Raw genomic sequence first — 43,126 nt, forward strand, 5'->3', positions numbered from 1 at the left:
CAGGCGTGCTTGCTCGCGGCGTCCTTCGGCGGGCGGGGACGGGCGAAGGCTTCGTAGTTTCCACTGCTGTAGTACATGGGACCTCCTCGAGGTCGGGTGCGCGAGATCATCGCGCGGGACGATGGGTGAGGGGACGGCTGCGTGCGCCGTCAGGGATGCAGGATGAAACGGATCGGGTTGCCGTCCTTGCGCGTGAGCCGCTCGAGCACTTCGGGCGCTTCCTCGAGCGGGAAGACCCCGCTGATCGACGCGGACAGGTCGAGCCGCTTCGTGCGGGTCAACGCGACGAGCTGGTGGACGTCCGTTCCCTCGCTGCCGTAGTGGCCGCGCAGCGTCAGCTGCTTGTAGGCGAATGCGGTGTCGGACGGAATCTCGATGGGCCGCCCGGCGAGGCCGACGATGACGAGACGTCCCTGCGGCGCGAGGGAGGCCATCGCCTGGGCCCGCACGGGGGCCACGCCCGCGAAGTCGAACGCGACGTCGAGACCGCGGGGCGAGAGCTGACGGATGGCGTCCTCCGCGTCTTCAGGGGCGCACGCCACGTCGGCGCCGACGGCGAGCGCCCGTTCGCGGGCGGCCTCGAGCGGGTCGATCGCGACGATGGGGGAGGCGCCGATGAGACGCAGCAACTGCACGGCGTGAATGCCCAGCCCGCCGAGGCCCCAGACGCCGACGGCCTCGCCGGCGCGCACGCGCCCGCTCGTCTGGATGGCTGCCCACGGCGTCGAGACGGCGTCGGGGATGATGGCGGCCTGCTCGAACGGGAGGTCGTCGGGGATCGGGACGAGCGTCTCGGCCTGCGCGAGGGCGTATTCGGCGTACCCGCCGTCGTAGTCGACGCCGCGCGTCAGGATGCGGCCGTTCGGGAGGCGGTGGCCGGCCTGCAGCAGGACGCGGCTGCCCACCTCGATGCCGGGCAGTGTCGGCACGCCGTCACCGAGGGCGGTGACGACGCCCGCGACCTCGTGACCGAGCGTCACCTTCTCGCTGTCGAGGAACTGCGGCGCGATGAGCCCTTCGAGCAGGTGCACGTCCGACAGGCAGACGCCCGCCGCCTTCACCTCGATGACGGCTTGGCCCGGCCCTGGCGTCGGGACGGGTACCTCCTCGACGTTCAGGGTGTGGTGCGTGACGTCGAGGCGTGCGGCCTTCATGGTGTCCATGGTGTCTCCTTCGTTTCCGATATTTTTGACTGTACTCATTTTTTGCGGCGCCACCAGGGCCTTTCGGCCCGGGTAATGTTTCGATCCATGTCGCTTCCCCTCAGCGCCACGGCCGCCTCCGCGGCACCGTCGGCCGGTTCGACGGCCCCGACGAGGCCGGCCCCCACGCCGGGTACGCCTGACGCCACGGTCGTGACCTGCCGACGTCCCGTCGTGAGCGGCTCGGACCAGCAGGGTCGTCGCGCGCGCAACAAGGCTGACAAGCAGGCCCGCATCCTCGCGGCTGCCGAGAGCCTGCTCGGTGAGGTGGGGTACGAGCGCATGACGACGGCCGAGGTGGCCAAGCGCGCCAACGTCGCCGCCGGCACCGTGTTCCAGTACGCCCCGACGAAGGCGGAACTGCTCATGATGGTCGTCGAACACGAGTGGCGTGATCTCGTCGACGATCACCTGCCCGACGACGCCGGTGACGGTGGGGTGCGCGAGCACGTCCTGCGTCTGCTCGAACCGTTCGCGCAGCAGGCCCGTGACTACCCCGAGAACGCGATGGTCGTCGGACGGGAGGTGCTGTTCGGTGCGCCCGGGCCGTATCGCGAGAAGGTCGTCGCGCTGGTCGCCGGTCTCGAGGACGCCATCGCGGGGCTGCTCGTCGCAGCGGGGGGTGACGCGGAGCGCAGCGTCGTCGCCGCGGGCCTCATCGTCTCCGGTGGGGTGCTCGAGCTGAACCGCACGCGTACCGGGCGCGCCGAGGTCGAATCCGTGGCGCGCCGCCTCGGGGATCTCGTCGACGTCGCGGTGCGCGGCGCGGGCGTCTGATCGCCCGTAACGCGGGCGCTCAGCCGGCGTGGCGTTCACCTGCGCGTGCCCTGACCTCGACGGCGTCGCCCGCGCGCGCACGGGCCAGTCGCTTCATGCCGTCCGCGGGGCGGATCGGTTCGGGCCACTTCGGGGGGAGCGTGTCGCCCTCACGGACGCCGTTGATGCGGCGCCGGAAGAGAGGGATCACCTCGGTGGCGAGCCATCGGCTCTCGGTGCGGATGCTCTCGCGCCAGTGCGGCGCCTCGAACGGAGGCAGCTCCGGCAGTTTGAGCGTGTGGGGGATGCCGAGTTCGGCGAGCACGTAGGCGGCGAGGTGCTTGTGCCCGAGCCGGCTCATGTGGATGCGGTCGAACGCCCACATGCGCGGGTCGTCGAACTCGCGAAACTGGGTGTGATCGACGAGCAGGCAGCCGTACTGGCGGGCCAGTTCGCGCACGGCGTCGTTGTAGAAGACGATGCGCCGCCGCAGCGGCTCGAGCGCCGTCGAGATCTTCACGTCGAACGTCGTGAACAGCAGCACCTCCGCGCCCGATCCGACGAGGCGCTGCAGCGCGGCCTCGTAACGCTCCATGATGGCGGGCATGTCGGAGCGGACGGCGAGGATGTCGTTGCCGCCGGCGTAGAACGAGATGAGCGTCGGTTCGAGCGCGAGGGCGGCGTCGAACTGCTCGTCGACGATCTCGTCGAGACGCTTGCTGCGGATGGCGAAGTTCGCGTACTCCCACGTCGCGTCCACGCGCCCCATCTGGCGGGCCATACGATCGGCCCACCCGCGCACGCCGTTGGGGTACATGAGGTTCGCGTCACCGACGCCCTCGGTGAACGAGTCTCCGACCGCTACGTAACGTCCCTTCATCGGGCTGACGGTAGGTCGTTCGCGTGGCCCGATGTCGGCGTCCGGCTGGCCGTGGGTGATCCGGGGCATGAAGCCTGGGTGAACTCAGGTGGACGAGCAGCTATCGACGAGACGCCGTGACCATCTGCGCTTCCTGTCCCATCTGCGATTCCCGTCCACATTCGTCGATATGACCAAGAATCGCGCACGTGGACGTAGATCGCAGGTGAGGAGCGGGCCACGAGAAGAGTGACCTGACGCGGCTTGACGCGCTCTGACGCCGGCGGCAGGGGCGCCAGCGGCACGTCAGAGCTGGGGGTTGTTCTTGGCGATGACCTCGACGGCGTTCTTGCTCTCGAGCAGGCCGAGGCCCGTCGCGCTGCGATACATCGCGATGGCCTCGATCTCGCGACCCTTGTGCACGAGGTAGCTGACGCGCTCGGACAGATCCTGGCCCGCACGCAGATCGGTGATCTCCTCCTGCAGGTGACGCACCTGCTTCTGCAGCGTCAGGTTGCTCCACCCGATGAGCAGGAGCAGGACGACGGCGACGACGAGGGCCCACACCATGACGATTCCTCACATTCGATCCACGCGCTTGACTCGAGCCGCTCGACTGGAGTCGTCTGACTCGAGCCGCCCCACTCGAGTCGCCAATCTACCGCCTCGCGTGGGCGCGGCGACGATGACAATCCCCAGGTTTCCTTGGCACAGTAGTGCCCATGACCGAGTACCTCATGTTGTTTCCCGAGCGTGACGTCGCCGAGGAGATCGCGGACGACCTGCTCGAATCGGGTGACTTCACCGACGTGCGCGTCGTGCGTGAGGCGCTGGCGGGTGAGGAGGACGACGAGGATCACGAGTGGGGCGTCTACGTCAAGCAGGACACCGTCGACGATCCTGCCTCGGCCGTCGCGCAGGCCCTCACCGAGCGTTTCGACGCGCTCGCCAAGGAGCATGACGGCTGGCTCGACCCCAACCCCGCGCAGCTGCCGACGCGCTGAGCGACGCGGCGTCGGAAGAGCTGACGCGACGCACGTCGCGCCGCCGGTCGTGCTGACGCGTTGAGCTAAACGCCGTCGGGCGTGCTGACGGGCCAAGAGACGCGCCGGGTGGCGACTGCGCGACCTCACCGACGCGTTGCCGCCGTCGACCGGCACATCGGACTAGTTGCTCCCAGCATCGGTGAGGCCCCATTCCCGCGCGGGAATGGGGCCTCACCGATGAACGGGCGTCAGTTCGACGTGGCGCGCTCTTCGAGCTTCGCGAGCGACTCCTCGAGGGCGTGCTTCTCGACGAGGGGGAAGTGCACCTTCTTGAGCAGTTCCTTGTCGGTGACCTTGCTCCAGTCGTACGTCAGGGTTACGGCGGTCTCCTTCGGGCCGTGGGCCTCGAGCTCGTACATCCACTCCCAGCCCTTGGGCTCGGTGCCGGCGGGCGCCGTCTGCCACGCGACGAGCTTGTCATCGGCGTACCCGGTGACGTGGTTGTCGGTCTGGTATTCGCCCCCCATGTGCTCACCGACCATGTTCATGGTGAACACCTGGCCGACCTTCTGGATGCGGTCTCCGTGGTCGACGCTGCGGATGAAGCCCGAGCCGTCGAGCTTGACGTGCTCGGCCGGGTTGGTGAGGACGTTGAAGATGTCCTGCGCCGGGGCCTCGATGGTGCGGGTCACGATGATCTTTTTCTCGTCAGTCATGTCTTCACCTTGGCTCACGGCGCGCGTCTTCGCAAGGCGTCCAGGGCGTTTCGGCGTCGATGCGGGCGACGTGTGTGGGCGGGCGCGCTCGCGGCGAAGGGGCGGCGGCAGGCTGAGGGCCATCGGGCGCCGTTGTCGAATCACGCACGTGGCGCGTGCACCTGGACGGCAGCCGCGCCCTCCCGGTGAGCGCCTGGCTCACCCCGAGAGAGCATCGCGCCGTGACGGGCGCTCGGGTAGCGTGATCGTCGAACGGGGCCGCCATGGCCCCCAACCGATCACGGGCGCAGCGGGGTGCCGCGCTCACCCCACGAAGGAGTCTGCAGATGACGAAGAACCGCCCTGACGAGCGTCCCTTCGACGCCGAGGCCTACGAGCAGGACACGCGTCAACAGGCTGCCGGAATGCGTCGCGATGGCGTGGGCGCCGACGAAGCGGGCGTCGTCCTGCACGAGGAGCGTCTCGTCGCGGGTGTCGAGCGCGCCGAGGCCGGGCGCGTCGAGGTGCGCAAGCGTGTCGTCGTCGAAGAGGTGACGATCACCGTCCCCGTGCGCCGCGAGGTCGTCGATGTCGTGCGCGTGTACGACGACGGCAGCGAGGAAGCCGTCGACGTCCCCGCCTCGACGTGGCAGCCGCGCATCGAGAACCTCGACGGCGGTTCGGCGCTGGGCGAGCACACGCATGCCGAGGGTGAGGTGTACGACGTCGAAGCCGCAGAGGGCACGCACACGCGTGACGCCGACCGGCGCGACGAGGACGGCGTCATCGTGCTGCACGAGGAGCGCCCCGTGCTCTCGACGCGGATCTACGCCGTCGAACGGCTGCACCTCGGCATCAGTGCGACGAAGGAGAACGTCACCGTCACCGAGCCGGTGCAGCGCGAGGTCGTCGAGGTCGACGAGGTCGACGACGTGCGCGACCCACGTGGTGAGGGCGGTTCGGCGCGCGCGTGACGACCTTCCCCCACGCGATGACGTGCCGGGCAAGCTGCTGAGCAGCGCCTCCGTGGGCGCCCAGTGCAGCGTCAGGAGGGCGGTACCCGATCGGGTACCGCCCTCCTGACGTTCCGGCCGAGCCGAGCCGTCAGTAGATACCGTCGACGGCACCCGCCGGGCGGAAGTCGCCGATGACGCTGGAGGCGACCGTCTGCCCGAGCGCGACGCTCTGGTCGCGATGACGATCGGAGCTGCCGCTGTTCTTGGAACCGTCCGCGTATGAGGCAATGGTGCGGGCCAATCGGTTGTACTCCGCGACCTTGGCGTCGTAGTAGTTCTGGCACGCAGCGCCCTGCCCGGACGTGAGGGCGATGGGCTCGAGGGTGGGCGGCAGGGGCGTGTTGGGCATCAACGGGGTGATGCGGATCCCGTTCGTGATGCGGCCGGTGAACATGAAGCCGTCCTGTCAGTGGAATCAGAAGTCCGCCTCGTTGTCGCCCTTGCCACAAGCGGGACAGTGCCGACGAACGTCCAGGTGTAGGTGAGGGTTCCCGTCGTCTTGTCGAAGCCACCGCGCGTGATGGTGTGCTACGAGGTGGACGGCCAGGTCCCCGCCCGCTCGGTGTCCTTGGGTCCGGTGCGCCCGACGACGTCGACGCGCGGCGCCAGGGGGTGGTCGGCCGCGAAGCGCAGGGGGACGTCGCTGTCGTTGCGCAGGTTGAGCCAGGATTCGCCCTCGAATCCATTGGCGCTCAGGACCAACTGGTAGAAGTTGACCGTCAGCGAGCCCTGCTTCGTCGGCAGGTCGGCGAAGGCGAGATCCATGGTCGCCCTGCTCTCAGGGCTGCGTGCGGTGTTCGAGGCTGTGCCGGACGGGCTCGCCGCGGCGATCGTGACGGCGGGGATGCTCCACGCGGTGCCTGGGACGACGGTGCGGCGGGGTCATCAGAGGAAATTGACCGGCCGTCCAGAGTGTTCTCTGAGGCCGCTCAGGGGCGAGGCGGCGCTGGTGAGCACCCTCCACACGCGCATCCGATCCTGTCGCGGAGGCTCTCCGCCCCGCGCTAACCTCGACGCATCGGCCGGCCATCGGGTGGCTGCCGACGCGCGCGAGAGGCGCGCCGGACACAGGAGGGTGGCTCCATGGGGATGACATCACGACGCGCGACCAAACGCGCCGATCTGCCGGGCACCGACGCGGCGTCACGGCGAAGCGCAGCCGCGCGCGGCCGCATCATGCGGGGCACGGTCGTCACCGTCGCGGCCGCGCTTGCCGTGACGGGGTGCACGAGCGCCACGACCGGTGGCTCCTCGGCGCCCACCTCGGCGCCCGCCTCGGCCACCACCTCGGGACACACCGGCGCCGCGTCGTCGCCGTCCGCGAGCACCCCCGGATCGCAGGCGTCCACCTCGAGCCAGCCCATCGATGTGTCGAAGGTCGTCGTGCGAGGCGACCGGCGCAGCGACGCCGCGAAGCTCGCGACGGCCGCCGTCGCGGACCTCGAACGCTACTGGGGTCGGCAGCTGCCAGCGGTCTACGGCTCGGCGTTCACACCCATCAAGGCCTACTACTCCGTCGACACCAAGGCGGGACGCCGTTCACCGTCGGTCTGCGGGGACGTCACCGGAAATGCCTACTACTGCTACGAGGACGGGGCGATCGCCTGGGATTCGACGGGCCTGCTCACCGACATGCGCAGCGCCTACGGCGACATCGCGCCGCAGGTCATCATGGCGCACGAGTTCGGGCACGCGGTGCAGCACCGTTTCGGCTACCGCGGCAAACCCGTCGTGCAGGAGCTGCAGGCCGACTGCTTCGCCGGCGCCTGGCTCCATCACGCGATCGACGACAAGGTCGTCGCCGCCTCGTCGGAGACGCCGACGCAGGCCGCCGCCGCAATCCTCGCGGTGAAGGACCCGGTGGGTGAGGACCCGCGCTCCGAACAGGCGCACGGCAACGGCTTCGACCGCGTCAACTCCTTCCAGACGGGCTACGACGACGGCCTGAAGGCGTGCAAGGCGTACACGAGCGAGGAGCCCGTCGTCACCGAGCTGCCGTTCACGAGCTACACGGACGCTGCGAGCGGCGGGAACCTGCCGTACGAGTCGGCGATGCAGAGCGGCGCCTACGACCTCGACGACTACTGGGAGCACACCTACCCCCAGGTGACGAACGGTCAGCAGTGGAAGCCGATGGGCAAGCTGACGCCGTTCGCGACGAGGAAGCCGGCCACGTGCGGCGACGAGACGGTGACGGACGCCGTCGCGTACTACTGCCCGAGCGACGACTCGATCGGGTGGAACGACGACGTCACGCGTGAGATCTACCGGGAGACAGGCGACTTCGGCCCAATCGTGCTCCTGGCCGCGCAGTACGGCAAGGCGGCCCTGAGCCGCTCGGGCAAGCCGCTCGGCGACGACGCCGCCGATCGCGGCGTCTGCTACGCGGGTGCCTACTCCGCCGACGTCATCCTGCACAACCGTCCGCAGACCAGCTCGTTCACGATGTCGCCTGGCGACCTCGACGAAGCCATCCAGGCACTGCTCATGGTCGGTGGCTCCGACGGTTTCGACCTCATCCGCGCCTACCGCAAGGGTGCGCTCGACGGGCCGAAGGGCTGCGCCGGCGCCAAGGTGTCCTGACGGCGGTGCTCACCCGGCGATGTCGTAGGCCTTGAGGCGCTTCTTGTCGCGCTTCGACCCCGACGCCTGCAGGGCGAGCAACTCGGCGTAGATGCCGCCGGAGGTGGCGAGCTCAGCGGGCGGGCCGACCTCGTCGATGCGTCCGTCGCGCAGGGTGACGATGCGGTCGACGGCGCTGATCGTCGACAGGCGGTGGGCGATGATGAGGGACGTGCGGCCCTCCATGAGCTCGTCGAGGCCGGCCTGCACGAGTCGCTCCGACTTGGTGTCGAGCGCGCTCGTCGCCTCGTCGAGGATGAGGATCGGCGCGTCCTTGAGCATCGCTCGCGCCACGGCGATGCGCTGCTTCTGGCCGCCGGACAGCTTGAGGCCGCGTTCGCCGATCGTCGTGTCGTAGCCGTCGGGGAACTGGCGGATGAACACGTCGGCGTTGGCGCGTTCGGCCACGGCCCGGATCTCCTCGTCGGTGGCCTCGGGGTGGCCGTAGGCGATGTTCTCGCGAATCGTGCCGCTGAACAGCGACGCGTCCTGGAACACGACGCCGAAGTCGCTGCGCAGCTCGTCGAGCGGCGTCTCGGCGGTGTCACGGCCGAAGACGCGCAGGTGCCCGTCATGCACCGTGTACAGCCCGAGCAGGAGGCTGATGAGCGTCGTCTTGCCGCCGCCGGACTCGCCGACGAACGCGACATGTTCACCCCGTTCGACGGCCAGCGTGATGTCCTTCAGCACGTCCCGGTCGGCGTCGTAGCCGAACGAGGCGTGATCGAACTCGATGACGGACCCGGTGCATGCGGCGGCGCGCGCCCGCGCGGCGTCGATCGTCGCACCCGGCGCGGTGTCGGCGTCGCCGAGCAGGTCGAGGCCCTCCCGCTCTGGTCGTTCTTCGAGGACGCGGAAGTAGTCGCGGCTGCCGGCGACGGCCCGCTGGCCCGAGTCAATGAGGTAGCTCATCATCATGACGGGCTGACGCGCCATGTTGACGAGTTGGATGAGCAGCACCATGTCACCGATGGAGAAGTGCCCCTCGACGGTCTGCACGAAGATGATCGAGTAGACGCCGAAGAAGATGACGTTGAGGGCGCCGCGTCGCGCGCCATCCATGAGGTGCCAGTAGCGCGACTGCTCGCGCGTCGTCGCGACGGTGCTCGCGTACCGCTCGTCGAACGACGTGAGCTCGCGGCGCTCCTGACCGAAGCTCTTGACGACGCGGATCTGCCCGACGACCTCGGCAAAACGTCCGCCGGCGATGTCGAACTGGCTGTTCTTCTCGCCCTCGAGCACCTGCCACTTCTTGCTCGTCAGCGTCGTCAGGTACATGAAGACGGGGAAGACGATGAGCAGCAGCAGCGCGAGCGGCCACGAGTAGATGGCGGAGATGACGAGCACCGCGAACGTCGTCAGCAGCATCGGCAGGAAGTTGTTCGCGAACGAGTTGAGGAACTGTGTCGTCTCCGAGATGTTCCGCGAGAGGCGGTTGATGATCCTGCCCGTCAGCTCACGGTCGAAGTAGCTCTGCGGCAGCGTCAGCAGCTTCTCGAAGTAGCGCGTCGACAGGATGCGGCGCAGCCGCACCGCCGTCACGTCGCCGATGTACCCGCCGATGTTGCTGATCGCCGTGTTCGCGAGGTCGGCCACGAGCAGGGCCACCGCGAACCACATGATGGTCGTGACGTGCCCCGACGGGTTCGCGCCCGTCTTGACGACGGAGACCACCTCGTCCGTCGCACCCGAGATGATGAACGGCATGACGAGCGACGTCGCCGTGATGAGAACCGAGCTGACGACGATCGCGAGATACGACGGCCACAGCGCGCGGGTGGAGGACAGGATCTTGCCGATGCTTCGCACGGATGAAGCGTGCCACCCGGCGACGACAACCCCGAAATCTCGCGGCGACGCGGTGTCCGGTGGCCGACACGACGACGCGGGCCGCCCCGGAGAAAGAAGGTGCAGCCCGCGGTGTCGGAGCGGCCGGTGCGTTCGGCGTCGCAGCGGTGTCGTCAACACGTGTTCGATGCGTCGAGCGACTTGACCTGGCACGGCAGCGTCGTGCCGTCGGGCAGCGTGACCGTGACGTCCTGTACGTAGCTGAGTCCGCCCTGCGCCACACCGCACCCGAGCGGGGCGACGGCGTTCGAGTAGTTCGTGATGAAGCGACCCGAAGGGCCGGTGGTGAAGTTGCGGCACGTCGTACCCGTGACAAGGCTGTACGAGCCTGCCCCGCTTCCTGCGCGCCACTCGAAGTGAAGATTCCAGCTCGCGGGGGTGCCATTGAGGTGGGCGATGATCGTGCTTCGTGAGGTGCTGGTCACCGGCTGCCACCCCGCGCTGCCGTAGGAGTAGGTCATGTTGGAACAGGTGGACGAGCCACAGGAACTTCGGCGGTTGGAGGTGGTGTCACCGACCCAGAAGATGCCAGGGCGGGAAGATGTCTGGCCGTTGCGCAGCCCGAGCCAGTAGTCGTAGGTCACCTGGCAACGGTCACGCCGGCGGGCAGGTTGTCGACGCATGTCGGGGCGCCGACGTTGAGCGATTGATTCGTCGTCGATGCGCTGACATCACCCCAGTCGTAGATGACGCCGCCGCTGACACGAGGTGTGGGGGCGCCACAGGTGGATGCCGCCATCACGGGGGCAGCGCCCGCAACGGTGACGGCGGGGATGCTCCCGGCGGCCCCGCGGGCGACGGAACGGCGTGAGATGGGTGTGGTCATGTGGATCCCCAGGCGATGAAACGTTTTTTGAGCACACTCAGTTGTGCATTCGAGGTCGCCGTCATCAAACGAGGGCCGTCCGTGTGGACACACTCATGAGCTTCGTGTGTACCCGTGAGTTGAGTGGAATACGCGCAACTTTGTTGCGGTTGTACCTGACAGGAAGATGCGCGACCAGCCATACTGAAGGTGAGGTCGCTGTCGAGCCACCGGGCCCGTCAGCGAACGTCGTGCATTGCAGCAAGAAGACGTTCAACGACAAGGAGTCAGCAGTGGATATTCAACTGACAACGAAGGCGCAGGAGGCCCTCTCCGCCGCCGTGACGGCCGCGCAGTCGGCCGGCAACCCCTCGATCGAGCCCGCGCACCTCCTCAAGGCGCTCGCGGAACAGACCGACACGACCACCGGCCCGCTGCTCGAGGCGACGGGCACCACTCCGCAGGCAGTCATCGCGCAGGCCGAGGCCGACCTGCGCACGTTCCCGAGCAGCTCGGGTGCAAGCGTGGGCCAGCCCGGCATGAGCCGTGAGCTGCTCAACGTGCTCGAGAAGGCGCGCAGCGACATGAGCGCCATGGGGGATGCGTTCACCTCGACCGACCACCTGCTGCTCGCGCTCGCTCGCACGGGCAAGTTCTCCACGCTGAACGCGGAGGCGATCGAACAGGCGATCCCCGCGACGCGCGGTGGCCGCAAGGTCACCTCCGCCGAGCCCGAGGGCACGTTCGAGGCGCTCGAGAAGTTCGGCACCGACCTGACGGCCCTCGCCCGTGAGGGCAAGCTCGACCCCGTCATCGGCCGCGACAGCGAGATCCGTCGCGTCGTGCAGGTGCTGAGCCGCCGCACGAAGAACAACCCCGTCCTCATCGGTGAGCCCGGCGTCGGCAAGACGGCCGTCGTCGAGGGTCTCGCGCAGCGCATCGTCGCCGGGGACGTGCCGGAGAGCCTGCGCGACAAGCGCCTCATCTCCCTCGACCTCGGCGCGATGGTCGCCGGTGCGAAGTACCGCGGCGAGTTCGAGGAGCGCCTCAAGGCCGTCCTCGAGGAGATCAAGAACTCCGACGGCGAGATCGTCACGTTCATCGACGAGATCCACACCGTCGTCGGCGCGGGTGCCGGCGGCGACTCGTCGATGGACGCCGGCAACATGCTCAAGCCGATGCTCGCGCGCGGCGAGCTGCGTCTCGTCGGTGCGACGACGCTCGACGAGTACCGCGAGAACATCGAGAAGGACCCGGCGCTGGAGCGTCGTTTCCAGCAGGTGTTCGTCGGTGAGCCGAGCGTCGAGGACACGATCGCGATCCTGCGCGGCCTGAAGGAGCGCTACGAGGCGCACCACAAGGTCGCCATCGCCGACCAGGCGCTCGTCGCCGCTGCGACGTTGAGCGACCGCTACATCACGAGCCGACAGCTGCCCGACAAGGCGATCGACCTCATCGACGAGGCCGCGTCGCGTCTGCGCATGGAGATCGACTCGAGCCCCGTCGAGATCGACCAGCTACGCCGCAGCGTCGACCGCATGAACATGGAAGAACTGCACCTCGAGAGCGAGACCGACCCGGCCTCGCGCGACCGACTCGCGAAGCTGCGGGCCGACCGCGCCGACACCGAGGAACAGCTCGCCGCGCTGACGGCGCGTTGGGAGGCCGAGAAGGCCAGCCTCAACAAGGTCGGTGATCTCAAGGCCCAGATCGACGACCTGCGCACGCAGGCTGAGAAGCTGCAGCGCGAAGGTGACTACGGCAACGCCTCGAAGTTGCTCTACGGCGACATCCCGGCTCTTGAGAAGCAGCTCGACGAGGCGCAGGCAGCCGAGGCGACGTCCTCGAAGGCCGGCGGCGAGGCGCCGATGGTCTCCGACGAGGTGACCGCCGACGACATCGCCGAGGTCATCGCCAGCTGGACCGGCATCCCCGCCGGGCGTCTGCTCGAGGGCGAGACCGAGAAGCTGCTGCGCATGGAGGACTTCCTCGGCGAGCGCCTCATCGGTCAGAAGGCCGCGGTCGAGGCTGTCAGTGACGCCGTGCGCCGTTCGCGCTCCGGCATCGCCGACCCCGATCGTCCGACCGGTTCGTTCCTGTTCCTCGGCCCGACGGGTGTGGGCAAGACGGAGCTCGCGAAGTCGCTCGCCGACTTCCTCTTCGACGACGAGCGCGCCATGGTGCGCATCGACATGTCGGAGTACTCCGAGCGTCACGCCGTCGCGCGCCTCATCGGTTCGCCTCCCGGCTACGTCGGGTACGAAGAGGGCGGTCAGCTGACCGAGGCTGTGCGCCGTCGCCCGTACTCGGTCGTGCTGCTCGACGAGGTCGAGAAGGCGCACCCGGAGACGTTCGACATCCTCCTGCAGGTGCTCGACGACGGGCGCCTGACGGACGGGCAGGGCCGCACGGTCGACTTCCGCAACGTCATCCTCGTCATGACGTCGAACCTGGGCAGCCAGTTCCTCGTCGACCCGACGATGGCGCCGGAGGCCAAGCATGGCGCTGTCATGGGTGCGGTGCGCGCGCAGTTCAAGCCCGAGTTCCTCAACCGTCTCGACGAGATCGTCATCTTCGACCCGCTGACGCGGGACGAGCTGTCGCACATCGTCGAGCTGCAGGTCGCGTCGCTGAGCAAGCGGCTCGCCGATCGCCGCATCACCCTCGAGGTGACGCCGGCCGCGCGCGAGTGGCTCGCCGAGACGGGGTACGACCCGGCGTACGGTGCGCGCCCGCTGCGTCGCCTCGTGCAGAAGGAGATCGGCGACCGTCTGGCTCGTGCACTCCTCGCCGGCGAGGTGCTCGACGGCGAGAAGGTGACGATTGACGTCGAACGTGGCGCGGCGCTGAAGCTGCCGGATGGCGTCACGGCACCGGAGGGCGTCGAGCCTCCGGTGACGGGTCTGCGCATCGTGTCGGAGAGGGTCGAGCCCGACGCGGGCGTCGAGAGCTGATCGTCGCGACAGCTGCCTGAGCAGTGAACCGCACACTGAAACGGGCCGGACACCGATCACGGTGTCCGGCCCGTTTCGCGCGTCCCCTCTGCGGTTCCCGTCCCCTTCTGCGATTTTCGTCCACCCTTGCGAGTTTCGGTCACATTCGTATCGCGGCGCTGATGGCACGGCATCGGGGCAGGTAGATTTGACGTATGACAGAGAACACACCTGCAGTGACGACTCCTGGCACGCGCTACCTCGTGGCCTGGGGTGGGGACAAGCGTTCGGAGGACGCCCTCAAGCTCGGCGCCGTGCTCGCGCGCACCTTCGAGGCGAAGCTCGACATCGTGTACGTCGTCTTCCAGCAGACGAACGGTTTCACCGTCACCGCGGGCGACCGCACCTTCGAGCAGGAGGTCGGACGCGAGGCGGCCGGCTGGCTGAAGACGGCCGCGAAGTCGGTGGGCGAGGGCGTCGAGGTCGAGACGCACGTCGTCTACGGCGAGTCGATCACGCAGGGCATCCTCGCCGCAGCCGAGCAGCTTGGCTCGCAGGCCATCGTCATCGGTGCCGGTTCGGGCGCGGGTCAGCCCGTCGCGACGAACGCCATCGTCGGCGGCCTGCTGCACTCGAGCCCCGTCCCGATCGCCATGGCGCCGCGCAACTACCGCAAGGTGAAGTTCGACTCGCTCTCGTCGCTGTCCGCCGCCATCGGCCCGCGCCCCGGCGCGCACCAGGTCGCCATCGAGGCCGCAGACGCGATCAAGCGCGTCGGCCTGCCGCTGCAGCTCATCTCGCTCGTCTCGCTCAAGCAGGACAAGCAGTTCCACGTCGACGGCTTCGATGAGGCCGAGCGCGTGCTCGCCGACGCAGCCAAGCGCGTCGGTGACCGCGCGGAGGTCACGACCGTCGTCGGTCAGGGCCGCTCGCTCAAGCAGGCCGTCAAGAAGATCGACTGGGACGAGCGCACGGCGCTGTGCGTCGGCTCGTCCCGGCTCGCGCAGAACCGACGCACCTTCCTCGGCTCCGCTGCGACGCGCATGCTCTCGTCGCTGCCCGTGCCGATGATCGTCGTCCCGCGACGCGACGCTTGAGCCGCCACCTCGCGCACATGACTGAGCGCGGCGTCCCCTTCGCGGGGGCGCCGCGCTCAGGCGTCCTGAGCGGGACGCCGACGTGGCCGCGGCAGGCGCACGATGGCCCCGGCGTCACGCGGACGTGACGGCAGAGCCCTGATCGTTCGCGCCGGCCTGCGTGATGACGTCGCCGATGGCGTCGGTGACGAGGTCGGGCTCCTCGTACGTCAGCATGTGGCCCCGGCCGTCCACGATGTCGAGGTGAGCGTCGGGCATGGCCTCGGCGAGAGCGATGGAGTGGCGCTTCGGCGTCAGCAGATCACGCGAGCCGACGAGGATGCGCACGGGCACCTTGCTCAGCGCGGCCAGCGCGGCGAGTTCGTCGTGCGCCATGAGCGCGGTGTAGAACGCGCCGCTCGTCGAGATGCGCGTGGCGGCGATCTGGTCGCGCGCGGCCCGGACGTCTTCGTCGCGCGGGTCGATGCCGAAGCCGCCGCGGCGCTGTGAGGCGAGGGTGACGAGACGGCCCGGGCGGAGCGGAACGTGCTTGAGCGCCTTGACGATCCACTTCTCGCCGGGGACGGTGAAGCCGCGCAACTGCCCTGACGACGTCGAGACGAGCACCGCGCCGATGACCTTCTCACCCAGGAGCCCCGGGTGCAGCCCGGCGAACGCCATCACCGTCATCCCGCCCATCGAGTGACCCGCGACGATGACCGGTGATCCCTCCGGTGCCGTCTCGGCGACGACGCTCGCGAGGTCCTCGCCGAGCGCGCGCACGGTCTCGTCGCCGGGGCGCATGCGGCCACCGGCGAACGTCGAGTCGCCGTGCCCGCGCTGATCCCACAGCACGACTCGCACGCCGCCGCGATCGAGCAGACGCTGCGCAACGGGTTCCCACGAGCGGTGGCTCAGTGTCCAGCCGTGGGACATGACGACGGTCGGCGCGTCGGGCGCCAGATCGGCCGGCTCGGCGGTGAAGACGGCGAGGCGCGCGCCGTCGGCGGCGGTGACGGTGGTGCGGGCGAATTCGTGGTTCACGCGACCCACTCAAACACACCCGGAGACGGTGAACCGCCCCGTTTCGGAACCTGCATTGCATAGGCTGCGTCACAACGACAGGTGAGCATCCGCTCACGACCCCCGACGGACAGGTGAGCTCATGACCTCCCACATGCCCACGCGCCGCAGCGTCATGACGGCAGCGCTCGCGAGCGTCGCCCTGACGGCGTGCTCGTCGGCGAAGAAGTCCGATTCGAACGCCTCCAGCGGCGAGGACGTGACGAAGCGTCTCAAGGCCGCGCAGGACAAGATCGGCAAGACGTCCGGGTACCACACGAAGGTGACGTGCTCGGCCGCGCCGAAGGACGAACCGGCGCTCAAGGCGGGGGAGGGCGACGTCGTCAACTCGCCCGCCGCGTTCAAGGGTGACGTGACGGCGAGCACGCAGGGCAACGAGATCAAGGCCGGCATCATCAGCATCGGCGACAAGAACTGGGTGAAGCCGAGCTTCTCGCCCAAGTACCTGACGGTGAACCTCAAGTCGCTCGGTGTGCCGTCCCCGACGTCGCTTTTCAACGCGACGAGTGGCATCCCGGCGATGCCGCTCATGAGCAAGGACATGAAGCGTTCGGGCGAGAAGCTCGTCGGCGGCGAGAAGGTGACGACGTACAAGGGCACGCTCGACGGCCCGAGCGCCGCGAAGGCGATGGGTTTCGGCAAGACGCGCGGCGACTACACCGTCGAGGTCGGCCTCACGGACTCCGACGAGGTGCGCACCATGATCATCACGGGCCCGTTCTTCGACTCGGCCGACGCGACGTACACGATCGACATCTCCAAGTACGACCAGAAGGTCGAGATCAAGCAGCCGTGACCGTGCCTGCCGGTGATTCACCCCTGCTCGTGACGCACCCGGCCGCCGACTGACCCCCGACGCGAGAGACCTCGACGACCCATGACGCTCACCGCTGCCACCGCGCCCGACGCCGACGTTCCGGCGATCGCCACCCGTTCGAAGGCGCTGCTCGCGACGGCGGCACTCGCCGTGCTGCTGACGGCGGCCGACACGTACGTCGTCGTCCTCGCGCTGCAGGACATGATGGCGGGCGTCGGCCTCGGCCTCGACGAACTGCAACGGGCGACGCCGATCGTGTCGGGCTTCCTGCTCGGTTACATCGCCGTGCTGCCGCTCATCGGACGGCTGTCCGACCTCGTCTCGCGCCAACGCGTGTTGCTGTGGTGCCTCGTGCTGTTCGGCCTCGGCAGCGTCGTCACGGCGCTCGCCGTCGACCTGCCCGTCATCGTCGGCGGGCGCGTCATCCAGGGCATCGGTGGTGGCGGGCTCGTGCCCGCGACGCTGGCCCTTGTCGCAGATCTGCTGCCGCGCGGGCGACGGGGCACGGCGCTCGGGATGGTGTCGGCGGTGCAGGAAGTGGGGTCGGTGCTCGGCCCACTGCTCGGCGCCGCGATCCTCGCCGTGTGGTCGTGGCGCGCGATCTTCTGGGTCAACGCTGCAGCGGCCGTCGTCCTCGCCGTCATGATCGGTGTGTTGGGGCGACGGACGAGCACGCAGGTGCCGGACGTGGGCGGCGGCGTTGAGCCTGTGGGCGGGCGCGGCGCGTCGACATCCGCGGCTGGCGACGGCGCGCACCGCGTCGCTGCTGCGTCGTCAGGCCCCGGGCGCGTGGCCCGCATCGTCGGATGGTTGGGGTGGCTGGCGTTGCTCGTCGGAACCCTCATCGTCCTGCTCGCGCTGTGGGCGCCGGAGCGGCTGACCTCCGACGTCGACTACGGCCTGCCGTTCGTCCCGTACGACGGCTACACCTCGCGCATGGCGACCCCCATTGCATTGCGTGGCCTCGGCGTCCTCGTGCTGGGCATCGCGCTGACCGCACGGATCTGGTGGCCGCGGCTACGCGCCGTCGACCTGCCCGGCGCCGTGCTGCTGACGGGCGCGCTCGCCTGCATCGTGTGGGCGTTCGCCGCGGCCGACACCTCGAAGGAGGTGCTCAGCCCCGCCGGATACGTGCTGCTGCCGGTGGCGGCGGTGCTGCTCGTCGGGTACGGCATCCGTCATCGCACGGCGCGGCGACCACTCATCGAACGCGGCGTCCTGGCGGGTCGGGTGCCCGTCGCGCTACTGGTGTCGTTCCTCGTCGGCACGGCGCTCGTCGCGATCGTCGTCGAGATCCCGGTCCTCGCGCGACTGACGCTGACGGACTCGCAGACGGCGGCCGCGTTCGTCCTGCTGCGCTTTCTCGTCGCCGTGCCCATCGGGGCGTTCCTCGGCGGGTTCCTGCTGCGCCGCGTGGGGCCGGCCCTCGTCGCCGCTCCCGGTCTCATCATGGCCGGGGCCGCGATCCTCGCGATGAGTACGTGGGGGCGCGACACGCTCGGCGGCGTCGTCATCTCGACGCTCGTGCTCGCCGTCGCGGGCCTCGGCATCGGCCTCGCCATCGCGCCCGTCAACGACGCGGCGCTCGCCGACTCGCCCGACGACGCGCACGGCGTGACGTCGGCACTCGTCGTCGTCGGCCGCATGATGGGCATGGTCGTCGGCCTCGCGCTGCTGACGGCGATCGGCCTGCACCAGTTCAGCGTCGAGATGCAGAAGGCCGCTCATACGAGCGAGCAGACCGTGCGTGACGCGGGCGTCGTGCAGGTGCACACCGTGTTCGTCGGCGCAGGCGTCGCGGTGCTCGTCGCGGCGGTGCTGGCGTTCTTCTTCCTGGGGCGCCGGGTCATCGGTTCACGCCGCGTCGAGAGCTGAACGGCCGCGGCGCCGACAGGGGCCGATGACGGTGGCCTCTACCGCTGGGCGTCGACGTTGACCTCGGCGGCCTGCATGCCCGGCCCGCCATCAAGGGCCTGCCGGGACCTCGCCGTCGAGGGCCGGACGTGGCCGCGATGCGGGATGAGCGGGCCCGGGACGCCGCCGCAGCGCCAGCTTGGAGCAGCCCCCGTCATTGCCCCACCGGCCGCGTTGCGTCAGTTCGCGCGCCGCAGGATCTGCTCGGCCTGCTTGAACACCGGCCCGTCTACCATCTGTCCCTCGAACGTGAACACGCCGCGTTCGTGCTTCGCCGCGTCCATGAGGCGCGTGGCCCAGTCGATCTGCTCATCGGTCGGGGCGTAGGCGTCGCGGATCGTGGCGACCTGCTTGGGGTGAATGGCGACCTTCGCGTCGAAACCGATGGCGACGGCGTCATCGGCCTCGGCGCGCAGGGCGAGGAGGTTGCCGATGTCCATGAACACGGAGTCGAGTGCGAAGCAGCCGTGCGCCTTCGCGGCCAGCAGGACGTTGCCGCGCACCTGCTGAACGATCGGGTGGTAACTCCCGTCGGCCAGGCGACTGCGGCGCCCACCGAGGCCCGCCGTCAGGTCCTCGGAGCCCCACATGAACCCGGCGACGTTCGGGGCGGCAGCGATCTCGGCGGCGTTGACGGCACCCAGAGGAGATTCGATGAGGGCGATGACGTCGTGGTCTGGCAGGGCGTCGACGTCGGCGCGCGTCTCGGTCTTGGCGAGCATGACGCGACGGACGGGTAGCTGCTCCAGGCAGACGAGGTCGGCGGCGAACTCGTCCGTCGTCGCGGCGTTGACGCGCACGACGAGCGTCTCGACGTCCGGTGCGCCGTCACAATTGAATGCGTCGATGAGGGCCTGACGTGCCGCGGGCTTGTCCGCCGGGTTCACGGCGTCCTCCAGATCGAGGATGACGACGTCCGCCGCCGCAGCGGCCTTCGCGTAGCGCTCCGGGCGGTCCGCCGGGCAGAAGAGCCAGCCCGGCCCCGGCATCGTCCACGAGGTGCTTGTGTCCATGAGTTCCTCCGGTCGGTAGACGGTGACGGTTGGGGTGGATGGTGACGTCCGAACGTCCCCATCCACCCCAACCGTCACCAGGTGTGCATCAGGCCGACGGCGCGCACTTCACGAGCGTCTGGCGGACGGCGACGGCGACGACGTCACCGTGCTGGTTCTTCGCGACGTGCCGCAGCGTGACGATGCCCTGGCCGGGGCGCGACTTCGATTCGCGCTTGTCCTCGATCAGCGTCTCGGCGTACATCGTGTCACCGTGGCGCATCGGCTTGGGAAAGCTGATCTCGCTGAACCCGAGGTTCGCGACGATCGTTCCCATCGTCAGCTGGGCGACCGACAGCCCGACGAGCGTCGACAGCGTGAACATCGAGTTGACGAGGCGCTCGCCGAACTCCGTCCCCGCTCCGTACTCGGCGTCGAGGTGCAGGGCCTGCGTGTTCATCGTCAACGTCGTGAACAGCACGTTGTCGGCCTCGGTGACGGTGCGTCCGGGGCGGTGCTCGTAGATCGCGCCGACCTCGAACTCCTCGAACCACAGTCCCCGCTGCGTGATGCGCTTGGGCTGTCGCTCGCCCGAGTCGGGGCCGGTAGCGGCGTCGTCGCTCGAGGCATCTTGGGGTGTTTCAGGAAGGGGCATGACGGCCTTTCGTCGAGTCGATGTTGCCCGGGTTTCGGGGCGCCTGCGCCCCGAAACCCGGGCAACATCGTGGGTCACAAGGACAGTTCGCGGGCGATGAGCATGAGCTGCACCTCGGTTGTGCCCTCGCCGATCTCGAGGATCTTCGAGTCGCGGTAGTGACGCGAGACGACGTACTCGTTCATGAAGCCGTAGCCGCCGTGGATCTGCGTGGCGTCGCGGGCGTTGTCCATCGCGGCCTCCGACGCGACCATCTTCGCGATCGACGCGGCCTTCTTGAACGGCTTGCCGGCGAGCATGAGTGCCGCGGCGTTGTAGTACGCCGAACGCGCCGTGTGAGCCCGCGCCTCCATGCGGGCGATCTTGAACTGAATGGCCTGGTACTCGCCGATCGCGTGGCCGAACGCCTGACGTTCCTTTGCGTACTTCACCGATTCGTCGACGCATCCCTGCGCCGCGCCGACCGCCAGGGCCGCGATGGCGATGCGGCCCTCGTCGAGGATGCGCAGGAAGTTCGCGTACCCGCGGCCGCGTTCGCCGAGCAGGTTCGCCTTCGGCACGCGCACGTCCGAGAACGACAGCGGATGCGTGTCGGAGGCATTCCAACCGACCTTGTCGTAGGCGGGCTCAGCCGTGAAACCCGGCGTGTTCGCCGGCACGATGATTGTCGAGATCTCCTTCTTGGCGCGCCCATCAGCCGTCTGCGACTCGCCCGTCACCGCCGTCACCGTCACGAGCTTCGTGATGTCGGTGCCCGAGTTGGTGATGAACTGCTTCGAGCCGTTGATGACCCACGCGTCGCCGTCTTCCTTGGCCGTCGTGCGCGTGCCGGACGCGTCAGAACCGGCGCCGGCCTCCGTCAGACCGAAGCCGCCGAGCGCCTCACCGGAGGCGAGCATCGGTAGCCACTGCTCCTTCTGCTCCTGCGAACCGAAGCGGTAGATCGGCATCGCGCCGAGCCCGACGCCCGCCTCGAGGGTGATGGCGACGCTCTGGTCGACCTTCGCGAGTTCCTCGAGCGCGAGGCACAGGGCGAAGTAGTCGCCGCCCATGCCACCGAATTCCTCGGGAAACGGGATGCCGAACAGGCCCATCTCGGCCATGCCGGAGACGACCTCGTACGGGAACGTGTGGTCCTTGTCGTGCTGCGCCGACACAGGCGCGACGACACGCTGCGCAAAGTCGCGCACGCCCTTCGCGAGGTCGGCGTACTCGTCGGGCAGATTGCCCTGCGCGATGAAGTCGGTCATGGCGGTCTCCTACGGGTGTGTGGGCGTCTACCCCCTCTGCGTGCAAGTGCACCCGGGTGCACTTGCACGCAGAGGGGGTAGACGCCCACACACCCGTAGGAGACCGCCATGACCGACTTCATCGCGCAGGGCAATCTGCCCGACGAGTACGCCGACCTCGCGAAGGGCGTGCGCGACTTTGCGCAGCGTGTCGTCGCGCCTGTGTCGGCGCAGCACGACAAGGACCACACGTTCCCGTACGAGGTCGTCTCCGGCATGGCCGAGATGGGCCTGTTCGGCATCCCGTTTCCCGAGGAATTCGGTGGCATGGGCGGCGACTACTTCGCCCTGTGCCTCGCGCTCGAGGAACTCGCGAAGGTCGACCAGAGCGTCGCCATCACCCTCGAGGCGGGCGTCGGGCTCGGCGCGATGCCGATCTACCGCTTCGGTTCGCAGGAGCAGAAGGAGCAGTGGCTACCGATGCTCGCCTCCGGTGAGGCGCTCGGCGGCTTCGGTCTGACGGAGGCCGGCGCCGGTTCTGACGCGTCCGGCACGCGCACGACGGCCAAGGAAGACGGCGACGCGTGGGTCATCAACGGCTCGAAGCAGTTCATCACCAACTCGGGCACCGACATCACGAAGCTCGTGACGGTGACGGCGGTGACGGGCGAGTCGCAGACGGCTGATGGGCGCGCCAAGAAGGAGATCTCGACAATCATCGTGCCGGCGAACACGCCGGGTTTCACGGCTGAGCCCGCCTACGACAAGGTCGGTTGGAATGCCTCCGACACGCATCCGCTGTCGTTCTCGGACGTGCGCGTGCCGAAGGCGAACCTGCTCGGCGAACGCGGCCGCGGGTACGCGAACTTCCTGCGCATCCTCGACGAGGGCCGCATCGCCATCGCGGCCCTGGCGGTCGGCGCGGCGCAGGGATGCGTCGACGAATCGGTGAAGTACGCAAAGGAACGTCAGGCGTTCGGCCACGCGATCGGCGAGTACCAGGCCATTCAGTTCAAGATCGCCCGCATGGAGGCGCGGGCTCACACGGCGCGTTCGGCGTACTACAACGCCGCGGCACTCATGCTCGCCGGCAAGCCGTTCAAGAAGGCCGCGTCGATCGCGAAGATGGTCGCGTCGGAGGCCGCGATGGACAACGCCCGCGACGCCACGCAGATCCACGGCGGCTACGGCTTCATGAACGAGTACGTCGTCTCGCGTCACTACCGCGACTCGAAGATCCTCGAGATCGGCGAGGGCACAACCGAGGTGCAGCTCATGCTCATCGCCCGCGAACTGTCCTTGTGACCCACGATGTTGCCCGGGTTTCGGGGCGCAGGCGCCCCGAAACCCGGGCAACATCGACTCGACGAAAGGCCGTCATGCCCCTTCCTGAAACACCCCAAGATGCCTCGAGCGACGACGCCGCTACCGGCCCCGACTCGGGCGAGCGACAGCCCAAGCGCATCACGCAGCGGGGACTGTGGTTCGAGGAGTTCGAGGTCGGCGCGATCTACGAGCACCGCCCCGGACGCACCGTCACCGAGGCCGACAACGTGCTGTTCACGACGTTGACGATGAACACGCAGGCCCTGCACCTCGACGCCGAGTACGGAGCGGGGACGGAGTTCGGCGAGCGCCTCGTCAACTCGATGTTCACGCTGTCGACGCTCGTCGGGCTGTCGGTCGCCCAGCTGACGATGGGAACGATCGTCGCGAACCTCGGGTTCAGCGAGATCAGCTTTCCCAAGCCGATGCGCCACGGTGACACGATGTACGCCGAGACGCTGATCGAGGACAAGCGCGAATCGAAGTCGCGCCCCGGCCAGGGCATCGTCACGCTGCGGCACGTCGCGAAGAACCAGCACGGTGACGTCGTCGCCGTCGCCGTCCGCCAGACGCTCGTGAAGTGCGCGCCGTCGGCCTGATGCACACCTGGTGACGGTTGGGGTGGATGGGGACGTTCGGACGTCACCATCCACCCCAACCGTCACCGTCTACCGACCGGAGGAACTCATGGACACAAGCACCTCGTGGACGATGCCGGGGCCGGGCTGGCTCTTCTGCCCGGCGGACCGCCCGGAGCGCTACGCGAAGGCCGCTGCGGCGGCGGACGTCGTCATCCTCGATCTGGAGGACGCCGTGAACCCGGCGGACAAGCCCGCGGCACGTCAGGCCCTCATCGACGCATTCAATTGTGACGGCGCACCGGACGTCGAGACGCTCGTCGTGCGCGTCAACGCCGCGACGACGGACGAGTTCGCCGCCGACCTCGTCTGCCTGGAGCAGCTACCCGTCCGTCGCGTCATGCTCGCCAAGACCGAGACGCGCGCCGACGTCGACGCCCTGCCAGACCACGACGTCATCGCCCTCATCGAATCTCCTCTGGGTGCCGTCAACGCCGCCGAGATCGCTGCCGCCCCGAACGTCGCCGGGTTCATGTGGGGCTCCGAGGACCTGACGGCGGGCCTCGGTGGGCGCCGCAGTCGCCTGGCCGACGGGAGTTACCACCCGATCGTTCAGCAGGTGCGCGGCAACGTCCTGCTGGCCGCGAAGGCGCACGGCTGCTTCGCACTCGACTCCGTGTTCATGGACATCGGCAACCTCCTCGCCCTGCGCGCCGAGGCCGATGACGCCGTCGCCATCGGTTTCGACGCGAAGGTCGCCATTCACCCCAAGCAGGTCGCCACGATCCGCGACGCCTACGCCCCGACCGATGAGCAGATCGACTGGGCCACGCGCCTCATGGACGCGGCGAAGCACGAACGCGGCGTGTTCACGTTCGAGGGACAGATGGTAGACGGGCCGGTGTTCAAGCAGGCCGAGCAGATCCTGCGGCGCGCGAACTGACGCAACGCGGCCGGTGGGGCAATGACGGGGGCTGCTCCAAGCTGGCGCTGCGGCGGCGTCCCGGGCCCGCTCATCCCGCATCGCGGCCACGTCCGGCCCTCGACGGCGAGGTCCCGGCAGGCCCTTGATGGCGGGCCGGGCATGCAGGCCGCCGAGGTCAACGTCGACGCCCAGCGGTAGAGGCCACCGTCATCGGCCCCTGTCGGCGCCGCGGCCGTTCAGCTCTCGACGCGGCGTGAACCGATGACCCGGCGCCCCAGGAAGAAGAACGCCAGCACCGCCGCGACGAGCACCGCGACGCCTGCGCCGACGAACACGGTGTGCACCTGCACGACGCCCGCGTCACGCACGGTCTGCTCGCTCGTATGAGCGGCCTTCTGCATCTCGACGCTGAACTGGTGCAGGCCGATCGCCGTCAGCAGCGCGAGGCCGACGACCATGCCCATCATGCGGCCGACGACGACGAGTGCCGACGTCACGCCGTGCGCGTCGTCGGGCGAGTCGGCGAGCGCCGCGTCGTTGACGGGCGCGATGGCGAGGCCGATGCCGAGGCCCGCGACGGCGAGCACGAGCGTCGAGATGACGACGCCGCCGAGCGTGTCGCGCCCCCACGTACTCATCGCGAGGATCGCGGCCCCGGCCATGATGAGACCGGGAGCGGCGACGAGGGCCGGCCCCACGCGGCGCAGCAGGAACCCGCCGAGGAACGCCCCGATGGGCACGGCGACGAGAAAGCGCAGCAGGACGAACGCGGCCGCCGTCTGCGAGTCCGTCAGCGTCAGTCGCGCGAGGACCGGGATCTCGACGACGATCGCGACGAGCGCCGTGCCGACGAGGAACGACACCAGTAGCGCGACGGGCACCCGACCCGCCAGGACGCCGCGTTCGATGAGTGGTCGCCGCGCCGTGCGATGACGGATGCCGTACCCGACGAGCAGCACCGCCGCCACCGGCAGCAGCACGTATCCGGCGGGGCTGAGCACCTCCTTCGAGGTGTCGGCCGCGGCGAACGCCCACACGATGCAGGCGAGCGCGCCCGTCAGCAGCACGGCGCCGGGCAGGTCGACGGCGCGTAGCCGCGGCCACCAGATCCGTGCGGTCAGCGCGATGCCCAGCACGAGGACGCCGAGGCCACGCAATGCAATGGGGGTCGCCATGCGCGAGGTGTAGCCGTCGTACGGGACGAACGGCAGGCCGTAGTCGACGTCGGAGGTCAGCCGCTCCGGCGCCCACAGCGCGAGCAGGACGATGAGGGTTCCGACGAGCAACGCCAGCCACCCCAACCATCCGACGATGCGGGCCACGCGCCCGGGGCCTGACGACGCAGCAGCGACGCGGTGCGCGCCGTCGCCAGCCGCGGATGTCGACGCGCCGCGCCCGCCCACAGGCTCAACGCCGCCGCCCACGTCCGGCACCTGCGTGCTCGTCCGTCGCCCCAACACACCGATCATGACGGCGAGGACGACGGCCGCTGCAGCGTTGACCCAGAAGATCGCGCGCCACGACCACACGGCGAGGATCGCGGCGCCGAGCAGTGGGCCGAGCACCGACCCCACTTCCTGCACCGCCGACACCATCCCGAGCGCCGTGCCCCGTCGCCCGCGCGGCAGCAGATCTGCGACAAGGGCCAGCGTCGCGGGCACGAGCCCGCCACCACCGATGCCCTGGATGACGCGCCCGCCGACGATGACGGGCAGGTCGACGGCGAGCGCCGTGACGACGCTGCCGAGGCCGAACAGCACGAGGCACCACAGCAACACGCGTTGGCGCGAGACGAGGTCGGACAGCCGTCCGATGAGCGGCAGCACGGCGATGTAACCGAGCAGGAAGCCCGACACGATCGGCGTCGCCCGTTGCAGTTCGTCGAGGCCGAGGCCGACGCCCGCCATCATGTCCTGCAGCGCGAGGACGACGACGTACGTGTCGGCCGCCGTCAGCAGCACGGCGAGTGCCGCCGTCGCGAGCAGCGCCTTCGAACGGGTGGCGATCGCCGGAACGTCGGCGTCGGGCGCGGTGGCAGCGGTGAGCGTCATGGGTCGTCGAGGTCTCTCGCGTCGGGGGTCAGTCGGCGGCCGGGTGCGTCACGAGCAGGGGTGAATCACCGGCAGGCACGGTCACGGCTGCTTGATCTCGACCTTCTGGTCGTACTTGGAGATGTCGATCGTGTACGTCGCGTCGGCCGAGTCGAAGAACGGGCCCGTGATGATCATGGTGCGCACCTCGTCGGAGTCCGTGAGGCCGACCTCGACGGTGTAGTCGCCGCGCGTCTTGCCGAAACCCATCGCCTTCGCGGCGCTCGGGCCGTCGAGCGTGCCCTTGTACGTCGTCACCTTCTCGCCGCCGACGAGCTTCTCGCCCGAACGCTTCATGTCCTTGCTCATGAGCGGCATCGCCGGGATGCCACTCGTCGCGTTGAAAAGCGACGTCGGGGACGGCACACCGAGCGACTTGAGGTTCACCGTCAGGTACTTGGGCGAGAAGCTCGGCTTCACCCAGTTCTTGTCGCCGATGCTGATGATGCCGGCCTTGATCTCGTTGCCCTGCGTGCTCGCCGTCACGTCACCCTTGAACGCGGCGGGCGAGTTGACGACGTCGCCCTCCCCCGCCTTGAGCGCCGGTTCGTCCTTCGGCGCGGCCGAGCACGTCACCTTCGTGTGGTACCCGGACGTCTTGCCGATCTTGTCCTGCGCGGCCTTGAGACGCTTCGTCACGTCCTCGCCGCTGGAGGCGTTCGAATCGGACTTCTTCGCCGACGAGCACGCCGTCAGGGCGACGCTCGCGAGCGCTGCCGTCATGACGCTGCGGCGCGTGGGCATGTGGGAGGTCATGAGCTCACCTGTCCGTCGGGGGTCGTGAGCGGATGCTCACCTGTCGTTGTGACGCAGCCTATGCAATGCAGGTTCCGAAACGGGGCGGTTCACCGTCTCCGGGTGTGTTTGAGTGGGTCGCGTGAACCACGAATTCGCCCGCACCACCGTCACCGCCGCCGACGGCGCGCGCCTCGCCGTCTTCACCGCCGAGCCGGCCGATCTGGCGCCCGACGCGCCGACCGTCGTCATGTCCCACGGCTGGACACTGAGCCACCGCTCGTGGGAACCCGTTGCGCAGCGTCTGCTCGATCGCGGCGGCGTGCGAGTCGTGCTGTGGGATCAGCGCGGGCACGGCGACTCGACGTTCGCCGGTGGCCGCATGCGCCCCGGCGACGAGACCGTGCGCGCGCTCGGCGAGGACCTCGCGAGCGTCGTCGCCGAGACGGCACCGGAGGGATCACCGGTCATCGTCGCGGGTCACTCGATGGGCGGGATGACGGTGATGGCGTTCGCCGGGCTGCACCCGGGGCTCCTGGGTGAGAAGGTCATCGGCGCGGTGCTCGTCTCGACGTCGTCAGGGCAGTTGCGCGGCTTCACCGTCCCCGGCGAGAAGTGGATCGTCAAGGCGCTCAAGCACGTTCCGCTCCGCCCGGGCCGTCTCGTCACCCTCGCCTCACAGCGCCGCGGCGGCTTCGGCATCGACCCGCGCGACGAAGACGTCCGGGCCGCGCGCGACCAGATCGCCGCCACGCGCATCTCGACGAGCGGCGCGTTCTACACCGCGCTCATGGCGCACGACGAACTCGCCGCGCTGGCCGCGCTGAGCAAGGTGCCCGTGCGCATCCTCGTCGGCTCGCGTGATCTGCTGACGCCGAAGCGCCACTCCATCGCTCTCGCCGAGGCCATGCCCGACGCTCACCTCGACATCGTGGACGGCCGGGGCCACATGCTGACGTACGAGGAGCCCGACCTCGTCACCGACGCCATCGGCGACGTCATCACGCAGGCCGGCGCGAACGATCAGGGCTCTGCCGTCACGTCCGCGTGACGCCGGGGCCATCGTGCGCCTGCCGCGGCCACGTCGGCGTCCCGCTCAGGACGCCTGAGCGCGGCGCCCCCGCGAAGGGGACGCCGCGCTCAGTCATGTGCGCGAGGTGGCGGCTCAAGCGTCGCGTCGCGGGACGACGATCATCGGCACGGGCAGCGACGAGAGCATGCGCGTCGCAGCGGAGCCGAGGAAGGTGCGTCGGTTCTGCGCGAGCCGGGACGAGCCGACGCACAGCGCCGTGCGCTCGTCCCAGTCGATCTTCTTGACGGCCTGCTTGAGCGAGCGGCCCTGACCGACGACGGTCGTGACCTCCGCGCGGTCACCGACGCGCTTGGCTGCGTCGGCGAGCACGCGCTCGGCCTCATCGAAGCCGTCGACGTGGAACTGCTTGTCCTGCTTGAGCGAGACGAGCGAGATGAGCTGCAGCGGCAGGCCGACGCGCTTGATCGCGTCTGCGGCCTCGATGGCGACCTGGTGCGCGCCGGGGCGCGGGCCGATGGCGGCGGACAGCGACGAGAGCGAGTCGAACTTCACCTTGCGGTAGTTGCGCGGCGCCATGGCGATCGGGACGGGGCTCGAGTGCAGCAGGCCGCCGACGATGGCGTTCGTCGCGACGGGCTGACCCGCGCCCGAACCGGCACCGATGACGATGGCCTGCGAGCCAAGCTGCTCGGCTGCGGCGAGGATGCCCTGCGTGATCGACTCGCCGTAGACGACGTGCGTCTCGACCTCGACGCCCTCGCCCACCGACTTCGCGGCCGTCTTCAGCCAGCCGGCCGCCTCGCGTCCGACCTCCTGCTCGAAGGTGCGGTCGCCCGCGGTGACGGTGAAACCGTTCGTCTGCTGGAAGACGACGTACACGATGTCGAGCTTCGCCTCGAAGGTGCGCGCGAGCACGGCGCCGAGCTTGAGGGCGTCCTCCGAACGCTTGTCCCCACCCCAGGCCACGAGGTAGCGCGTGCCAGGAGTCGTCACTGCAGGTGTGTTCTCTGTCATACGTCAAATCTACCTGCCCCGATGCCGTGCCATCAGCGCCGCGATACGAATGTGACCGAAACTCGCAAGGGTGGACGAAAATCGCAGAAGGGGACGGGAACCGCAGAGGGGACGCGCGAAACGGGCCGGACACCGTGATCGGTGTCCGGCCCGTTTCAGTGTGCGGTTCACTGCTCAGGCAGCTGTCGCGACGATCAGCTCTCGACGCCCGCGTCGGGCTCGACCCTCTCCGACACGATGCGCAGACCCGTCACCGGAGGCTCGACGCCCTCCGGTGCCGTGACGCCATCCGGCAGCTTCAGCGCCGCGCCACGTTCGACGTCAATCGTCACCTTCTCGCCGTCGAGCACCTCGCCGGCGAGGAGTGCACGAGCCAGACGGTCGCCGATCTCCTTCTGCACGAGGCGACGCAGCGGGCGCGCACCGTACGCCGGGTCGTACCCCGTCTCGGCGAGCCACTCGCGCGCGGCCGGCGTCACCTCGAGGGTGATGCGGCGATCGGCGAGCCGCTTGCTCAGCGACGCGACCTGCAGCTCGACGATGTGCGACAGCTCGTCCCGCGTCAGCGGGTCGAAGATGACGATCTCGTCGAGACGGTTGAGGAACTCGGGCTTGAACTGCGCGCGCACCGCACCCATGACAGCGCCATGCTTGGCCTCCGGCGCCATCGTCGGGTCGACGAGGAACTGGCTGCCCAGGTTCGACGTCATGACGAGGATGACGTTGCGGAAGTCGACCGTGCGGCCCTGCCCGTCCGTCAGGCGCCCGTCGTCGAGCACCTGCAGGAGGATGTCGAACGTCTCCGGGTGCGCCTTCTCGACCTCGTCGAGCAGCACGACCGAGTACGGGCGACGGCGCACAGCCTCGGTCAGCTGACCGCCCTCTTCGTACCCGACGTAGCCGGGAGGCGAACCGATGAGGCGCGCGACGGCGTGACGCTCGGAGTACTCCGACATGTCGATGCGCACCATGGCGCGCTCGTCGTCGAAGAGGAAGTCGGCGAGCGACTTCGCGAGCTCCGTCTTGCCCACACCCGTCGGGCCGAGGAACAGGAACGAACCGGTCGGACGATCGGGGTCGGCGATGCCGGAGCGCGAACGGCGCACGGCGTCACTGACAGCCTCGACCGCGGCCTTCTGACCGATGAGGCGCTCGCCGAGGAAGTCCTCCATGCGCAGCAGCTTCTCGGTCTCGCCCTCGAGCAGACGCCCGGCGGGGATGCCGGTCCAGCTGGCGATGACCTCGGCGATGTCGTCGGCGGTCACCTCGTCGGAGACCATCGGCGCCTCGCCGCCGGCCTTCGAGGACGTCGCCTCGGCTGCCTGCGCCTCGTCGAGCTGCTTCTCAAGAGCCGGGATGTCGCCGTAGAGCAACTTCGAGGCGTTGCCGTAGTCACCTTCGCGCTGCAGCTTCTCAGCCTGCGTGCGCAGGTCGTCGATCTGGGCCTTGAGATCACCGACCTTGTTGAGGCTGGCCTTCTCGGCCTCCCAACGCGCCGTCAGCGCGGCGAGCTGTTCCTCGGTGTCGGCGCGGTCGGCCCGCAGCTTCGCGAGTCGGTCGCGCGAGGCCGGGTCGGTCTCGCTCTCGAGGTGCAGTTCTTCCATGTTCATGCGGTCGACGCTGCGGCGTAGCTGGTCGATCTCGACGGGGCTCGAGTCGATCTCCATGCGCAGACGCGACGCGGCCTCGTCGATGAGGTCGATCGCCTTGTCGGGCAGCTGTCGGCTCGTGATGTAGCGGTCGCTCAACGTCGCAGCGGCGACGAGCGCCTGGTCGGCGATGGCGACCTTGTGGTGCGCCTCGTAGCGCTCCTTCAGGCCGCGCAGGATCGCGATCGTGTCCTCGACGCTCGGCTCACCGACGAACACCTGCTGGAAACGACGCTCCAGCGCCGGGTCCTTCTCGATGTTCTCGCGGTACTCGTCGAGCGTCGTCGCACCGACGAGACGCAGCTCGCCGCGCGCGAGCATCGGCTTGAGCATGTTGCCGGCGTCCATCGACGAGTCGCCGCCGGCACCCGCGCCGACGACGGTGTGGATCTCGTCGATGAACGTGACGATCTCGCCGTCGGAGTTCTTGATCTCCTCGAGGACGGCCTTGAGGCGCTCCTCGAACTCGCCGCGGTACTTCGCACCGGCGACCATCGCGCCGAGGTCGAGGGAGATGAGGCGCTTGTCGCGCAGGCTCTCCGGCACGTCCCCGGCGACGATGCGCTGCGCGAGACCCTCGACGACGGCCGTCTTGCCGACGCCGGGCTCACCGATGAGGACGGGGTTGTTCTTCGTGCGGCGGCTCAGCACCTGCACGACGCGACGGATCTCGCTGTCGCGGCCGATGACGGGGTCGAGCTTGCCCTCACGGGCGAGGGCCGTCAGGTCGGTGCCGAACTTCTCGAGCGCCTCGAACGTGCCCTCGGGCTCGGCGGAGGTGACCTTGCGGCCACCGCGCGTCGCGGGGATCGCCTGTTCGATCGCCTCCGCGTTCAGCGTGGAGAACTTGCCCGTGCGAGCGAGCGCGAGCAGCAGGTGGTCGGTCGAGGTGAACGCATCCCCCATGGCGCTCATGTCGCTGCGCGCCTTCTCGAGCACGTTGAGCAGCTCACGGCTCATGCCGGGCTGGCCCACGCTTGCACCCGAGCTGCTCGGGAACGTGCGCAGGTCGGCCTCGGCCTGCGCGATGACTGCCTGCGGAGTGGTGCCCGTCGCCTCGAGCAGCGGGCCGGTGGTCGTGTCGGTCTGTTCCGCGAGCGCCTTGAGGAGGTGCGCGGGCTCGATCGAGGGGTTGCCGGCCGACTGCGCGGCCGTCACGGCGGCGGAGAGGGCCTCCTGCGCCTTCGTTGTCAGTTGAATATCCACTGCTGACTCCTTGTCGTTGAACGTCTTCTTGCTGCAATGCACGACGTTCGCTGACGGGCCCGGTGGCTCGACAGCGACCTCACCTTCAGTATGGCTGGTCGCGCATCTTCCTGTCAGGTACAACCGCAACAAAGTTGCGCGTATTCCACTCAACTCACGGGTACACACGAAGCTCATGAGTGTGTCCACACGGACGGCCCTCGTTTGATGACGGCGACCTCGAATGCACAACTGAGTGTGCTCAAAAAACGTTTCATCGCCTGGGGATCCACATGACCACACCCATCTCACGCCGTTCCGTCGCCCGCGGGGCCGCCGGGAGCATCCCCGCCGTCACCGTTGCGGGCGCTGCCCCCGTGATGGCGGCATCCACCTGTGGCGCCCCCACACCTCGTGTCAGCGGCGGCGTCATCTACGACTGGGGTGATGTCAGCGCATCGACGACGAATCAATCGCTCAACGTCGGCGCCCCGACATGCGTCGACAACCTGCCCGCCGGCGTGACCGTTGCCAGGTGACCTACGACTACTGGCTCGGGCTGCGCAACGGCCAGACATCTTCCCGCCCTGGCATCTTCTGGGTCGGTGACACCACCTCCAACCGCCGAAGTTCCTGTGGCTCGTCCACCTGTTCCAACATGACCTACTCCTACGGCAGCGCGGGGTGGCAGCCGGTGACCAGCACCTCACGAAGCACGATCATCGCCCACCTCAATGGCACCCCCGCGAGCTGGAATCTTCACTTCGAGTGGCGCGCAGGAAGCGGGGCAGGCTCGTACAGCCTTGTCACGGGTACGACGTGCCGCAACTTCACCACCGGCCCTTCGGGTCGCTTCATCACGAACTACTCGAACGCCGTCGCCCCGCTCGGGTGCGGTGTGGCGCAGGGCGGACTCAGCTACGTACAGGACGTCACGGTCACGCTGCCCGACGGCACGACGCTGCCGTGCCAGGTCAAGTCGCTCGACGCATCGAACACGTGTTGACGACACCGCTGCGACGCCGAACGCACCGGCCGCTCCGACACCGCGGGCTGCACCTTCTTTCTCCGGGGCGGCCCGCGTCGTCGTGTCGGCCACCGGACACCGCGTCGCCGCGAGATTTCGGGGTTGTCGTCGCCGGGTGGCACGCTTCATCCGTGCGAAGCATCGGCAAGATCCTGTCCTCCACCCGCGCGCTGTGGCCGTCGTATCTCGCGATCGTCGTCAGCTCGGTTCTCATCACGGCGACGTCGCTCGTCATGCCGTTCATCATCTCGGGTGCGACGGACGAGGTGGTCTCCGTCGTCAAGACGGGCGCGAACCCGTCGGGGCACGTCACGACCATCATGTGGTTCGCGGTGGCCCTGCTCGTGGCCGACCTCGCGAACACGGCGATCAGCAACATCGGCGGGTACATCGGCGACGTGACGGCGGTGCGGCTGCGCCGCATCCTGTCGACGCGCTACTTCGAGAAGCTGCTGACGCTGCCGCAGAGCTACTTCGACCGTGAGCTGACGGGCAGGATCATCAACCGCCTCTCGCGGAACATCTCGGAGACGACACAGTTCCTCAACTCGTTCGCGAACAACTTCCTGCCGATGCTGCTGACGACGTTCGCGGTGCTCGTCATCTCCGCCATCTACTCGTGGCCGCTCGCGCTGCTGCTGCTCATCGTCTTCCCCGTCTTCATGTACCTGACGACGCTGACGAGCAAGAAGTGGCAGGTGCTCGAGGGCGAGAAGAACAGCCAGTTCGACATCGCCGGCGGACGTTTTGCCGAGGTCGTCGGGCAGATCCGCGTCGTCAAGAGCTTCGGTCAGGAGCGCCGCGAGCTCACGTCGTTCGACGAGCGGTACGCGAGCACCGTCGCGACGACGCGCGAGCAGTCGCGCTACTGGCACCTCATGGATGGCGCGCGACGCGGCGCCCTCAACGTCATCTTCTTCGGCGTCTACTCGATCATCTTCGTGCAGACCGTCGAGGGGCACTTCTCCATCGGTGACATGGTGCTGCTCATCCAACTCGTCAACATGGCGCGTCAGCCCGTCATGATGATGAGCTACCTCATTGACTCGGGCCAGCGGGCCGTCGCCGGCAGCCGCGACTACTTCCGCGTCCTCGAAGAACGACCAGAGCGGGAGGGCCTCGACCTGCTCGGCGACGCCGACACCGCGCCGGGTGCGACGATCGACGCCGCGCGGGCGCGCGCCGCCGCATGCACCGGGTCCGTCATCGAGTTCGATCACGCCTCGTTCGGCTACGACGCCGACCGGGACGTGCTGAAGGACATCACGCTGGCCGTCGAACGGGGTGAACATGTCGCGTTCGTCGGCGAGTCCGGCGGCGGCAAGACGACGCTCATCAGCCTCCTGCTCGGGCTGTACACGGTGCATGACGGGCACCTGCGCGTCTTCGGCCGTGACACCGCCGAGACGCCGCTCGACGAGCTGCGCAGCGACTTCGGCGTCGTGTTCCAGGACGCGTCGCTGTTCAGCGGCACGATTCGCGAGAACATCGCCTACGGCCACCCCGAGGCCACCGACGAGGAGATCCGGGCCGTGGCCGAACGCGCCAACGCCGACGTGTTCATCCGCCAGTTCCCCGACGGCTACGACACGACGATCGGCGAACGCGGCCTCAAGCTGTCCGGCGGCCAGAAGCAGCGCATCGCCGTGGCGCGAGCGATGCTCAAGGACGCGCCGATCCTCATCCTCGACGAGGCGACGAGCGCGCTCGACACCAAGTCGGAGCGACTCGTGCAGGCCGGCCTCGACGAGCTCATGGAGGGCCGCACGTCCCTCATCATCGCCCACCGCCTGTCGACGATCAGCGCCGTCGACCGCATCGTCACCCTGCGCGACGGACGCATCGACGAGGTCGGCCCGCCCGCTGAGCTCGCCACCTCCGGCGGCATCTACGCCGAGTTGCTCGCCCTGCAGGCGTCGGGGTCGAAGCGCGACAAGAAGCGCCTCAAGGCCTACGACATCGCCGGGTGAGCACCGCCGTCAGGACACCTTGGCGCCGGCGCAGCCCTTCGGCCCGTCGAGCGCACCCTTGCGGTAGGCGCGGATGAGGTCGAAACCGTCGGAGCCACCGACCATGAGCAGTGCCTGGATGGCTTCGTCGAGGTCGCCAGGCGACATCGTGAACGAGCTGGTCTGCGGACGGTTGTGCAGGATGACGTCGGCGGAGTAGGCACCCGCGTAGCAGACGCCGCGATCGGCGGCGTCGTCGCCGAGCGGCTTGCCCGAGCGGCTCAGGGCCGCCTTGCCGTACTGCGCGGCCAGGAGCACGATTGGGCCGAAGTCGCCTGTCTCCCGGTAGATCTCACGCGTGACGTCGTCGTTCCACCCGATCGAGTCGTCGCTCGGGCAGTAGTACGCGACGGCGTCCGTCACCGTCTCGTCGCCGCACGTGGCCGGCTTCCTCGTCGCGAACGGCGTCAGCTTGCCCATCGGCTTCCACTGCTGACCGTTCGTCACCTGGGGGTAGGTGTGCTCCCAGTAGTCGTCGAGGTCGTAGGCGCCGCTCTGCATCGCCGACTCGTACGGCAGGTTCCCGCCGCTCGCAGCGTCCGTGTAGCTCGTGAACGGCAGCTCGGTGACGACGGGCTCCTCGCTCGTGTACGCCTTGCACGCCTTCAGGCCGTCGTCGTAGCCCGTCTGGAAGGAGTTGACGCGGTCGAAGCCGTTGCCGTGCGCCTGTTCGGAGCGCGGGTCCTCACCCACCGGGTCCTTCACCGCGAGGATTGCGGCGGCGGCCTGCGTCGGCGTCTCCGACGAGGCGGCGACGACCTTGTCGTCGATCGCGTGATGGAGCCAGGCGCCGGCGAAGCAGTCGGCCTGCAGCTCCTGCACGACGGGTTTGCCGCGGTAGCCGAAACGGTGCTGCACCGCGTGCCCGAACTCGTGCGCCATGATGACCTGCGGCGCGATGTCGCCGTAGGCGCTGCGCATGTCGGTGAGCAGGCCCGTCGAATCCCAGGCGATCGCCCCGTCCTCGTAGCAGTAGTAGGCATTTCCGGTGACGTCCCCGCAGACCGACGGTGAACGGCGTCCCGCCTTGGTGTCGACGGAGTAGTAGGCCTTGATGGGTGTGAACGCCGAGCCGTAGACCGCTGGCAGCTGCCGACCCCAGTAGCGTTCGAGGTCCGCGACGGCGGCCGTCGCGAGCTTCGCGGCGTCGCTGCGCCGGTCGCCTCGCACGACGACCTTCGACACATCGATGGGCTGGCTCGAGGTGGACGCCTGCGATCCGGGGGTGCTCGCGGACGGCGACGACGCGGCGCCGGTGTGTCCCGAGGTGGTGGCCGAGGCGGGCGCCGAGGTGGGCGCCGAGGAGCCACCGGTCGTGGCGCTCGTGCACCCCGTCACGGCAAGCGCGGCCGCGACGGTGACGACCGTGCCCCGCATGATGCGGCCGCGCGCGGCTGCGCTTCGCCGTGACGCCGCGTCGGTGCCCGGCAGATCGGCGCGTTTGGTCGCGCGTCGTGATGTCATCCCCATGGAGCCACCCTCCTGTGTCCGGCGCGCCTCTCGCGCGCGTCGGCAGCCACCCGATGGCCGGCCGATGCGTCGAGGTTAGCGCGGGGCGGAGAGCCTCCGCGACAGGATCGGATGCGCGTGTGGAGGGTGCTCACCAGCGCCGCCTCGCCCCTGAGCGGCCTCAGAGAACACTCTGGACGGCCGGTCAATTTCCTCTGATGACCCCGCCGCACCGTCGTCCCAGGCACCGCGTGGAGCATCCCCGCCGTCACGATCGCCGCGGCGAGCCCGTCCGGCACAGCCTCGAACACCGCACGCAGCCCTGAGAGCAGGGCGACCATGGATCTCGCCTTCGCCGACCTGCCGACGAAGCAGGGCTCGCTGACGGTCAACTTCTACCAGTTGGTCCTGAGCGCCAATGGATTCGAGGGCGAATCCTGGCTCAACCTGCGCAACGACAGCGACGTCCCCCTGCGCTTCGCGGCCGACCACCCCCTGGCGCCGCGCGTCGACGTCGTCGGGCGCACCGGACCCAAGGACACCGAGCGGGCGGGGACCTGGCCGTCCACCTCGTAGCACACCATCACGCGCGGTGGCTTCGACAAGACGACGGGAACCCTCACCTACACCTGGACGTTCGTCGGCACTGTCCCGCTTGTGGCAAGGGCGACAACGAGGCGGACTTCTGATTCCACTGACAGGACGGCTTCATGTTCACCGGCCGCATCACGAACGGGATCCGCATCACCCCGTTGATGCCCAACACGCCCCTGCCGCCCACCCTCGAGCCCATCGCCCTCACGTCCGGGCAGGGCGCTGCGTGCCAGAACTACTACGACGCCAAGGTCGCGGAGTACAACCGATTGGCCCGCACCATTGCCTCATACGCGGACGGTTCCAAGAACAGCGGCAGCTCCGATCGTCATCGCGACCAGAGCGTCGCGCTCGGGCAGACGGTCGCCTCCAGCGTCATCGGCGACTTCCGCCCGGCGGGTGCCGTCGACGGTATCTACTGACGGCTCGGCTCGGCCGGAACGTCAGGAGGGCGGTACCCGATCGGGTACCGCCCTCCTGACGCTGCACTGGGCGCCCACGGAGGCGCTGCTCAGCAGCTTGCCCGGCACGTCATCGCGTGGGGGAAGGTCGTCACGCGCGCGCCGAACCGCCCTCACCACGTGGGTCGCGCACGTCGTCGACCTCGTCGACCTCGACGACCTCGCGCTGCACCGGCTCGGTGACGGTGACGTTCTCCTTCGTCGCACTGATGCCGAGGTGCAGCCGTTCGACGGCGTAGATCCGCGTCGAGAGCACGGGGCGCTCCTCGTGCAGCACGATGACGCCGTCCTCGTCGCGCCGGTCGGCGTCACGCGTGTGCGTGCCCTCTGCGGCTTCGACGTCGTACACCTCACCCTCGGCATGCGTGTGCTCGCCCAGCGCCGAACCGCCGTCGAGGTTCTCGATGCGCGGCTGCCACGTCGAGGCGGGGACGTCGACGGCTTCCTCGCTGCCGTCGTCGTACACGCGCACGACATCGACGACCTCGCGGCGCACGGGGACGGTGATCGTCACCTCTTCGACGACGACACGCTTGCGCACCTCGACGCGCCCGGCCTCGGCGCGCTCGACACCCGCGACGAGACGCTCCTCGTGCAGGACGACGCCCGCTTCGTCGGCGCCCACGCCATCGCGACGCATTCCGGCAGCCTGTTGACGCGTGTCCTGCTCGTAGGCCTCGGCGTCGAAGGGACGCTCGTCAGGGCGGTTCTTCGTCATCTGCAGACTCCTTCGTGGGGTGAGCGCGGCACCCCGCTGCGCCCGTGATCGGTTGGGGGCCATGGCGGCCCCGTTCGACGATCACGCTACCCGAGCGCCCGTCACGGCGCGATGCTCTCTCGGGGTGAGCCAGGCGCTCACCGGGAGGGCGCGGCTGCCGTCCAGGTGCACGCGCCACGTGCGTGATTCGACAACGGCGCCCGATGGCCCTCAGCCTGCCGCCGCCCCTTCGCCGCGAGCGCGCCCGCCCACACACGTCGCCCGCATCGACGCCGAAACGCCCTGGACGCCTTGCGAAGACGCGCGCCGTGAGCCAAGGTGAAGACATGACTGACGAGAAAAAGATCATCGTGACCCGCACCATCGAGGCCCCGGCGCAGGACATCTTCAACGTCCTCACCAACCCGGCCGAGCACGTCAAGCTCGACGGCTCGGGCTTCATCCGCAGCGTCGACCACGGAGACCGCATCCAGAAGGTCGGCCAGGTGTTCACCATGAACATGGTCGGTGAGCACATGGGGGGCGAATACCAGACCGACAACCACGTCACCGGGTACGCCGATGACAAGCTCGTCGCGTGGCAGACGGCGCCCGCCGGCACCGAGCCCAAGGGCTGGGAGTGGATGTACGAGCTCGAGGCCCACGGCCCGAAGGAGACCGCCGTAACCCTGACGTACGACTGGAGCAAGGTCACCGACAAGGAACTGCTCAAGAAGGTGCACTTCCCCCTCGTCGAGAAGCACGCCCTCGAGGAGTCGCTCGCGAAGCTCGAAGAGCGCGCCACGTCGAACTGACGCCCGTTCATCGGTGAGGCCCCATTCCCGCGCGGGAATGGGGCCTCACCGATGCTGGGAGCAACTAGTCCGATGTGCCGGTCGACGGCGGCAACGCGTCGGTGAGGTCGCGCAGTCGCCACCCGGCGCGTCTCTTGGCCCGTCAGCACGCCCGACGGCGTTTAGCTCAACGCGTCAGCACGACCGGCGGCGCGACGTGCGTCGCGTCAGCTCTTCCGACGCCGCGTCGCTCAGCGCGTCGGCAGCTGCGCGGGGTTGGGGTCGAGCCAGCCGTCATGCTCCTTGGCGAGCGCGTCGAAACGCTCGGTGAGGGCCTGCGCGACGGCCGAGGCAGGATCGTCGACGGTGTCCTGCTTGACGTAGACGCCCCACTCGTGATCCTCGTCGTCCTCCTCACCCGCCAGCGCCTCACGCACGACGCGCACGTCGGTGAAGTCACCCGATTCGAGCAGGTCGTCCGCGATCTCCTCGGCGACGTCACGCTCGGGAAACAACATGAGGTACTCGGTCATGGGCACTACTGTGCCAAGGAAACCTGGGGATTGTCATCGTCGCCGCGCCCACGCGAGGCGGTAGATTGGCGACTCGAGTGGGGCGGCTCGAGTCAGACGACTCCAGTCGAGCGGCTCGAGTCAAGCGCGTGGATCGAATGTGAGGAATCGTCATGGTGTGGGCCCTCGTCGTCGCCGTCGTCCTGCTCCTGCTCATCGGGTGGAGCAACCTGACGCTGCAGAAGCAGGTGCGTCACCTGCAGGAGGAGATCACCGATCTGCGTGCGGGCCAGGATCTGTCCGAGCGCGTCAGCTACCTCGTGCACAAGGGTCGCGAGATCGAGGCCATCGCGATGTATCGCAGCGCGACGGGCCTCGGCCTGCTCGAGAGCAAGAACGCCGTCGAGGTCATCGCCAAGAACAACCCCCAGCTCTGACGTGCCGCTGGCGCCCCTGCCGCCGGCGTCAGAGCGCGTCAAGCCGCGTCAGGTCACTCTTCTCGTGGCCCGCTCCTCACCTGCGATCTACGTCCACGTGCGCGATTCTTGGTCATATCGACGAATGTGGACGGGAATCGCAGATGGGACAGGAAGCGCAGATGGTCACGGCGTCTCGTCGATAGCTGCTCGTCCACCTGAGTTCACCCAGGCTTCATGCCCCGGATCACCCACGGCCAGCCGGACGCCGACATCGGGCCACGCGAACGACCTACCGTCAGCCCGATGAAGGGACGTTACGTAGCGGTCGGAGACTCGTTCACCGAGGGCGTCGGTGACGCGAACCTCATGTACCCCAACGGCGTGCGCGGGTGGGCCGATCGTATGGCCCGCCAGATGGGGCGCGTGGACGCGACGTGGGAGTACGCGAACTTCGCCATCCGCAGCAAGCGTCTCGACGAGATCGTCGACGAGCAGTTCGACGCCGCCCTCGCGCTCGAACCGACGCTCATCTCGTTCTACGCCGGCGGCAACGACATCCTCGCCGTCCGCTCCGACATGCCCGCCATCATGGAGCGTTACGAGGCCGCGCTGCAGCGCCTCGTCGGATCGGGCGCGGAGGTGCTGCTGTTCACGACGTTCGACGTGAAGATCTCGACGGCGCTCGAGCCGCTGCGGCGGCGCATCGTCTTCTACAACGACGCCGTGCGCGAACTGGCCCGCCAGTACGGCTGCCTGCTCGTCGATCACACCCAGTTTCGCGAGTTCGACGACCCGCGCATGTGGGCGTTCGACCGCATCCACATGAGCCGGCTCGGGCACAAGCACCTCGCCGCCTACGTGCTCGCCGAACTCGGCATCCCCCACACGCTCAAACTGCCGGAGCTGCCTCCGTTCGAGGCGCCGCACTGGCGCGAGAGCATCCGCACCGAGAGCCGATGGCTCGCCACCGAGGTGATCCCTCTCTTCCGGCGCCGCATCAACGGCGTCCGTGAGGGCGACACGCTCCCCCCGAAGTGGCCCGAACCGATCCGCCCCGCGGACGGCATGAAGCGACTGGCCCGTGCGCGCGCGGGCGACGCCGTCGAGGTCAGGGCACGCGCAGGTGAACGCCACGCCGGCTGAGCGCCCGCGTTACGGGCGATCAGACGCCCGCGCCGCGCACCGCGACGTCGACGAGATCCCCGAGGCGGCGCGCCACGGATTCGACCTCGGCGCGCCCGGTACGCGTGCGGTTCAGCTCGAGCACCCCACCGGAGACGATGAGGCCCGCGGCGACGACGCTGCGCTCCGCGTCACCCCCCGCTGCGACGAGCAGCCCCGCGATGGCGTCCTCGAGACCGGCGACCAGCGCGACGACCTTCTCGCGATACGGCCCGGGCGCACCGAACAGCACCTCCCGTCCGACGACCATCGCGTTCTCGGGGTAGTCACGGGCCTGCTGCGCGAACGGTTCGAGCAGACGCAGGACGTGCTCGCGCACCCCACCGTCACCGGCGTCGTCGGGCAGGTGATCGTCGACGAGATCACGCCACTCGTGTTCGACGACCATCATGAGCAGTTCCGCCTTCGTCGGGGCGTACTGGAACACGGTGCCGGCGGCGACGTTGGCGCGCTTGGCCACCTCGGCCGTCGTCATGCGCTCGTACCCCACCTCACCGAGCAGGCTCTCGGCAGCCGCGAGGATGCGGGCCTGCTTGTCAGCCTTGTTGCGCGCGCGACGACCCTGCTGGTCCGAGCCGCTCACGACGGGACGTCGGCAGGTCACGACCGTGGCGTCAGGCGTACCCGGCGTGGGGGCCGGCCTCGTCGGGGCCGTCGAACCGGCCGACGGTGCCGCGGAGGCGGCCGTGGCGCTGAGGGGAAGCGACATGGATCGAAACATTACCCGGGCCGAAAGGCCCTGGTGGCGCCGCAAAAAATGAGTACAGTCAAAAATATCGGAAACGAAGGAGACACCATGGACACCATGAAGGCCGCACGCCTCGACGTCACGCACCACACCCTGAACGTCGAGGAGGTACCCGTCCCGACGCCAGGGCCGGGCCAAGCCGTCATCGAGGTGAAGGCGGCGGGCGTCTGCCTGTCGGACGTGCACCTGCTCGAAGGGCTCATCGCGCCGCAGTTCCTCGACAGCGAGAAGGTGACGCTCGGTCACGAGGTCGCGGGCGTCGTCACCGCCCTCGGTGACGGCGTGCCGACACTGCCCGGCATCGAGGTGGGCAGCCGCGTCCTGCTGCAGGCCGGCCACCGCCTCCCGAACGGCCGCATCCTGACGCGCGGCGTCGACTACGACGGCGGGTACGCCGAATACGCCCTCGCGCAGGCCGAGACGCTCGTCCCGATCCCCGACGACCTCCCGTTCGAGCAGGCCGCCATCATCCCCGACGCCGTCTCGACGCCGTGGGCAGCCATCCAGACGAGCGGGCGCGTGCGCGCCGGCGAGGCCGTCGGCGTCTGGGGCCTCGGCGGGCTGGGCATTCACGCCGTGCAGTTGCTGCGTCTCATCGGCGCCTCCCCCATCGTCGCGATCGACCCGCTCGAGGCCGCCCGCGAACGGGCGCTCGCCGTCGGCGCCGACGTGGCGTGCGCCCCTGAAGACGCGGAGGACGCCATCCGTCAGCTCTCGCCCCGCGGTCTCGACGTCGCGTTCGACTTCGCGGGCGTGGCCCCCGTGCGGGCCCAGGCGATGGCCTCCCTCGCGCCGCAGGGACGTCTCGTCATCGTCGGCCTCGCCGGGCGGCCCATCGAGATTCCGTCCGACACCGCATTCGCCTACAAGCAGCTGACGCTGCGCGGCCACTACGGCAGCGAGGGAACGGACGTCCACCAGCTCGTCGCGTTGACCCGCACGAAGCGGCTCGACCTGTCCGCGTCGATCAGCGGGGTCTTCCCGCTCGAGGAAGCGCCCGAAGTGCTCGAGCGGCTCACGCGCAAGGACGGCAACCCGATCCGTTTCATCCTGCATCCCTGACGGCGCACGCAGCCGTCCCCTCACCCATCGTCCCGCGCGATGATCTCGCGCACCCGACCTCGAGGAGGTCCCATGTACTACAGCAGTGGAAACTACGAAGCCTTCGCCCGTCCCCGCCCGCCGAAGGACGCCGCGAGCAAGCACGCCTG

At 68.9% G+C, this 43,126-nt stretch carries 42 protein-coding genes; 21 read left to right on the top strand and 21 right to left on the bottom strand.

What is annotated here, in order from left to right:
* Positions 1 to 149: 149 nt before the first annotated feature.
* The gene (locus AX669_RS01750; protein WP_062256168.1) at positions 150 to 1,163 is read right to left on the bottom strand and encodes a zinc-binding dehydrogenase; all 1,014 of its coding nucleotides are present in this window, start codon (positions 1,161 to 1,163) and stop codon (positions 150 to 152) included.
* Between the two features lie 213 nt (positions 1,164 to 1,376).
* Between AX669_RS01750 and AX669_RS01745 the strand changes: the two genes are divergently transcribed.
* Positions 1,377 to 1,979 (top strand): TetR/AcrR family transcriptional regulator, encoded by a 603-nt coding sequence (locus AX669_RS01745; RefSeq protein WP_040014870.1) that lies wholly within the window; start codon positions 1,377 to 1,379, stop codon positions 1,977 to 1,979.
* Between the two features lie 19 nt (positions 1,980 to 1,998).
* On the opposite strand, the gene AX669_RS01740 is transcribed toward AX669_RS01745, so the two are convergent.
* Both AX669_RS01740 and AX669_RS01735 read right to left on the bottom strand, forming a co-directional pair.
* Positions 1,999 to 2,907 carry an SGNH/GDSL hydrolase family protein gene (locus AX669_RS01740; RefSeq protein WP_006946216.1) on the bottom strand — a complete coding sequence of 303 codons (909 nt, stop codon included), beginning with the start codon at positions 2,905 to 2,907 and terminating at the stop codon, positions 1,999 to 2,001.
* A 216-nt stretch (positions 2,908 to 3,123) separates the two neighbouring features.
* Positions 3,124 to 3,387 carry a hypothetical protein gene (locus tag AX669_RS01735; protein WP_006946272.1) on the bottom strand — a complete coding sequence of 88 codons (264 nt, stop codon included), beginning with the start codon at positions 3,385 to 3,387 and terminating at the stop codon, positions 3,124 to 3,126.
* Between the two features lie 152 nt (positions 3,388 to 3,539).
* Between AX669_RS01735 and AX669_RS01730 the strand changes: the two genes are divergently transcribed.
* Positions 3,540 to 3,821: a hypothetical protein gene (locus tag AX669_RS01730; RefSeq protein ID WP_006946280.1), complete on the top strand. Its 282-nt coding sequence runs from the start codon at positions 3,540 to 3,542 to the stop codon at positions 3,819 to 3,821.
* A 230-nt stretch (positions 3,822 to 4,051) separates the two neighbouring features.
* On the opposite strand, the gene AX669_RS01725 is transcribed toward AX669_RS01730, so the two are convergent.
* Positions 4,052 to 4,519, bottom strand: a complete 468-nt coding sequence (locus AX669_RS01725; RefSeq protein ID WP_040014869.1) for an SRPBCC domain-containing protein — start codon at positions 4,517 to 4,519, stop codon at positions 4,052 to 4,054.
* 326 nt (positions 4,520 to 4,845) lie between these two features.
* On the opposite strand from AX669_RS01725, the gene AX669_RS01720 reads away from it, so the two are divergent.
* On the top strand, positions 4,846 to 5,472 hold the full coding sequence (locus AX669_RS01720) for a DUF2382 domain-containing protein (RefSeq protein ID WP_040014826.1): 627 nt from the start codon (positions 4,846 to 4,848) through the stop codon (positions 5,470 to 5,472).
* Between the two features lie 130 nt (positions 5,473 to 5,602).
* On the opposite strand, the gene AX669_RS01715 is transcribed toward AX669_RS01720, so the two are convergent.
* A complete protein-coding gene (locus AX669_RS01715) occupies positions 5,603 to 5,908 on the bottom strand; it encodes a hypothetical protein (protein ID WP_006946294.1) in 306 nt (101 codons plus the stop codon).
* A 134-nt stretch (positions 5,909 to 6,042) separates the two neighbouring features.
* Positions 6,043 to 6,279: a hypothetical protein gene (locus AX669_RS01710; protein WP_040014825.1), complete on the bottom strand. Its 237-nt coding sequence runs from the start codon at positions 6,277 to 6,279 to the stop codon at positions 6,043 to 6,045.
* A gap of 324 nt (positions 6,280 to 6,603) precedes the next feature.
* On the opposite strand from AX669_RS01710, the gene AX669_RS01705 reads away from it, so the two are divergent.
* Complete coding sequence (locus tag AX669_RS01705) at positions 6,604 to 8,097, top strand: neutral zinc metallopeptidase (protein ID WP_050786555.1); 1,494 nt, start codon at positions 6,604 to 6,606, stop codon at positions 8,095 to 8,097.
* 9 nt (positions 8,098 to 8,106) lie between these two features.
* On the opposite strand, the gene AX669_RS01700 is transcribed toward AX669_RS01705, so the two are convergent.
* The 3 genes from AX669_RS01700 to AX669_RS13170 form a co-directional block, all read right to left on the bottom strand.
* Positions 8,107 to 9,945: an ABC transporter ATP-binding protein gene (locus AX669_RS01700; RefSeq protein WP_062256170.1), complete on the bottom strand. Its 1,839-nt coding sequence runs from the start codon at positions 9,943 to 9,945 to the stop codon at positions 8,107 to 8,109.
* 152 nt (positions 9,946 to 10,097) lie between these two features.
* A complete protein-coding gene (locus AX669_RS01695; RefSeq protein WP_156444885.1) occupies positions 10,098 to 10,568 on the bottom strand; it encodes a hypothetical protein in 471 nt (156 codons plus the stop codon).
* Positions 10,565 to 10,810, bottom strand: coding sequence for a hypothetical protein (locus tag AX669_RS13170; RefSeq protein WP_156444886.1), 246 nt, complete (start codon positions 10,808 to 10,810; stop codon positions 10,565 to 10,567). Before AX669_RS13170 ends, AX669_RS01695 begins: the two co-directional genes overlap by 4 nt.
* Positions 10,811 to 11,082: 272 nt before the next feature.
* Here AX669_RS13170 and clpB (AX669_RS01690) point away from each other — a divergent pair, with 272 nt between their 5' ends.
* Together clpB (AX669_RS01690) and AX669_RS01685 are read left to right on the top strand one after the other, a co-directional pair.
* Entirely contained in the window at positions 11,083 to 13,743 is a 2,661-nt protein-coding gene (clpB, locus tag AX669_RS01690) for an ATP-dependent chaperone ClpB (RefSeq protein WP_040014867.1), read from the top strand.
* 194 nt (positions 13,744 to 13,937) lie between these two features.
* Positions 13,938 to 14,819: a universal stress protein gene (locus tag AX669_RS01685; RefSeq protein ID WP_082740471.1), complete on the top strand. Its 882-nt coding sequence runs from the start codon at positions 13,938 to 13,940 to the stop codon at positions 14,817 to 14,819.
* A gap of 114 nt (positions 14,820 to 14,933) precedes the next feature.
* Here AX669_RS01685 and AX669_RS01680 read toward each other — a convergent pair whose 3' ends face one another.
* Positions 14,934 to 15,842, bottom strand: coding sequence for an alpha/beta fold hydrolase (locus AX669_RS01680; RefSeq protein WP_006946120.1), 909 nt, complete (start codon positions 15,840 to 15,842; stop codon positions 14,934 to 14,936).
* Between the two features lie 121 nt (positions 15,843 to 15,963).
* Between AX669_RS01680 and AX669_RS01675 the strand changes: the two genes are divergently transcribed.
* Positions 15,964 to 16,677, top strand: a complete 714-nt coding sequence (locus AX669_RS01675) for an LppX_LprAFG lipoprotein (RefSeq protein ID WP_006946146.1) — start codon at positions 15,964 to 15,966, stop codon at positions 16,675 to 16,677.
* A gap of 81 nt (positions 16,678 to 16,758) precedes the next feature.
* The gene (locus AX669_RS01670; RefSeq protein ID WP_062256175.1) at positions 16,759 to 18,573 is read left to right on the top strand and encodes an MFS transporter; all 1,815 of its coding nucleotides are present in this window, start codon (positions 16,759 to 16,761) and stop codon (positions 18,571 to 18,573) included.
* Positions 18,574 to 18,791: 218 nt separating this feature from the next.
* Here the strand turns inward: AX669_RS01670 and AX669_RS01665 are convergent, their stop codons facing one another.
* From AX669_RS01665 to AX669_RS01655, 3 genes are all read right to left on the bottom strand, one after another.
* Complete coding sequence (locus AX669_RS01665; RefSeq protein WP_062256177.1) at positions 18,792 to 19,625, bottom strand: CoA ester lyase; 834 nt, start codon at positions 19,623 to 19,625, stop codon at positions 18,792 to 18,794.
* Positions 19,626 to 19,713: 88 nt separating this feature from the next.
* Positions 19,714 to 20,259 (bottom strand): MaoC family dehydratase, encoded by a 546-nt coding sequence (locus tag AX669_RS01660; protein ID WP_231729366.1) that lies wholly within the window; start codon positions 20,257 to 20,259, stop codon positions 19,714 to 19,716.
* 74 nt (positions 20,260 to 20,333) lie between these two features.
* A complete protein-coding gene (locus tag AX669_RS01655) occupies positions 20,334 to 21,509 on the bottom strand; it encodes an acyl-CoA dehydrogenase family protein (RefSeq protein ID WP_062256179.1) in 1,176 nt (391 codons plus the stop codon).
* A 108-nt stretch (positions 21,510 to 21,617) separates the two neighbouring features.
* Here AX669_RS01655 and AX669_RS01650 point away from each other — a divergent pair, with 108 nt between their 5' ends.
* From AX669_RS01650 to AX669_RS01640, 3 genes are all read left to right on the top strand, one after another.
* Positions 21,618 to 22,793 (top strand): acyl-CoA dehydrogenase family protein, encoded by a 1,176-nt coding sequence (locus AX669_RS01650; protein WP_062256179.1) that lies wholly within the window; start codon positions 21,618 to 21,620, stop codon positions 22,791 to 22,793.
* Positions 22,794 to 22,867: 74 nt separating this feature from the next.
* Positions 22,868 to 23,413 carry a MaoC family dehydratase gene (locus AX669_RS01645; protein WP_231729366.1) on the top strand — a complete coding sequence of 182 codons (546 nt, stop codon included), beginning with the start codon at positions 22,868 to 22,870 and terminating at the stop codon, positions 23,411 to 23,413.
* 88 nt (positions 23,414 to 23,501) lie between these two features.
* Entirely contained in the window at positions 23,502 to 24,335 is an 834-nt protein-coding gene (locus AX669_RS01640; protein WP_062256177.1) for a CoA ester lyase, read from the top strand.
* Between the two features lie 218 nt (positions 24,336 to 24,553).
* Here AX669_RS01640 and AX669_RS01635 read toward each other — a convergent pair whose 3' ends face one another.
* Both AX669_RS01635 and AX669_RS01630 read right to left on the bottom strand, forming a co-directional pair.
* The gene (locus AX669_RS01635) at positions 24,554 to 26,368 is read right to left on the bottom strand and encodes an MFS transporter (protein WP_062256175.1); all 1,815 of its coding nucleotides are present in this window, start codon (positions 26,366 to 26,368) and stop codon (positions 24,554 to 24,556) included.
* An 81-nt stretch (positions 26,369 to 26,449) separates the two neighbouring features.
* Positions 26,450 to 27,163 carry an LppX_LprAFG lipoprotein gene (locus AX669_RS01630; protein WP_006946146.1) on the bottom strand — a complete coding sequence of 238 codons (714 nt, stop codon included), beginning with the start codon at positions 27,161 to 27,163 and terminating at the stop codon, positions 26,450 to 26,452.
* 121 nt (positions 27,164 to 27,284) lie between these two features.
* Here AX669_RS01630 and AX669_RS01625 point away from each other — a divergent pair, with 121 nt between their 5' ends.
* Positions 27,285 to 28,193, top strand: coding sequence for an alpha/beta fold hydrolase (locus tag AX669_RS01625; RefSeq protein WP_006946120.1), 909 nt, complete (start codon positions 27,285 to 27,287; stop codon positions 28,191 to 28,193).
* A gap of 114 nt (positions 28,194 to 28,307) precedes the next feature.
* Here AX669_RS01625 and AX669_RS01620 read toward each other — a convergent pair whose 3' ends face one another.
* Both AX669_RS01620 and clpB (AX669_RS01615) read right to left on the bottom strand, forming a co-directional pair.
* Positions 28,308 to 29,189, bottom strand: coding sequence for a universal stress protein (locus AX669_RS01620; RefSeq protein ID WP_082740471.1), 882 nt, complete (start codon positions 29,187 to 29,189; stop codon positions 28,308 to 28,310).
* Positions 29,190 to 29,383: 194 nt separating this feature from the next.
* Positions 29,384 to 32,044 (bottom strand): ATP-dependent chaperone ClpB, encoded by a 2,661-nt coding sequence (gene clpB, locus AX669_RS01615; RefSeq protein ID WP_040014867.1) that lies wholly within the window; start codon positions 32,042 to 32,044, stop codon positions 29,384 to 29,386.
* Between the two features lie 272 nt (positions 32,045 to 32,316).
* Between clpB (AX669_RS01615) and AX669_RS13165 the strand changes: the two genes are divergently transcribed.
* The 3 genes from AX669_RS13165 (at position 32,317) to AX669_RS01605 (ending at position 35,020) form a co-directional block, all read left to right on the top strand.
* The gene (locus AX669_RS13165) at positions 32,317 to 32,562 is read left to right on the top strand and encodes a hypothetical protein (protein WP_156444886.1); all 246 of its coding nucleotides are present in this window, start codon (positions 32,317 to 32,319) and stop codon (positions 32,560 to 32,562) included.
* The gene (locus AX669_RS01610) at positions 32,559 to 33,029 is read left to right on the top strand and encodes a hypothetical protein (protein ID WP_156444885.1); all 471 of its coding nucleotides are present in this window, start codon (positions 32,559 to 32,561) and stop codon (positions 33,027 to 33,029) included. The genes AX669_RS13165 and AX669_RS01610 overlap by 4 nt, the downstream gene beginning before the upstream one ends.
* A 152-nt stretch (positions 33,030 to 33,181) precedes the next feature.
* Entirely contained in the window at positions 33,182 to 35,020 is a 1,839-nt protein-coding gene (locus tag AX669_RS01605) for an ABC transporter ATP-binding protein (protein WP_062256170.1), read from the top strand.
* Positions 35,021 to 35,029: 9 nt separating this feature from the next.
* Here AX669_RS01605 and AX669_RS01600 read toward each other — a convergent pair whose 3' ends face one another.
* Positions 35,030 to 36,523 (bottom strand): neutral zinc metallopeptidase, encoded by a 1,494-nt coding sequence (locus tag AX669_RS01600; protein WP_050786555.1) that lies wholly within the window; start codon positions 36,521 to 36,523, stop codon positions 35,030 to 35,032.
* Between the two features lie 324 nt (positions 36,524 to 36,847).
* Here AX669_RS01600 and AX669_RS01595 point away from each other — a divergent pair, with 324 nt between their 5' ends.
* The gene (locus AX669_RS01595; RefSeq protein ID WP_040014825.1) at positions 36,848 to 37,084 is read left to right on the top strand and encodes a hypothetical protein; all 237 of its coding nucleotides are present in this window, start codon (positions 36,848 to 36,850) and stop codon (positions 37,082 to 37,084) included.
* A 134-nt stretch (positions 37,085 to 37,218) separates the two neighbouring features.
* Positions 37,219 to 37,524: a hypothetical protein gene (locus AX669_RS01590; RefSeq protein ID WP_006946294.1), complete on the top strand. Its 306-nt coding sequence runs from the start codon at positions 37,219 to 37,221 to the stop codon at positions 37,522 to 37,524.
* A gap of 130 nt (positions 37,525 to 37,654) precedes the next feature.
* On the opposite strand, the gene AX669_RS01585 is transcribed toward AX669_RS01590, so the two are convergent.
* Positions 37,655 to 38,281, bottom strand: a complete 627-nt coding sequence (locus AX669_RS01585; RefSeq protein ID WP_040014826.1) for a DUF2382 domain-containing protein — start codon at positions 38,279 to 38,281, stop codon at positions 37,655 to 37,657.
* Between the two features lie 326 nt (positions 38,282 to 38,607).
* Between AX669_RS01585 and AX669_RS01580 the strand changes: the two genes are divergently transcribed.
* Positions 38,608 to 39,075, top strand: coding sequence for an SRPBCC domain-containing protein (locus tag AX669_RS01580; protein WP_040014869.1), 468 nt, complete (start codon positions 38,608 to 38,610; stop codon positions 39,073 to 39,075).
* A gap of 230 nt (positions 39,076 to 39,305) precedes the next feature.
* Here AX669_RS01580 and AX669_RS01575 read toward each other — a convergent pair whose 3' ends face one another.
* Positions 39,306 to 39,587, bottom strand: coding sequence for a hypothetical protein (locus AX669_RS01575; protein WP_006946280.1), 282 nt, complete (start codon positions 39,585 to 39,587; stop codon positions 39,306 to 39,308).
* Between the two features lie 152 nt (positions 39,588 to 39,739).
* Between AX669_RS01575 and AX669_RS01570 the strand changes: the two genes are divergently transcribed.
* Positions 39,740 to 40,003, top strand: coding sequence for a hypothetical protein (locus AX669_RS01570; protein WP_006946272.1), 264 nt, complete (start codon positions 39,740 to 39,742; stop codon positions 40,001 to 40,003).
* Between the two features lie 216 nt (positions 40,004 to 40,219).
* The gene (locus AX669_RS01565) at positions 40,220 to 41,128 is read left to right on the top strand and encodes an SGNH/GDSL hydrolase family protein (protein ID WP_006946216.1); all 909 of its coding nucleotides are present in this window, start codon (positions 40,220 to 40,222) and stop codon (positions 41,126 to 41,128) included.
* 19 nt (positions 41,129 to 41,147) lie between these two features.
* Here AX669_RS01565 and AX669_RS01560 read toward each other — a convergent pair whose 3' ends face one another.
* Positions 41,148 to 41,750, bottom strand: a complete 603-nt coding sequence (locus AX669_RS01560; protein ID WP_040014870.1) for a TetR/AcrR family transcriptional regulator — start codon at positions 41,748 to 41,750, stop codon at positions 41,148 to 41,150.
* A gap of 213 nt (positions 41,751 to 41,963) precedes the next feature.
* Here AX669_RS01560 and AX669_RS01555 point away from each other — a divergent pair, with 213 nt between their 5' ends.
* Complete coding sequence (locus AX669_RS01555; protein ID WP_062256168.1) at positions 41,964 to 42,977, top strand: zinc-binding dehydrogenase; 1,014 nt, start codon at positions 41,964 to 41,966, stop codon at positions 42,975 to 42,977.
* The last annotated feature ends 149 nt before the right edge of the window (positions 42,978 to 43,126 follow it).

Source organism: Dermacoccus sp. CCH2-D9, assembly GCF_001556795.1.
GTDB classification, from domain to species: Bacteria; Actinomycetota; Actinomycetes; order Actinomycetales; family Dermatophilaceae; genus Dermacoccus; species Dermacoccus nishinomiyaensis.

Coding starts and splice junctions, on each gene's coding strand:
- AX669_RS01590 (WP_006946294.1), top strand. CDS start 37,219: ATGTTCACCGGCCGCATCACGAACGGGATCCGCATCACCCCGTTGATG.
- AX669_RS01555 (WP_062256168.1), top strand. CDS start 41,964: ATGGACACCATGAAGGCCGCACGCCTCGACGTCACGCACCACACCCTG.
- AX669_RS01600 (WP_050786555.1), bottom strand. CDS start 36,523: ATGACATCACGACGCGCGACCAAACGCGCCGATCTGCCGGGCACCGAC.
- AX669_RS01675 (WP_006946146.1), top strand. CDS start 15,964: ATGACCTCCCACATGCCCACGCGCCGCAGCGTCATGACGGCAGCGCTC.
- AX669_RS01635 (WP_062256175.1), bottom strand. CDS start 26,368: ATGACGCTCACCGCTGCCACCGCGCCCGACGCCGACGTTCCGGCGATC.
- AX669_RS01650 (WP_062256179.1), top strand. CDS start 21,618: ATGACCGACTTCATCGCGCAGGGCAATCTGCCCGACGAGTACGCCGAC.
- AX669_RS01750 (WP_062256168.1), bottom strand. CDS start 1,163: ATGGACACCATGAAGGCCGCACGCCTCGACGTCACGCACCACACCCTG.
- AX669_RS13165 (WP_156444886.1), top strand. CDS start 32,317: ATGACCACACCCATCTCACGCCGTTCCGTCGCCCGCGGGGCCGCCGGG.
- AX669_RS01715 (WP_006946294.1), bottom strand. CDS start 5,908: ATGTTCACCGGCCGCATCACGAACGGGATCCGCATCACCCCGTTGATG.
- AX669_RS01735 (WP_006946272.1), bottom strand. CDS start 3,387: ATGGTGTGGGCCCTCGTCGTCGCCGTCGTCCTGCTCCTGCTCATCGGG.
- AX669_RS01565 (WP_006946216.1), top strand. CDS start 40,220: ATGCCCCGGATCACCCACGGCCAGCCGGACGCCGACATCGGGCCACGC.
- AX669_RS01720 (WP_040014826.1), top strand. CDS start 4,846: ATGACGAAGAACCGCCCTGACGAGCGTCCCTTCGACGCCGAGGCCTAC.
- AX669_RS01685 (WP_082740471.1), top strand. CDS start 13,938: ATGACAGAGAACACACCTGCAGTGACGACTCCTGGCACGCGCTACCTC.
- AX669_RS01595 (WP_040014825.1), top strand. CDS start 36,848: ATGGATCTCGCCTTCGCCGACCTGCCGACGAAGCAGGGCTCGCTGACG.
- AX669_RS01640 (WP_062256177.1), top strand. CDS start 23,502: ATGGACACAAGCACCTCGTGGACGATGCCGGGGCCGGGCTGGCTCTTC.
- AX669_RS01585 (WP_040014826.1), bottom strand. CDS start 38,281: ATGACGAAGAACCGCCCTGACGAGCGTCCCTTCGACGCCGAGGCCTAC.
- AX669_RS01630 (WP_006946146.1), bottom strand. CDS start 27,163: ATGACCTCCCACATGCCCACGCGCCGCAGCGTCATGACGGCAGCGCTC.
- AX669_RS01710 (WP_040014825.1), bottom strand. CDS start 6,279: ATGGATCTCGCCTTCGCCGACCTGCCGACGAAGCAGGGCTCGCTGACG.
- AX669_RS01705 (WP_050786555.1), top strand. CDS start 6,604: ATGACATCACGACGCGCGACCAAACGCGCCGATCTGCCGGGCACCGAC.
- AX669_RS01645 (WP_231729366.1), top strand. CDS start 22,868: ATGCCCCTTCCTGAAACACCCCAAGATGCCTCGAGCGACGACGCCGCT.
- AX669_RS01730 (WP_006946280.1), top strand. CDS start 3,540: ATGACCGAGTACCTCATGTTGTTTCCCGAGCGTGACGTCGCCGAGGAG.
- AX669_RS01620 (WP_082740471.1), bottom strand. CDS start 29,189: ATGACAGAGAACACACCTGCAGTGACGACTCCTGGCACGCGCTACCTC.
- AX669_RS01670 (WP_062256175.1), top strand. CDS start 16,759: ATGACGCTCACCGCTGCCACCGCGCCCGACGCCGACGTTCCGGCGATC.
- AX669_RS01665 (WP_062256177.1), bottom strand. CDS start 19,625: ATGGACACAAGCACCTCGTGGACGATGCCGGGGCCGGGCTGGCTCTTC.
- AX669_RS13170 (WP_156444886.1), bottom strand. CDS start 10,810: ATGACCACACCCATCTCACGCCGTTCCGTCGCCCGCGGGGCCGCCGGG.
- AX669_RS01725 (WP_040014869.1), bottom strand. CDS start 4,519: ATGACTGACGAGAAAAAGATCATCGTGACCCGCACCATCGAGGCCCCG.
- AX669_RS01660 (WP_231729366.1), bottom strand. CDS start 20,259: ATGCCCCTTCCTGAAACACCCCAAGATGCCTCGAGCGACGACGCCGCT.
- AX669_RS01580 (WP_040014869.1), top strand. CDS start 38,608: ATGACTGACGAGAAAAAGATCATCGTGACCCGCACCATCGAGGCCCCG.
- AX669_RS01570 (WP_006946272.1), top strand. CDS start 39,740: ATGGTGTGGGCCCTCGTCGTCGCCGTCGTCCTGCTCCTGCTCATCGGG.
- AX669_RS01575 (WP_006946280.1), bottom strand. CDS start 39,587: ATGACCGAGTACCTCATGTTGTTTCCCGAGCGTGACGTCGCCGAGGAG.
- AX669_RS01740 (WP_006946216.1), bottom strand. CDS start 2,907: ATGCCCCGGATCACCCACGGCCAGCCGGACGCCGACATCGGGCCACGC.
- AX669_RS01655 (WP_062256179.1), bottom strand. CDS start 21,509: ATGACCGACTTCATCGCGCAGGGCAATCTGCCCGACGAGTACGCCGAC.